28 protein-coding genes and 1 pseudogene (1 of these 29 only partly in view) are annotated in these 57671 nt (G+C 56.6%); 20 read left to right on the forward strand and 9 right to left on the reverse strand.

The window, feature by feature from the left end; all coding sequences use genetic code 11:
• Nucleotides 1-42: 42 nt before the first annotated feature.
• Nucleotides 43-291 (reverse strand): glutaredoxin family protein, encoded by a 249-nt coding sequence (locus tag ACFSOY_RS00670; protein WP_386043323.1) that lies wholly within the window; start codon nt 289-291, stop codon nt 43-45.
• 179 nt (nt 292-470) lie between these two features.
• On the opposite strand from ACFSOY_RS00670, the gene ACFSOY_RS00675 reads away from it, so the two are divergent.
• Nucleotides 471-1424, forward strand: coding sequence for a phosphatase PAP2 family protein (locus ACFSOY_RS00675; protein ID WP_386043325.1), 954 nt, complete (start codon nt 471-473; stop codon nt 1422-1424).
• A gap of 125 nt (nt 1425-1549) precedes the next feature.
• Nucleotides 1550-2245 (forward strand): pirin family protein, encoded by a 696-nt coding sequence (locus tag ACFSOY_RS00680; RefSeq protein ID WP_386043327.1) that lies wholly within the window; start codon nt 1550-1552, stop codon nt 2243-2245.
• A gap of 88 nt (nt 2246-2333) precedes the next feature.
• On the opposite strand, the gene ACFSOY_RS00685 is transcribed toward ACFSOY_RS00680, so the two are convergent.
• Together ACFSOY_RS00685 and ACFSOY_RS00690 are read right to left on the reverse strand one after the other, a co-directional pair.
• A complete protein-coding gene (locus ACFSOY_RS00685; RefSeq protein ID WP_386043329.1) occupies nt 2334-2900 on the reverse strand; it encodes a hypothetical protein in 567 nt (188 codons plus the stop codon).
• Between the two features lie 125 nt (nt 2901-3025).
• Complete coding sequence (locus tag ACFSOY_RS00690; RefSeq protein WP_386043331.1) at nt 3026-3550, reverse strand: type 1 glutamine amidotransferase domain-containing protein; 525 nt, start codon at nt 3548-3550, stop codon at nt 3026-3028.
• 242 nt (nt 3551-3792) lie between these two features.
• Between ACFSOY_RS00690 and ACFSOY_RS00695 the strand changes: the two genes are divergently transcribed.
• From ACFSOY_RS00695 to ACFSOY_RS00705, 3 genes are all read left to right on the forward strand, one after another.
• The gene (locus tag ACFSOY_RS00695; protein WP_386043333.1) at nt 3793-5178 is read left to right on the forward strand and encodes a S8 family serine peptidase; all 1386 of its coding nucleotides are present in this window, start codon (nt 3793-3795) and stop codon (nt 5176-5178) included.
• Between the two features lie 386 nt (nt 5179-5564).
• Entirely contained in the window at nt 5565-12509 is a 6945-nt protein-coding gene (locus ACFSOY_RS00700; protein WP_386043335.1) for an amino acid adenylation domain-containing protein, read from the forward strand.
• A gap of 20 nt (nt 12510-12529) precedes the next feature.
• On the forward strand, nt 12530-19702 hold the full coding sequence (locus tag ACFSOY_RS00705; RefSeq protein WP_386043337.1) for an amino acid adenylation domain-containing protein: 7173 nt from the start codon (nt 12530-12532) through the stop codon (nt 19700-19702).
• A 127-nt stretch (nt 19703-19829) separates the two neighbouring features.
• Here the strand turns inward: ACFSOY_RS00705 and ACFSOY_RS00710 are convergent, their stop codons facing one another.
• Nucleotides 19830-20354: a GNAT family N-acetyltransferase gene (locus ACFSOY_RS00710; RefSeq protein WP_386043339.1), complete on the reverse strand. Its 525-nt coding sequence runs from the start codon at nt 20352-20354 to the stop codon at nt 19830-19832.
• A 564-nt stretch (nt 20355-20918) separates the two neighbouring features.
• On the opposite strand from ACFSOY_RS00710, the gene ACFSOY_RS00715 reads away from it, so the two are divergent.
• From ACFSOY_RS00715 to ACFSOY_RS00780, 14 genes are all read left to right on the forward strand, one after another.
• Nucleotides 20919-25505, forward strand: a complete 4587-nt coding sequence (locus ACFSOY_RS00715; protein WP_386043341.1) for a type I polyketide synthase — start codon at nt 20919-20921, stop codon at nt 25503-25505.
• Nucleotides 25506-25519: 14 nt separating this feature from the next.
• On the forward strand, nt 25520-32056 hold the full coding sequence (locus ACFSOY_RS00720) for an amino acid adenylation domain-containing protein (RefSeq protein ID WP_386043343.1): 6537 nt from the start codon (nt 25520-25522) through the stop codon (nt 32054-32056).
• A 35-nt stretch (nt 32057-32091) separates the two neighbouring features.
• Nucleotides 32092-35334 (forward strand): non-ribosomal peptide synthetase, encoded by a 3243-nt coding sequence (locus ACFSOY_RS00725; protein WP_386043345.1) that lies wholly within the window; start codon nt 32092-32094, stop codon nt 35332-35334.
• Nucleotides 35335-35346: 12 nt separating this feature from the next.
• Entirely contained in the window at nt 35347-36708 is a 1362-nt protein-coding gene (locus ACFSOY_RS00730) for an NAD(P)-dependent oxidoreductase (protein WP_386043347.1), read from the forward strand.
• A gap of 11 nt (nt 36709-36719) precedes the next feature.
• A complete protein-coding gene (gene preA / locus ACFSOY_RS00735) occupies nt 36720-37970 on the forward strand; it encodes an NAD-dependent dihydropyrimidine dehydrogenase subunit PreA (protein ID WP_386043349.1) in 1251 nt (416 codons plus the stop codon).
• A gap of 25 nt (nt 37971-37995) precedes the next feature.
• Nucleotides 37996-39381: a dihydropyrimidinase gene (gene hydA / locus ACFSOY_RS00740; RefSeq protein WP_386043351.1), complete on the forward strand. Its 1386-nt coding sequence runs from the start codon at nt 37996-37998 to the stop codon at nt 39379-39381.
• A gap of 15 nt (nt 39382-39396) precedes the next feature.
• Entirely contained in the window at nt 39397-40281 is an 885-nt protein-coding gene (locus tag ACFSOY_RS00745) for a nitrilase-related carbon-nitrogen hydrolase (RefSeq protein WP_386043353.1), read from the forward strand.
• A 27-nt stretch (nt 40282-40308) separates the two neighbouring features.
• Nucleotides 40309-41823, forward strand: coding sequence for an NCS1 family nucleobase:cation symporter-1 (locus tag ACFSOY_RS00750; RefSeq protein WP_386043355.1), 1515 nt, complete (start codon nt 40309-40311; stop codon nt 41821-41823).
• A 268-nt stretch (nt 41824-42091) separates the two neighbouring features.
• On the forward strand, nt 42092-42553 hold the full coding sequence (locus tag ACFSOY_RS00755; protein WP_386043357.1) for a hypothetical protein: 462 nt from the start codon (nt 42092-42094) through the stop codon (nt 42551-42553).
• 274 nt (nt 42554-42827) lie between these two features.
• A complete protein-coding gene (hutH, locus tag ACFSOY_RS00760; RefSeq protein WP_386043359.1) occupies nt 42828-44363 on the forward strand; it encodes a histidine ammonia-lyase in 1536 nt (511 codons plus the stop codon).
• 27 nt (nt 44364-44390) lie between these two features.
• On the forward strand, nt 44391-46058 hold the full coding sequence (hutU, locus tag ACFSOY_RS00765) for a urocanate hydratase (RefSeq protein ID WP_386043361.1): 1668 nt from the start codon (nt 44391-44393) through the stop codon (nt 46056-46058).
• 26 nt (nt 46059-46084) lie between these two features.
• Nucleotides 46085-47377, forward strand: coding sequence for an imidazolonepropionase (hutI, locus tag ACFSOY_RS00770; protein ID WP_386043363.1), 1293 nt, complete (start codon nt 46085-46087; stop codon nt 47375-47377).
• Complete coding sequence (gene hutG, locus ACFSOY_RS00775) at nt 47378-48340, forward strand: formimidoylglutamase (RefSeq protein ID WP_386043365.1); 963 nt, start codon at nt 47378-47380, stop codon at nt 48338-48340.
• 77 nt (nt 48341-48417) lie between these two features.
• A complete protein-coding gene (locus ACFSOY_RS00780; RefSeq protein WP_386043367.1) occupies nt 48418-49662 on the forward strand; it encodes an MFS transporter in 1245 nt (414 codons plus the stop codon).
• A 392-nt stretch (nt 49663-50054) separates the two neighbouring features.
• Here the strand turns inward: ACFSOY_RS00780 and ACFSOY_RS00785 are convergent, their stop codons facing one another.
• The 5 genes from ACFSOY_RS00785 to ACFSOY_RS00805 all read right to left on the reverse strand — a co-directional run bounded on the left by ACFSOY_RS00785 (nt 50055) and on the right by ACFSOY_RS00805 (nt 56265).
• Entirely contained in the window at nt 50055-51020 is a 966-nt protein-coding gene (locus ACFSOY_RS00785; protein WP_386043369.1) for a sporulation protein, read from the reverse strand.
• Between the two features lie 83 nt (nt 51021-51103).
• Nucleotides 51104-52264: a Ger(x)C family spore germination protein gene (locus ACFSOY_RS00790; protein ID WP_386043371.1), complete on the reverse strand. Its 1161-nt coding sequence runs from the start codon at nt 52262-52264 to the stop codon at nt 51104-51106.
• Nucleotides 52261-53775 carry a spore germination protein gene (locus ACFSOY_RS00795; protein ID WP_386043373.1) on the reverse strand — a complete coding sequence of 505 codons (1515 nt, stop codon included), beginning with the start codon at nt 53773-53775 and terminating at the stop codon, nt 52261-52263. Before ACFSOY_RS00795 ends, ACFSOY_RS00790 begins: the two co-directional genes overlap by 4 nt.
• On the reverse strand, nt 53741-54865 hold the full coding sequence (locus tag ACFSOY_RS00800) for a GerAB/ArcD/ProY family transporter (protein WP_386043375.1): 1125 nt from the start codon (nt 54863-54865) through the stop codon (nt 53741-53743). Before ACFSOY_RS00800 ends, ACFSOY_RS00795 begins: the two co-directional genes overlap by 35 nt.
• A 176-nt stretch (nt 54866-55041) precedes the next feature.
• Complete coding sequence (locus ACFSOY_RS00805) at nt 55042-56265, reverse strand: MFS transporter (protein ID WP_386043377.1); 1224 nt, start codon at nt 56263-56265, stop codon at nt 55042-55044.
• A 782-nt stretch (nt 56266-57047) separates the two neighbouring features.
• On the opposite strand from ACFSOY_RS00805, the pseudogene ACFSOY_RS00810 reads away from it, so the two are divergent.
• Nucleotides 57048-57671 (forward strand): annotated as a pseudogene (locus ACFSOY_RS00810) (non-ribosomal peptide synthase/polyketide synthase); its annotated part runs 17025 nt beyond the window's last position; the annotation flags it as partial.

The following is a 57671-nucleotide window of genomic DNA, read 5'->3' on the forward strand; positions in this document are numbered from 1 at the left end:
AACATCCTACAGGTAGGACGTTTGGAGCGGTCATCCGATTCTCTATTTCGCCTGATGATCGTTCCATGCGCTTTTGATCTTATCCTGTGCGAAGCCCATGATCACCTCGTCACCGATCTGAAAAACAGGTGTGGCGCTTGCGCCGAGCCGAATCAGCTCTTGCAGGTATTTGTCATCTTTGCGAATGTCGCGATCTTCAAAAGGGATCTTTTGATTGGTCATCCATGTCTTCGCTTCGAAGCAAGGCGGACAGGTCGGTTGGGTGTAGATGATTACTTTCTTGTTGGCCATCTGGATCAGCTCCATCCTTTGTTTTCTTTATCATATGCAGGTTTGCTCCGTATTTCTGTAAGCGAGCAAACAGATTGGCGGGCGCAACTTGGGGAATCGGTAAAAAAGTCAAGGCACTGCACGTAAAAAAGTGCTATACTTTTAGGGCATTTGCTATCGTAACGAAAGGGGAATGCTGCTTGCTTTTGAAAAAGAGCTACATGCCGCTTTTGATTGTGGCGACAGCTGTTTTGTTTTTTGCGATCTTCCGCGTCCAAAATTGGGGTTGGCTCAGCCTTGTGGTGTTGCTCCTCGCTTTGATCGGAACAAGAAAAGATGCCGAAAAAATTTCGTGGCAAACGTTTATGCCCGCAGGCTTTATGACCCTGGTCGCCTTTTATTTGATCTACAACTACGGCGGTTCGATGTGGGAGAAGGTGATCACCTTCCAGACGGAAAACATCCGCCACTACTTCCAATGGAACGAATGGTTTAACTCGATTCCATTCAATGATGCAGCTTGGGCGCGCATCTGGCAACCTGAATGGTTGACCAAGTATTTTGCCTGGGTTTACATGAACGGCTTTACGCTGTCTTACTGGATCTGTGTGATTCGCGCCTTTTTCACTAAAGACGTCAAGCGACTCGCGCTCTATTCGCTGGCGGGCTATCTCTTGCAGGTGCCGCTGATCTTGCCTTTTTACAACACGATTCTGTTGCAAGAGGTGTGGTTTGTACAGGGCACGCCAGATCTGCTCGCACGTGATCTGACTCCTGAGCAGCAATACTCCACCGCTTGGAACTGTTTCCCGTCGATGCATACCTCGATCGCGTTTGCGGCCATTCTGCTGTCGTGGCGCGAGAAGAGCCGCTGGTACAAGTGGGTGATCGGGATCTATTGCTGGTCTATCATCTTCTCCACGCTGTATCTGAAGATTCACTGGGTGATCGACATGATCGCTGGGATGCTGTTCGCCTACGGCTGTGTAAAGCTGGCCGATCTGATCGTCAAATCGAAGTTCTTCGATAAGTTTGTCGAGCGCTTCCATTCGATCGGGGATTGGATGCAGTCTGGAAAGCTGCAGCTGCGAGCGACCAAGCTGGAGACAGCTTCCACAGATAATGAAAAAGAGAAACAGAAAGAAGAAAAGTGATCGAAAATCAAGTCGGGGAGCAACGATCCCCGACTTTTTGTTAGTTTCCTCACATTCGGGGAAAATATGTTGTGGTACTATAAGTTTCAAAAGTAAAGTTAGTGACGAATGGGAGGAAGTTGCGCATGGCGAGGCAAGTGATTCTAGCAGCAGATCGGTATCATTCTGAGATCGACTGGCTAAAAAGCTATTGGCATTTTTCATTTGACCATTATTATGACCCGAACAACCGGAATTTTGGTAACTTGCGCGTCTTCAATGAGGACTGGATCAAACCGAGCACCGGCTTTGGCATGCATCCTCATCGCGACATGGAGATCGTGACGTTTGTGGTGTCTGGCGAGTTGACACACGAAGATTCGATGGGCAACAAAGGTGTGATCAAAGCGGGTGAAGTACAGCGCATGACGGCGGGGACTGGCGTATTCCACTCCGAGTACAACCACTCCTCCGATACGACCGTCCATCTGTTGCAGATGTGGGTATTCCCCGATCAAGCGGGTCTGACTCCTTCATGGGAGCAGAAGCCTTTTACCCAAGAGCAGCGCAAAAACAACTGGTTGCCCGTCGTCTCCGGCTCGCAAAGAGGAGAGGCGCTGCACATTCACCAAGATGTGACGTTTTATGTGACCTCGTTGGATGCGGGGCAATCGCTGACACAGGAGTTGAACGGGCGAGCTGCTTATCTGTTTGTGATCGCAGGCTCTGTAAAATGCGGGGAGCAAACGCTCACAGCGGGTGATCAGGTGAAGATGGTCGATGAGGAGCGGCTGGTCGTAGCGGCAGATGCGGACAGCGAGATGATCTTGATCGAGGTATAAGCGAAGCAGTGCGAGTGGAGTCGTGAGCAAGCGAGTTTCACATGGAGAGATGAAAAAGGGAGCTCGCTCAGGTCGAGGCGATCTCCCTTTATTTTTCCACGGTGAATGCGGCTGACGTTTCCACTCGGGTCGGCGATTCGAAGTTGATCGACTGGTCCTCGTTGTGGGTGAGGAGGGTGGAGCGGACGATGATCTGGTAGGTGCCCGGTTGGACATTTTGCTTTTGTTGATGATCTTTTGCTTGAAAGGTCACTTGTTCGGTGATCGTTTCGTTCGGTTTCAACTCTTTCGCACCCATGATTTCTGCACACGCTTTCGGCTCCCCTTGCTCAACCTCAACAAAATGGCGACCGGAATCGATCGGAATTTCAATCTGAACGCCCGAGTCGCAACTGTTCACCGTCTGGTAGTACAGCGATTGGTCGGTGGTGTTGCGAATGACAGCCAGCGCGAGCACTTCGTCGCCAGGTTTATATTTGACTTGACTCGCTTTGAGCACGATCTCAAGGCCGTTCGATTGAACGCTGTGGAAGAGGCCGGGAATCTCTTCCGGTTCGAGGGCGGCCGGTTTCTCTTCTCTGCTGCTCCCATCTCCGCAACCGGTGAGGCTGAACAGCAAGGCGCAACAGATCAAGGCGGGGAACGTCTTTTTCACGAGGAACACCTCCGTCTGAACTGATTGGATCGATCGTTCTCATTCGCTTAGTATGACGCGATGCAAGGAAGTTTTGTTACATATTTTCTCGAACAGATAAGGAGGTCTCCGCGGAGACCTCCTTTTTATCTGTTGGCGAGACAATCGGCGAAAGCTTTGGCGTAAGGCGGCAAGTCAGGCGGACGGCGGGAGGAGATGATATGCCCGTCGATGACGACCGGCTCGTCGATCCAGATCGCCCCCGCGTTTTCCATATCATCGCGGATGCCCGGGGTGGATGTGACTTTGACACCTTGCAGAATCTTGGCGGAGATCAATACCCAGCCGGCGTGGCAGATTTGCCCGATCGGCTTTTTGGCTGCATCCATCTCTTTGACCAGCTGCAACACGTCAGGGTAGCGCCGCAGTTTGTCTGGTGACCATCCGCCAGGGACGAGGATCGCATCATAGTCGGATGCCTGTACATCGCCAAAAGCATGATCAGCAAGGGCGGGAACGCCATATTTTCCGAGATACGTTTCATTCGCCTTCGGGCCAACGAGGTGAACTTCTGCGCCTTCTTCACGCAGGCGAAGCACAGGGTACCACAGTTCGAGGTCTTCAAATTCATGTTCGACCAGTTGAATCACTTTTTTTCCTTGGAGTCGCATCAGATTCCCTCCTCAGTTTGTTCCAGTCTGACTGTATCACAGATCGTTTTTGAGTAAAAATGCTCGAATGTTCTGTACAATAGATATAGGCGTAATTTACATATCGTTTGGACAATACTTCACCGGCATGTAAATATATATAAGGATATTGAACTGAAATAAAAAATAGTCTTGTATATTCTGATGAAATATATTATTCTGAAAATGGCGTTTATTACAGTTGTGAGAAAGGGAGCGAAGAGATGAAGAAAAAGACGATCTTGCTGACAGCACTGGCGCTAGGATTGACCACTGTTGCGGGGCTGACTCCAAGCGCGGAACCAGTGAAAGCAGCAAGTGTGACAAAAAAGTATCTTGTAGTGTTCAAAAATGAATCGAACTTGCCGAGCAACGTGGACAGCCTGTTGAAAAACGCAGGGGGAACGGTCACCAAGAAGCTGGACAACCTCGGGGCGGTTCAGGTGGAGAGCAACAATCCGCAGTTCAACACTGTGCTGAAATCCTCTCCGTACGTAAGCACCGTCAGCGTAGAGGGCACGATCTTCCCCGATGTTTTGCAAGGGGTTCCAATGGAAACCCTCGACACGGAAGAAACGGCGACCGGCACGCACGATCTGTATGATAAATATGGATGGGATATTAAGCAGGTTACGAACAACGGCGAATCTTGGAATCTTAAAGGTGGTACTGGGAAATCGAGCGATGGCAAAGACATTGTCGTCGGTGTAATCGATACTGGGATTGATTATAACCACCCTGATCTGAAGGATAACTACGTCTACGGCAAGTCGTTTGTACCGGGGTACAGCGACCCGATCGATGACAAAGGCCATGGTACGCACGTGGCAGGTGCTATCGCTGCAAACGGGCGTGTCGTCGGTGTCGGCCCGCAGCTGAAGATCGCTTCGTACCGCGTGTTCGGCCCGACTGGCGGTGCGGCAACTTCTGATATCGCAGCCGCTTTGCAAGCTGCTGGCGATGACAATGTCGATGTGGTCAACATGTCTCTTGGCGGATACAACTGGTTGCATGACCCGGAGAGTACCCCAGGCGAAATCATCGCTGACCAACTGCTCTTTGAACGAGCGATTTCCTACGCAACGAAAAAAGGCGTGACGGTTGTCGGCTCTTCCGGAAACAACGGCGTCAACCTGTCCAACCCGATTCAGCTGACGAAAGATCTGTACGGCCCGGATGCGAAAGGACCTACCTTCCGCAGCCCGAGCAGTCCGCTGATGCTGCGCGTTGCTGCGAACGGCATCGGGTTGAACCGTGCGTACTACTCCAACTATGGAGCGGCGCACATCCATGTTTCGGCACCAGGCGGTGACTACGGTCCGCTGTGGCAACCGGGTGGAGATCCGTCGCTGATGGACGGAAACGCGCGCTGCCTGTCCACCTATCCGGGTGGCGGCTACGCATGGTCGATCGGCACTTCGATGGCATCGCCGAAAGCTGCTGCTCTGGCAGGCGTGATCATCGCAAAACATGGGAAGGACAAGCTGTCCCCCGCTCAAGTGAAGAATAAGATCATGGGCAACACGACAGACATTCTGAACAAAGGGTTTGACCAATACTCTGGTTTCGGGTTGATCAACGCGACGAAAGCGCTCAACAGCAAATTCTAAGCGTTGCTTCGGCAGCGAAATGGACATGAGGAACGGTGAAAGTCCCCTGTGCAACTTGCGCACGGGGGATTTTTGTCGTTTTGGTGCGGGGCACGATCGGTGGGGGATCGCTTTTCTGATGGCGAGAAGTGCGAAGTGCGTTTCGCAGCTCGCAGGACTTTGCAGCGAGAGAGAGACCGATCCACATTGTTTTTTATGAATCGAGAGCGTGATATGTAAGGGAAGTTGTATTAACAACAGTTTGTCTGTTAGATTCGGAAGGTATTTCATTAATGCCTGAAGAACTATCAGTGTAGTTACTAATAAGAATTAATATAGTTCTATACATAGACTTAGATCATGACTTGGAAAAAAATGATCGGATACTTCGTAAAGGAGGATGTCAGATGATCCATATGCCAGCCGTTCGCGAGCGAACGGAGCCTGCTTTGCACGCTGTCAAAACAGAAGTGATTTCTCTCCCCGTTCAGTTGCCAGAAGCTGTCGACCTGCAGGTCGGAGCGTCTGCGCTTGCTGCTCTCCTGTATCGTTATACAGGCGAGGAACTGATTTACATACAAATGGTGGACGCTTTGCTGATGTGGCAACCGGCAGCTGAGATGCCATTTGCGCAGTTTGTACAAACTGCAGAACAGGTTAAGCATGGCGATCAAGAGTCGCTCGACGTGTTGTACTCGTCGCTGGAAGCGGAAGCGGATTTTTCAGCACAGGCTCAGGCTGTCTTGGAGCGATCGTCTGCTGAGATTGCACTTTTTGTTTCTCACAGGGGAGAAGGGTTGTTCATTTGCCGAACGGATCGTCTGTCAAAAGCTCTGCTCTCCCAGCTCGGGGATCATTATGTCAGGTTGCTCGACGCTGTGATCGCCGATCCGGGCAAGCGGTTAAAAGATCTGCCGTTGCTCTCCGAAGCGGAACGCACTCGGCAGCTTGTGGAGTGGAATGATGCAAGTCTTGCTCTCCCGCCTCTGTGCAGTCTGCACGAGCTGTTCGCTCGACAGGCGGCAGAGACGCCCGATCGGGTGGCGGTGGTTTGTGGAGCAGACTTTTTGACGTTTGCCGATCTCAATCGAAGGGCAAACCGGCTGGCGCATCATCTACAGCGGCTGGGAATCGGGCCTGAGCGGACGGTCGGCCTTTGCCTGTCGGTCGGAATCGAGCTGATGATCGCGCTTCTCGCCGTCTGGAAGGCGGGGGGAGCTTATGTGCCGATCGACCCCGCCTATCCGAAAGAGCGCAAGCTGTATGTGATCGAGGATGCGGAGCTTTCCGTACTGCTCACTGAGAGCAGATTGGTCGGCGCATTGCCAGCGCATCAGGCGATCCAGTTGACGCTCGATCAGATCGAACCGGATCTCGCCAGTGAAGCGGATACCGATCCGAGCTGTGCGGGACACCCGCAGCAGCTCGCATACATCATCTATACGTCCGGTTCAACCGGCAAGCCGAAAGGAGTGCTGATCGAGCACGCCTCTTTGTTCAACCATCTGCATGCGCTGCGTCATGCGATCTACCAGCAACAGGAGCGACCGCTTCAGGTAGCGCTCAACTCCTCGCTGGCGTTCGACGCTTCGCTCGCCCAGATCGAACTGATGCTGCAGGGGCACACGCTCCACTTGCTCGTTGAGGAGGTGCGCCTCGACCCGCAAAAGCTGGTCGAGTATGTTCGCGAGCGGAAGATCGATGTTTTGGACGGAACGCCTTCACAAGTTCGTCTCCTGTTGCGTGCAGGTCTTTTGGCGCGCGGTCAACATCTGCCATCTGTGATGCTGATCGGTGGAGAAGCGATCGATCAGCAGCTGTGGCGCGAGTTGGCAGCCGCAAGCGAGACGGCCTGTTACAACGTCTACGGTCCGACGGAAAACACGATCGATGCGCTCTATTGTCAGATCAAAGCTGATCAGCAAGGGCCTGCGCTCGGTCGTCCGATCCCCAATGTGGAGGTCTACATCGTCGACGAGCATCTGCAGCCGGTGCCGGTCGGTGTCCCCGGTGAACTGCTGATCGGTGGTCGAGGCTTGGCGCGCGGTTACTTACATCGTCCTGCGCTGACCGCTGAAAAATTTATCCCGCATCCGTTTGCGACGGAGAACGGCACCCGTCTCTACCGGACGGGCGATCTGGCTTGTTACCGGGCGGACGGCACGGTCGAGTTTTTAGGTCGACTTGATGATCAGGTCAAACTGAACGGTTTTCGCATCGAGCTGTCGGAGATCGCGAAGGTGATCGCTGAGCACCCGTCTGTCGCAGATGCGGTGGTGCTTGTTCGCGAAGACGAGCCAGCTTTTTCGCGACTCGTCGCGTATGTGATCAGCAGCACCATCAGTCTCTCCAGCCGAGAACTGCAGGCGTTCGTCCGCCAGTATTTGCCCTCGTATATGGTTCCGGTCTCGTTCGTCTTTCTGGACAGCTTCCCGTTGACCGTCAATGGAAAACTGGATCAAAGAGCGCTGCCGACTCCAGACTTGATCGACTGTGAAGAAGCAGCGGAGTATGAAGCGCCTCGTGATCGGACAGAGCGGAAGGTAGCAGAGCTGTTCGCCAGGCTGCTCGGGCGGACGAGAGTGGGGGTGCGAGCCGACTTTTTTGACCTGGGTGGCAACTCGTTGCTCGCCGCTCAAGCGGTGTCCCGACTGCACGACACGTTCGGTGTCGAACTGTCGGTCCGCACCTTGTTCGAATCGCCGACTGTGGCAGAGCTCTCCGAACAGGTCGAATCGGCGATCGCTGCTGGAGCCTCGTTTCATCTCCCCCCGATCACCAACCGTTCTCGCGAGGCTCCCTTGCCGCTTTCGCATGCTCAACAGCGCATGTGGTTTCTCGACCAGTTTGAGCAAAACAGCGCCTTGTACAACATCCCAACGGGGATACGGCTGAGCGGATCGCTCAATCTGGAGGCGCTGAGCAAGAGCTTCTATGCGGTGGTCGAGCGCCACGAAGCGCTCCGCACCACGTTTTCCCTGCAGGGGGAGCAGCCCGTTCAGGTGATCGCCGCAGCTCCTGCGGACAACATGTTTACCGTGATCGATTTGAGCGATTATCCCGGCGATCCGGACGCAGAAGTTCACCAGCTGACAACAGAGGTGGCAGAGCGACCGTTTGATCTGCAAAAGGGTCCCTTGCTGCACGCCGCGCTGTTTCGCCTGTCTGCTGTGGAGCATGTGCTGATCATCAATCTCCACCACAGCGTGGCAGATGGTTGGTCGCTGGGCGTGTTTACAGAAGAGCTCGCCATGCTGTATCGCCACTATGCGGCGGGAGCGGCGGTTCAACTTCCGGAACTCCCCTTTCAATATGCAGACTATGCGGCCTGGCAGCAGGAGTGGTTGCAAGGCGAGGTGTTGCAGTCGCAGATCTCCTTCTGGCGCGAGCAGCTTGATGGGGCACCGCCGATCTTGCAGTTGCCGACCGATCGCCCCCGTCCGGCAACACGATCAGTCCGCGGTTCCACCGAGCTTTTTCTCGTGCCTCGTCAGGTGCTCGACAAGCTGAACGAGCTGTGCAGACGGGAAGGCGCATCGCTTTATATGTGCTTGCTCGCTGGCTTTAAGACGTTGCTCTACCGCTACTCTGGCCAAGCGGATCTCTCGGTTGGCTCGCCTGTGGCAGGTCGTCATCGCGGAGAGACGGAAAATCTGATCGGCTTTTTTGTCAACACGCTGGTGATGCGCACACAGCTGTCTGGCGAAATGTCATTTGTCGATCTGCTGCAACAGGTGCGCGACGTGTCGCTGCGCGCGTTTGCCAACCAAGATCTGCCGTTCGACCGTCTTGTCGAAGAGCTGGTACTGGAGCGCGACCTGAGCAGTTCACCGCTGTTTCAAGTGCTGTTCGTCCTCCAAAATGCTTTCTATGAGACGGTGCAGTTCCCCGACATCCAATCGGAAGAGTTTTTTGTCGACACCAGCACTGCCAAATTTGATCTGACTCTGCAGATGCACGAAGCGGAGCAGGGGCTGGTCGCATCGCTCGAATACAGCACCGATCTGTTTGATCGGGCGACCATTTTGCGGATGATCGTTCATCTGCAAAACTTGTTCCAATCGATCGTGGAACGGCCGGAGATGGAGATCGGCAAGCTGTCGATGCTGACTGAGGCGGAGACGAGGCAGCTGCTCTTCGACTGGAACGATACGCGTGCGGACTATCCAGAGGACAAGTGCATGCATCAGCTGTTCGAGTTCTTCGCTGCGCAAACGCCAGACGAGATTGCGCTGGTCTATCGCGATGAGCGGATGACCTATCGAGAATTGAACGAGCGAGCCAACCGATTGGCTCACTATCTGCAGAACGTCGGGGTTGGGCCTGAGGTGATCGTCGGCATCTGCCTAGAGCGATCGCTCGACATGGTGATTGGCTTGCTCGGGATTTTAAAGGCGGGCGGGGCGTTTGTCGCACTCGACCCAGCCTATCCGAAAGATCGGCTCGCCTTCGTGATGGAAGACACGTCGATCCCCTTTGTCCTCACTCAATCCTCTGTTCAGGATGTACTGCCAGCACATTCTGGCCGGCTGATCCTGCTCGATCGGGATCGGGAAGCGATCGACAGCCAGAGCCCCGAAGATCTGCAGAGCGGGGTCGGGCCGGACAACCTGATCTACTTGATCTACACGTCCGGTTCAACGGGGAGACCGAAGGCAATCGCGATGCGCCATCAGCCTTTGACCAACATGACGTGGTGGCAGGTGAACTCGTTTGCGCATCGCGGCAAAGCGCGCGTGCTCCAGTTTGCTTCGCTCAATTTTGATGTCTCCTATCAGGAGCTGTTCACCACTTTCTACCAGGGCGGCACGGTGATCATCCCCGATGAGGAGACACGCCGCGACTCGCACAAGCTGCTCGAACTGATCGTCGAGCAAAGAATTGAGCGAATCTTCCTTCCCTTTATCCTCTTGACCCAATTGGCTGAAGTCGGAGAGAGCGGAGGCCCGCTGCCACACGATCTGCGAGAGATCATCACCGCGGGCGAGCAGCTGCAGATGACTGCGAGCATCGTCTCTTGGTTGGAGAAGCTCGGCTGTCCCTTGCACAATCAGTACGGCCCTTCTGAAGCGCACGTGGTCACCTGCAACACGCTGACCGGCGCTCCTCGCGAGTGGCCCGTTTTGCCGGCGGTCGGCAAGCCGATCGCCAACGTGCAGATCTACGTGCTCGATCCGTACATGCACCCTGTGCCGATCGGGGTCAGTGGAGAGGTATACGTCGGCGGGGACTGTCTCGCCCGCGGCTACTTCAATCGTCCGGAGTTGACCGAACGCGTCTTTCTGGCCGATCCGTTCGCGAAGCGTCCAGGCGCCAAGCTGTATAAGACGGGAGACCTCGCGCGATGGCTGCCAGATGGCAGTCTGGAGTTTCTCGGACGAACTGATGATCAGGTGAAGATTCGCGGCTTTCGCGTCGAGCTAGGCGAGATCACCGCGGTGCTCAGCAAACATCCAGAGCTGAAAGAGGTCGCGGTCATCGCCCGCGAAGACCAGCCGGGCAACAAACGGCTCGTCGCCTATGTCGTCCCCCTGCTGCCAGACAGGGCACCGACGATCGCCAACCTGTCGGAGCACATCCTGAAGACGCTGCCCAAACATATGGTGCCTTCCGCTTTTGTCGTGATGGACAAGCTTCCCTTGACGCATAACGGAAAGCTTGAACGCAAAGCGCTTCCGATGCCAGAGCAGGCTCGCGCTAAGGTCGACTTGGTAAAAGCGCCGCGCACTCCGGTCGAAGCGATCATCGCAGGTGCGTGGGCAGAAGTGCTCGGCTGCGAACAGATCAGCATCGAGGACAACTTTTTTGAGCTGGGTGGACACTCGCTGTTGGCGACCCGAGTAGTTACGCGACTGAAGCAGGCTTGGCAGATCGATCTGCCAGTTCGTGCGCTCTTCCAATCGCCGACTGTCGCACAGTTGGCGCAGCAGATCGAATCGATCACTCGGGGGGAGGGGGAGCAACTTCCGCCGCTCACCAAGCTGGCTCGCCAGGGCGATATCCCGCTGTCGTTCGCCCAACAGCGACTTTGGTTTTTCGATCAGCTGTCAGAAGAAAGGGCGCTCTATAACGTCCCGACGCTCTGGAAGATCAACGGTTCCCTGCAGCTGGAAGCGCTGCGATGGAGTCTGAACCGCATCGTCGAGCGTCATGAAGCGCTGCGCACCTCGTTTCAAGAAAAAGCGGGTGAGCCGATCCAAGTGATCTCTCCACCCTTTGAGGTGCCGCTGCTTGAGACCGATCTGACCCATCTGGGTGCGGGTGCCACGGCGGAGGCGCGACTGCGGGCCAAGCATGCTGCCGCGATCCCGTTCGACCTGGCGACAGGGCGGCTGATCAGAGCGCACGTGTATCGAACAGCTGCTCAGGAAACGCTTCTGCTGCTCAATTTGCATCATATCGTGTCTGACGGCTGGTCGATCGGGGTGCTGTGGAAGGAGCTAGCCGCTCTGTACGAGTCGTTTCTCGACGCGGAGCCGATCGACCTGCCAAACTTGGAGATCCAGTACGCAGACTTTGCCCGGTGGAAGCGGGATTGGATGCGGGGTGACCTGCTCGCCAAACGGTTGGAATTTTGGCGCGACCAATTGAAAGGCCCGTTGCCGGTGCTGCACCTCCCGACCGATCATCCGCGGGGGGAGATGCAGACCTACCGCGGCTACACTCGCGGGAACCTGTTGTCCCAGAGCTTGCATCAACAGTTAAACGAGCTTGCAAAGCGTCAAGGTGTGACGCTGTACATGCTGTTGCTCGCGGCTTATATGACGCTGCTGTTCCGGCTGACCGGGCAAAGCGATCAGCTGGTCGGCTCGCCGATCGCCAATCGCAACCGAGCGGAGACGGAAGAGCTGATCGGATTTTTTGTCAACACGATCGTCTTGCGCGTCAATCTGGCAGACAATCCGCAGTTTTCCGAAGTTGTAAAAAAGGTGCGGGATACCGCTTTGGCAGCTTATGCACATCAGGATGTTCCGTTCGACAAACTGGTCGAACTGCATCCTGATCGCGATCCGCGCTTCTCCCCGCTGTTTCAGACGATGTTCGTCCTGCAAAACAATCGGACACCTGCTGGCAAGCTGGCCGATTTGACGGTCGAAGCGCAGACGTTGGACAACGATGTGGCCAAGTTTGAGCTAACTCTCTATATGGAAGAGAAAGCGGATGGACTGTTGGCCGAGTTTGAGTACAACAGCGACCTGTTTGCCGATCGCACGATCGCTCGCCTTCAACAGCACTGGCAAGCATTGCTTGCGGGGATCGCAGAAGCGCCAGATAGGCGCATCTCCGCTCTGCCGATCGTTTCTGCTGAAGATGGAGCGGTGGATGAAGCGGAGCTGGAGGAGCTGTTTTAAGAAAAAAGGGAGGGTTGTCTGTGAACTATCTGTCTAAAGAAAACGTGCAAGAAGTTCTTGAATTGTCTTTGCTACAGACACAGATTTACAACCAGGAGAGCTGGGAGAGCGCCTCGACGCAGATCGAACAGGTTCGCTTGCAGCTGGATGGTTCGCTCGATCCTGACGCGTTTGAAACGGCCGTTTTGCACATCATCGCACAGCATCCGCCCTTGCGAACCGTCTTCCGTCCCGTTCGCGGGAGGGTGGTGCAGGCTGTGCTGAAGACTCGCCCGATCCACGTGCAAGTTCTCGACCTGCGCGGGATGGAGGAGGACGAGCGCGCGTCTGCCCTCGATGCGGCCGCACTTGCGGATCGCCAACCGTTTCACCTCGGCGAAGGCCCGCTGGTGCGCGTGACAGCCGCCCAGACTGACGAGATCAGCGCAGCGGTGATCTGGACGCATCACAGCGCGATCTTCGATGAGCGGAGCAGGCGGCTGGTGCAGAGCGAGTTGCTCACCGCGTACCAGACGGCGGTGAGCGGTCAGTCGCTCGACGCGGTTGCCCGCCCGGCCTACAAAGACTACCTGAACTGGGTAAACGCACAGGATCGCTCTGCGGCGCGCTCCTTTTGGGCGGATCAGCTCGCTTCGTTTGAAACGGCGACGCCGCTTTTCAGCCTCGCTCCAAGCGCAGATCGTTCGGCGGGCAGTTGTGTTCGAACGCTTTCCACCACCCTGTCGGAGCGCTTGAAGCGGATGGCGCAGACGCAGGGGGTGACGGGCGCAACGCTGGTGCAGGCCGCGTGGGCGCTGCTGCTCAACCTGTATTCTCGTGAGGAGCGGGTGACGTTTGGCAATCGATATGATGGGCGTCCCGCATCGCTCGCAGGTGCAGAGCAGATGGTCGGGCGATTCGCCAACCTCTTGCCTCTGCACGTGCTGATCGACGGAGAAGAGCAGGTCGCCGCTTTTCTGAAGCGGCTGTGGGAGCAGACGGAGCAGATGAGCCGCTTTGCGATGATTCCTCTTGCCGAAGTGCGCGACTACGCAGGTCTGGCCAGCGATCAAGAACTGTTTACCCACTCGCTGCATCTCGATCTGCAGCTGCACGGCACGGCTGAGTCTGGTGTGAAAGTGGTCGACCGACAGCAGGGCGAGACGACCGACTTCGCCCTGCATGCTGAGCTTGGCGAAAGGTGGCAGTTCCTCGCCGCTTTTGCGGGGGAGCGCCTCGACGAGCAGACGGTAGCTGCGCAGCTCGCTCACCTCGAAGCTCTTTTGCACAGCATGGTCGATCAGCCGGATGCGCGCATTCGCGATCTGCAGTTCCTCCCGGAGGCTGATCGCACCCTGCTCGCCAGCATGCGCGGAGAGCGGCGAGATCTGGGTGAACAGCTTGCCCATCAGGTGATCGAAAGCTGTGCGCTCACTCGACCTGAGCAGATCGCGGCGATCTGCGAGGCGGAGCGGATCACCTATCGAACGCTCAATGAAAAGGCGAACCGCATGGCGCATTTCCTTCGCGAGCAGAACGTGGGGAGGGACGACCTCGTCGCGCTGTTCGCCGAGCGAGGGATCGACATGCTGATCGCGATTCTCGCCGTGCTGAAGGCGGGCGGCGCCTATGTGCCGCTCGATCCCGCTCATCCGGATGTGCGCCTGGCTGCGATGGTCGAATCGGCAGGTATCAAAGTGATCCTGACCGAGGCGCAATTGTTCGATCGCAGCTGTCAGCTGGCGGGGAGCGCGCCGGTCTGTCTGCTGGACGACTGGGAGGCACTCGCCGATCAACCTGTTACGAACCCTGACTGCATCAATCTTCCGGGCGATCTTGCCAACGTGTTTTTCACATCTGGATCGACGGGGCTGCCAAAAGGAGCGATGGTCGAGCACATCGGGATGCTCAACCACCTGTACGCCAAAATCGATCTGCTTGAACTGAACGAAACGTCTGTCGTCGCGCAAAACGCATCGCACTGTTTTGACATCTCAGTCTGGCAGTTCCTCGCTCCGCTGATGGTGGGGGGGACGGTGGCGATCTTCCAAAATGAGATTGCGATCGATCCGCAGGCGTTGCTCGCCTCCGTCCAGCGCACAGGTGTGACGATCCTTGAGATGGTGCCCGCTGTGATCGAAATGTTTTTGCAGGCGGCTGCCGATCAGCCAGACCTGTCCGCACTGCCAAAGCTGCGCTACATGATCTCGACCGGCGAGGGCCTGCGCAGCCGTCAGTGCTTGCGCTGGCTGGAGGCGTATCCGCATGTGCAGGTGGTCAACACGTACGGGGCGACCGAGTGTTCAGACGATACGTCGCACAAGGTGATCGGTGCGGATCAGATGGCAGGCTGCGATCTCGATCGCGACTTTGTTACGCTCGGCACTTCGATTCCAAACATCAACACATACGTCCTCGACAGATGGCAGCGGCCCGTGCCGGTCGGCTGTACGGGGGAGATCTGCATGACGGGCATCGGCGTTGGCCGCGGCTATTTGAACGATCCGGAGCGCACGGCGAAAGCGTTCGTCGCCAATCCGTTTGCTGACGGTCTGGGCGAGCGAATGTACAAGACGGGCGACTTAGGCAGGCTGTTGCCAGACGGTCGGCTCGAATTTGTCTCGCGCATCGATTACCAGGTCAAAGTTCGCGGCCATCGGATCGAGCTCGGAGAGGTGGAAGCGGCGATCCTCAGCCATGAAGCGGTGCAGCAGGCGGTCGCGATCGTGCGCCCCGATGCAGAAGGGCTCAACAGAATCCTCGCCTATGTGATCCTCTCCGCGCCAGTCGAGGAGGGGGAATGGTGGGAGTTTCTTCAAGATCGCTTGCCCGACTATATGATCCCTGCACACATTCTGTCGCTCGATGCTTTCCCGCTTAATCGGAACGGAAAGGTAGATCGCAAAGCGCTGCCAGAGCCGGAAGCAGCGAGCGGTGCTAACGGAGCGAAAAGCGAGCCGCAAACGGAGATGGAGCGCAGCTTGGCAGTCATTTGGGGCGAAATTTTGGAACGACAGAACTTCGGGATGGAGGACAGCTTCTTTCACGTCGGGGGGCACTCGCTGAAGATGATTCAGATCCGCTCGCGCATCAAAAAGGTGCTCGGCATCGACATTCCGCTGAAAACGCTTTTCGCCAACCTGACGATCCGCCAACTGGCGGAGCAGGTTAGCGCTTTGACCGAAGAAAGCGGCGTCTCCCAGACGATTCCGGTCATGCCCAAGGCGGATGTCTATCCGATGTCACACGCGCAGCGCCGCCTTTATTTTATTCAACAGCTGACCCCCGACAACACCGCTTACAATATGCCGGTCGCCTACACGTTGCAGGGGACGCTGAACACAGACGCATTTGTCAGAGCTTTTCAGACGATCATCGATCGACATGGCGTGCTGCGCACCACATTCACGATGCGCGACGGGGAGCCGGTCCAGCAGATTGCCGAAGGGTACCGCCTGGAAATTCCGCAGGAAGATCTTTCGGGACTTGCGGTGGCAGAGCGGGAAGCGGAAGTGCAACAGCAGATCGACCGCGAGCTGGAGACTCCATTTGATCTTGAGCGCGGCCCTGTGATCCGCATCCGCCTGTTGAAGTTGGAAGCGGAGCGCCACCTGATGTTGATCACCATGCATCATATCGTGTCAGACTTCTGGTCGTGGGGCGTGCTGTACGAGGAGTTTTACGCTTTGTATGAGGGGTATGCAAACGATCGGGACGTTCAATTGTCTCCGCTCTCGATTCAATATCGCGATTATGCGAGCTGGCAAAACAACCGCTTGCAGCAAGGTCTGCTCGCCGAGTCGGAAGCGTATTGGCGACAGCAGCTGTCTGGCGATCTGCCCACGCTCGACCTGCCGACCGATCATCCGCGGCCAGCCCTTCAAAAGTTTGAAGGGGACAGCGTCCGCCACATGCTCGATCGGGAATTGAACGACCGATTGGTCGCAGTCGGCAATCGGGAGGAAGCCACTCTGTTCATGGTGCTCTTCGGCGCGCTGGGGGCGTTCCTCGCGCGGATGAGCGGGCAGCAGGACATCGTGATCGGCACGCCGGAAGCGGGTCGGAATGTGATCGAGCTCGAACAGCTGATCGGATTTTTTATCAACACGATGCCGCTGCGGCTCGACCTCGGCGGTGACCCGACCGTCGGTGAGCTGTTGCAGCGGGCCAAGAAGACAGCTTTAGATGCGTATGCCCACCATGAGTACCCGTTCGATCTGATGGTCGATCTGGCCAAACAGGAGCGGGAGTTGAGCCGTTCCCCACTGTTTTCGGTGATGTTCCAAGTGGTGAGAAAGCCGGAGGGAGTCGATACGGGCGGGCTGAAAGTTGCGGCTGTGCCGATCGAAAAGTCTTCCACCGCGTTCGATCTCGCTGTGACCTTCGTCGAGCGGGAAGAAGGGCTTGAGCTCTCGTTCGATTACCGTACCGATCTGTTCGAGCGGGCGACGATCGAGCGCTGGATGGGTCATTTTGAGATCATGTTGCACGCGATCGTCTCCTCTTCAGCGATCACCCTCTCCGAGCTGCCATTGCTGGCAGAAGCGGATCTGCGAGCACTGCTCGGCACAGAGCGCGGGATCGTAGAAGCGCCGACTTCGAACCTGTTGGTTCATCAGCTGTTTGAAGCGCAGGTTGAGCGAACGCCAGACCGGATCGCCATCCAGTTTGAGGCGGACTCGCTGACCTATCGCGAGCTGAACGAGCGCGCCAACCGACTGGCACGCTATCTGCAAAGCGTCGGCGCTGGTCCGGAGACGATGGTCGGCATCTGTCTGCCGCGAAACTTGGAGCTGGTCATCTCCTTGCTCGCCGTTCTGAAAGCGGGCAGCGCCTTTGTGCCGCTCGACCCTGCCTATCCAGAGGAGCGCTTGGCCTTTATCTTGGCAGATGCCAAGTTGCCGCTGCTGATCACCAGCCAGTCCCTGCGCTCGATCTTGGCGTCGCACAGCGCAGAGACGTTGATGCTCGATGCGGACATTGAGCGATATCGCCATCTTGATGCTAGCAACCTGCAAACATCGACGCGTGACGAACATCTGGTCTACCTGATCTATACGTCCGGCTCCACCGGACGCCCGAAAGCGGTGATGGTCGAGCATCGCCACCTGCGGGCTACCCTGCTGGCGAGCCAACAGCACTTTGAGTTTGCAGAGGGCGATGTGTTCCCGTGGATCGCGTCCTTCGCCTTCGACATCGCCTATTTTGAACTGTTCAACCCATTGCTCGTCGGTGCCAAGTCGGTCGTGTTGGAAAAAGAGCACCTTCTCGACCTGCCCGCATTTGTCGATCAGTTGCCAAGCTACACGATGATTCACACCGTGCCGAGTCTGATGCGCCAAATCGTCGATCTGATCAGAAGTCGCGGCTGGGACGCGTCCCGCTTCGAACGCTTGCGAACGATCTTCATCGGCGGTGATGCGGTGCCGCCCGAACTGGTGCGGGAGATGCAGAGCACCTTCGCACAGGCTGATGTGCACATACTCTACGGGCCGACCGAAGCATCGATCATCTGCTCGCACTATCCTGTGCCTCGCAAGCGTTTGAGCAATCGATTTGTGATCGGCTCGGCGATGAGCCATGCGCGGATTCGCCTCTATGATCGTTCGCGGCAGCTCGTTCCGATCGGAGTGCCTGGTGAACTGTATATCGGCGGTGCGGGCGTCACGCGAGGATATTTGGGGCGTCCTGAGCTGACGGCAGAACAGTTTGTGGAGATCGACGGCGAACGCTGGTACAGGTCGGGCGATCTGGCTCGCTTCACGGCGGACGGGATGATCGACTTCCTCGGGCGCATCGACAATCAGGTGAAGATACGCGGCTTCCGCATCGAGCTGGGGGAGATCGAGTCTGTCCTCGGCAAACATCCGGCAGTCTCTGAGGTGATCGTCCTCGCCCGCGAGCTGGAACAAGGCACGCAGGGTGACAAGCAGCTTGTCGCATATGTCACGCTGAAAGAGCAAGTCGAGCTGTCGGCGAGCGATTTGCGAAGCGATCTGCAAGCGCAGCTACCCGAGCATATGATGCCGTCATTCTTCATCCTGCTCGAACAGATGCCGATGACCGCCACCGGCAAGATCGACCGCAAGCAGCTGCCTTTGCCGTCTGGATCAACAGACAAAAAAGGTCATGTTGCACCGCGAGACAGAGTGGAGCTTGAGATGACACAGCTGTGGGAAGACGTGTTGGCGGTGCGACCGATCGGCCTTTATGACAACTTCTTCGAACTGGGCGGCCACTCGCTCAAAGCGGTCGCATTGATGGAAGGAATCTGTCAGCGCTTTGAGGTCGAGATGCCCTTGTCCTCCTTGTTCAGAGCCCCGACCGTCGAAAAGCTCTGTCGCGAGCTGCGCGGAGAGGGGAGAGATGAGGAGCGCAGCCTGATGGTGTTGCTGAAAAAGGGAGATGGCACGCGTCCGCCGCTCTTTCTCCTGCCGCCGCAAGGAGGCGGTGTGATGGGATACTTGCCGCTCGTGCAAGAGCTTGAGGAGACGGAGACGATCTACGGGGTGCAATCGGTCGGCTATGAGACGGAGGAGGCACCGCTCGCTTCGATGGAGGAAATATCGACGCGCTTCCTCGAAGAGATCAAAGCGCTGCAGCCTGAAGGTCCGTATCGGCTTGCCGGATGGTCGTTCGGGGGTGTGGTCGCCTACGATCTCGCGCTGAGGTTGGAACGTCTGGGGGATGAGGTTGTGTTTCTCGGGCTGTTCGATGTGCTGCCGATCGATCCGGAAAGCGGTATGGAACATGCTGACCAGCAGTCGGAAGAGGTGGCGCTGCTGCATCAGGCAGCACAGTTGGAGCTCGATCTGGACAGCATTCGCGGGCTTTCGCTTGAGGAAGGGCTCGACCTTGTGCTGAGCCGTGCCCATGAGCTGGGTCGACTTCCAGAAGGGACGACACCAGCTGCGATCCGCAAAAAGATGCAGATCATGATGCGAAATGGCATCGCCGGCTTTTCGTATGTACCGACAGACAAGGTGCAGACAGACCTGACGCTGTTCCGCTGTTCGGAAGTTCCGTCGCAAGAAAACCTGTTCCATCCGCTGGTCGATCCTGAGCGCTGGCGTCCCTATACGCGAGGCAACGTCGAGGTGATCGAAGTGCCTGGAGATCATCACAACCTGTTCAAAGCGCCGAACGTTCAGACGCTTGCCGACTCGCTCAATCGCGTGCTGGGCTTGAGACATTCGATCCAGCTCAAGGTGTGAGCGGAGCGAGCTGTGTCGAGTTGAAAATGTGCAGGACGAACAAAGGAGCAACCTCACGGTTGCTCCTTTGTTCAAACTATCTGTATGCGATTGTTTGCTGAGTTGGAAAAGCGTGATGAAAATTTAACTAGAGCGCGATCCAATATCGCTTGACCACATTTCCGTCTTCCTCAATAAAGCTTGTATCTGGAACGCCGCCATTATTTATGATCGTTTTTTCGGACCCGATATTCCAGGCGTCACATGCGACCAGCACTTTTTCGATTCTGAGCGCTTTCGCTTTTTCTAATGAGAGCGCCAACAGTTTTGTCGCATAGCCTTTCTGTCTCTCGGAGGGACGAATGCCATAGCCGATATGACCTCCGCAGTTGAACAATCTTTCGTTTAAGCGGTGCCGAATGTTGACAGCTCCCACCACTCGCTTGTCGGCCGTCACCAGCCAGTAAGTAGAATCTGGCACCCAACCTTCTGGCAGGTTCTCTCCCTTTTCCTGAGCGAGCAGCGATTGAACCATCGCCTGGAAATCGGAAGGGTCTTTTTGGATGACCCACGGAACCATTGGCTCGTTGCTGTCTTTCCACTCTTGATAGAACAATAAATATTCATCCTCTAATTCGATAGTAGGCTCCCACAAAGATACATCAACGTCCATCATGCGCTTCCTCCGATGCTGTAAAGTCAAAGAATTTTCGTTTGCTCTATTGTACTGAAACTATACTTTTTCTCCTAGCAGAAAATCTGCCGAGCAGGTAGTTGGCAAGATCGAATGAGCATGGGAAGTCGGTTCTTCCCAAGCTTGACGATCATTTTTTGATTGATTATCGATACATGCGATTGTGCAGATGCGATGTAAGGCGTTGAATGATGAGGTAGTAATATTATTAACGAGGTCGAAACTTCCTGGTTTTGGCTGGTTTAACAGAGCATCACTGTGTGAGCCAACTTTCTTCTGATGCTTGAAGCAACTTGCGCGCGGGGTGATCGCTTCCGTTTTTTCCGCGAACGAATAATTCCTTAGGTTGACATATTAACAATGGATAAATGTTCTCCAGCTTACTCTACGACCTTTTTCGACAACTTAGAAATAAATTAACCGTTTTAGGGAGGTTTCTTATTTTACAACAAAGAATATGAAAGGGAGAAGAAATGATCCGCTTGAAAATTTGGCATCTGCCGTTTATGAGTCTGTGAACAACCGATTGGAGGAAGTGTAAGGATGAGCCAAGAGGATATGACATGGGAAGGCATTGCGGTTGTCGGTCTGTCCGGCCGCTTTCCAGGAGCGAATAATATTGAGGAATTTTGGCGAAATCTGCGCGGTGGCGTGGAATCGGTGCGGTTTTTCACCGATGAGGAGTTGCTGGCAGCTGGGGTGAGCCCGCAGAAGCTTACCGATCCCAACTTTGTAAAAGCTGGGGCTGTGTTGGACGGCATCGAGGAGTTTGATGCCAACTTTTTTGGATTTAATCCGCGAGAGGCGGAGATCATGGACCCGCAGCACCGCCTTTTTTTAGAGGCATCGTGGACGGCGCTCGAACATGCGGGATACGATCCAGAGTCTTATGATGGCACGATCTCCGTGTTTGCAGGAACTGGCATCTCTCGCTATCTCTTGTTCAATCTGCTACCGAACCGCGAGCTAGTCGAATCGGTCGGGCAGATTCAGTTGATGATCACGAACGACAAAGATTATCTGGCAACTCGCACCTCCTACAAGCTCAATCTGAAAGGCGCGAGCGTCTCGCTCTCCACCGCCTGCTCCACCTCGATGACGGCGGTGCACCTCGCCTGTCAGAGCCTGTTGATCGGCGAATCGGATATCGCGCTGGCGGGGGGCGTTTCGATCGCGCTTCCTCAGAAGGCGGGATATGACTATGTCAACGGCTCGATCCTGTCTCCGGACGGCCATTGCAGAGCGTTTGACGATGAGGCGAAGGGAACGGTGCCAGGCAGTGGGCTTGGCGTGGTCGTGCTCAAACGGCTCGAAGATGCGATGGAGGATGGCGACACGATCTATGCGGTGATCAAAGGTACGGCGATCGCAAACGATGGAGCGCAGAAGGTCGGCTTCACCGCTCCTGGGGTGGAAGGACAGTCGCAGGCGATCGCAGAGGCGCTGGCGATCTCCGATGTAGAGCCTGACAGCATCTCCTACATAGAAGCGCACGGTACGGGCACAGAGCTCGGCGACCCGATCGAGATCTCTGCGCTGTCGCAAGTGTTTGGACTGAGCACCGATCGAACCGGTTTTTGCAAGATCGGTTCTGCCAAGACGAACGTCGGCCACCTCGATGCGGCCGCAGGGGTGACAGGGCTGATCAAGACGGTGTTGAGCTTGAAGCACGGTGAGATTCCACCCAGCCTGAATTTTGAGAAGCCGAATGCGAAGATCGACTTTGAAAATTCCCCGTTTGTCGTCAACACGGAGCTGAGCAGATGGGAGTCGGATGGGCCGCGCCGCGCTGGCGTGTCCTCGTTTGGACTGGGCGGAACGAACGTGCATGCGGTGCTGGAAGAGGCGCCTTCACACGACAGCGATGAGGAGAGCAGACCGTGGCAGCTGTTGCTCATGTCTGCCAAGACGGAGGAGGCGCTGGAGGCGGTCACCGACAACTTGGCCGAACATCTGGAGTCGAACGGGGAGCAAAAGCTGGCCGATATCGCCTACACGCTGCAGGTTGGGCGGCATGCGTTCGAGTCGCGCCGCGCGCTCGTCTGCAAGAGCGCAGACGATGCGGCAGGGGCGCTGACCTGGCGCGATCCGAAGCGCCTGATGAGCCGCCGGGTGCCGATGCGTCAGCGACCGATCGCCTTGATGTTCACCGGCGTGGGCGATCAGTATGTGAACATGGGCTATGAGCTGTACCGGACAGAACCTCTGTTCCAAGAGGCGGTCGATCGGTGCTGCGAGATCTTAAAACTGTATCTTGGCACCGACCTGCGCGAGCTGATGTTCAATCAGGATGCGATCGCGAAGGAGACGGACGGACAGGAGCAATCGTTCGATCTGCGCAAGATGTTGCGCCGAGAAGAGGCGGTCGACCCACAGGCGCAAAAGTTGAACGAGACGAGATACGCCCAGCCTGCGCTGTTTGTGATCGAATATGCGCTCGGGCGCTTGCTGATCGAGTGGGGCGTGCGCCCGCAAGCGATGATCGGCCACTCGCTCGGCGAATATGTGGCAGCCTGCCATGCGGGGGTCTTTTCGCTCGAAGATGCGCTGATGATCGTCGCCAAGCGAGCGCAGTTGATCCAAGAGCTGCCAGGTGGGGAGATGCTCGCTGTGCCGCTCAGCGCACAAGAGGTGGAGGTGCTGCTCGGTGAGGGTCTGTATCTTGCGACTGTCAATGCGCCGAAGCACTGCGTCCTCTCGGGAACGGCCGAGCAGATCGCCGAGCTGGAAGCTGTGTTGCAAGCGAAAGGGATCGCCTGCTCGCGCGTGGCGTCCTCGCATCCGTTCCACTCGCCGCTGATGGAGCCGATCGCCGCCAAATTGACCGAGCTGGTGCGCCGCGTCCAGCCGCAGGAGCCGGAGATTCGGCTGATCTCCAATGTGACGGGAACGTGGTTGACTGCCGACGATGCGACCGATCCGTCCTATTGGGCGCGCCATCTCTGTCAGACGGTTCGCTTTGCAGAGGGTGTGCAGACGATCTGCGAAGATGCGGATCTGCTGTTGCTTGAGGTTGGGCCTGGGCAGACGCTGTCGAGCTTTGCCGTGCAAACTCGGGCGGAGCGCACCGTGCTGCCGACGATTCGCCCCTCTTTTGACCAGCGTTCCGATGTCGCTTTCCTGCTCGGCACGATCGGCCAGCTCTGGCTGGAAGGAGTGGAGGTCGATTGGCGAGCGTTCTCTTCTGCGGAGCGCCGACTGCGCGTGCCGCTGCCGACCTATCCGTTTGAGCGAACGCGCTTTTGGATCGATCCGGCGACGAGCGTAGCTGAGGATGCGCGCATGTCGCTGACCGAGACGGGCGACAAGGCGAACGTCGCCGACTGGTTCTCCAGGCAGACGTGGCAGCGCACGCCAGACCTGCCGACCGCAGCGGCGGTGGAGCCGTCCCGCTGGCTCGTCTTTGCCGACACGCTCGATCTGGGCGACATCCTCGCGCAGCGGCTGGTCGAATCGGGCCACGAGCTGATCCGCGTGTCAGCAGCAGACTCTTTCCGCAAAGTGAATGAGATGGCGTATACGATCAACCCGGCCGCTTCGTCCGATTATGAGCGGTTGATCGGTGACCTGATCGCAAACGAAAAGACTCCAGCCAACATTTTGCACCTGTTTTCGGTCACAGGCGACCGCGATCTGAGCGGCCGTTTTGACGAAGCGCAGCCGCTCGGTTTCTATTCCTTGCTCTCGCTTGCCCAAGCGCTGGGCAAACATCATCTCACCGACCTGATCGACCTCTGGGTGGTCGGCGATCGAATCGCCGAGATCGAGAGCACCGATGAGCCGCTGGCAGAAAAAGCGACGCTGCTTGCGCTGTGCAAAGTGATTCCGCAGGAATATCGAAACATCACCTGCCGCTACCTCGACATTCGACTGCCCAAGCTTGCTGGCCGCCAAGGCGAAAAGCTGCTCGGTCAGCTGATGAGCGAGTTTGCGAAGCGCAGTCCAGATCGGCTGATCGGCTATCGCGGGCAGCAGCGCTTCGTGCAGTCCTTCGAACCGCATCCGTTGCCGGCAGCACCGAAGCGCTCCGCGCTTCCGCAGCGGTTGCGGCAAAATGGCGTCTACCTGATCACGGGCGGCTTTGGCACGTTTGGCAGCCTGTATGCGGAGTACCTCGCCAAGACGGTGCAGGCCAAGCTGGTGTTGGTCTGTCGCACCCAGCTTCCGCATCGTGAAAACTGGGCGGACATCTTGGCGGCCGAACACGGTGGCGACAAGGTGAGCAACATGATCTACTCCGTGCGGCGCCTGAACTCTTTGGGAGCGGAAGTGCGCGTCGTCACCGCCGATGTTTCGGATGCAGAGCAGATGGAAGCGGTGTTCGAATGGACGGAAAACACGTTCGGCTCGCTCGATGGGATCATTCATGCGGCAGGAATCGTGGAGCGCGACTCGCTCACGACGATCGCCGAGACGGGGCCGGCCGAATGCGAGCAACATTTCAAGGCGCGGGTCGAGGGCGCCTATGTGCTGCAAAAGATCCTCGAAGATTATGAGCCTGACTTTTGTCTGCTGCACTCGTCGCTCTCCTCGGTGCTCGGTGGAATCGGTCTGGTCGCACCGACAGCCGGTCATCTGTTCCTCGACGCATTTGCGGCAGCACAGAGCAAAGAGAGCGACTTCCCCTGGCTGCACCTCAACTGGGAACCGGGGGAGCGGGAGCAGATGTTGGATGCGATCGGGCGGATCTTCGCTCAAGATCCGCTCACCTCTTTGGTGGTGTCGCCGAAAGATTTGCCGTCTGCGCTGAAAAAGTGGATTCAGTTCGAAGCGCAGGCGGGTGAAGGGGACAGCCTGCATGAAAAGCTTTCCGGACAAAAACATGCGCGTCCCAACCTGCACACCGCCTATGTAGCACCGCGCGATGAAGGGGAAGAGTCGATCGCAGAGATTTTCCAAGAGCTGCTCGGCATCGAACAGGTGGGCATCCACGATTCTTTCTTCCAGCTGGGGGGGAACTCGCTGCTCGGCACGCAGCTGATCACCCGTCTGCGCGGCGCCTTCCAAGTCGATCTGCCGCTGCGCATTCTGTTTGAAGCTGCTACGGTGGCAGAGCTCGCGGTGGTAATCGAAGACCTGATCATCGAAGAGATATCCAAGCTGAGCGACGATGAAGCGTTGAGCTATTAGTTGGAGGTGGAAGGATGGACAACAACAAAACGGACCTGATGCAGAAGCGTTCATCGCTCACCCCCGCACAACGGGAGCTGCTCAAACGCCGCATGGCGGGCACGACCAAAGCGCCAGTCACTGCGATCAGCACCATCCCGCAGCGACCTGATGGTGCGGTGCCGCTGAGCTTCGCACAGCAGCGCGTCTGGCTGCTCGATCAGCTGGAGCCGGGCACCGCGACCTACAACATTCCGTATGCTGTCGCGATGACTGGCGATCTGCGCCTCGACGTTTTAAAGCGATCTCTGCAGGAGATCATCGATCGACACGAAGCGCTGCGGACCGTCTTCACAGCGGTGGATGGGGAGGTTGAGCAGACGATTCTCCCCGAGCTTTCGATCGCTGTGCCCCTGCTCGACCTGCGCCACCTCTCAGCGGAGGAGCGGACAAAGGAGGTGGCGCGCCTGACGCTGGAAGAGGCGCAGCGCCCGTTCGATCTGACGCTCGGTCCGCTGTTGCGGGCGAAGGTGCACCAGATCGGAGATGATGCGTACACGCTGACGCTCGTCATCCATCACGCTGTTGGCGACGGTTGGTCGTTCGGCGTCTTGATCCGCGAGATCGCGGCGCTCTACGAATCGTTTTTGCACGAGCGACGTTCACCTCTGCCAGCGCTCTCCGTTCAGTATGCCGACTTCGCGCACTGGCAGCGCCAGTGGATGCAGGGGGACAATCTACAGCAGCAGCTGGATTACTGGAAAGGGCGGTTGGGGAGCGACCTGACCACTCTGCAGCTGCCGACAGATCGACCGCGGCCTGCGATGCAGACCTTTCGGGGCGCTTGGTACGAATTTTGGCTGCCAAAAGAGCTTGAGCAAATGTTGGAAGCTCTGAGCGCATCAGAAGGTGCGACGCTCTACATGACCTTGCTCGCTGCCTTTAACGTCCTGCTCTACCGCTACACGATGCAGGAGGACATCGCGGTCGGTTCGCCGATCGCGGGGCGCAACAAAGGGGAGATCGAAGGGTTGATCGGCTTCTTTGTAAACACGCTGGTCATGCGCACAAGCGTGGAAGGCACGATGTCCTTTCGAGAAGTGCTGTCGCGCGTCAAAGAGGTGGCGGTCGGCGCTTATGCACATCAGGATCTGCCATTTGAAAAGCTGGTCGAAGAAGTGCAGCCGGAGCGCAACATGAGCTATTCACCGCTGTTTCAAGTGATGTTTGTGTTGCAGAACGCGCCGGTGCCAGAGCTGCGCTTGCCTGGTCTCCTGCTGAAAGCGCAAGAGATCGACAGCGGCACGTCCAAGTTCGATCTGTCGCTCTACCTGACGCAAAAGGAGGCGGGCTTGCACGCGAAGTTCGAGTACAACACCGATCTGTTCGACCTAGCGACAGTCGAGCGCATGGGGCAGCACTTTCACCGCCTGCTCGACTCGATGCTTCAGGATGTGGATCGACCGATCGCCGCTCTGCCGATGCTTACGGAGCGAGAGCAAAGCCTGTTCGCCGGCGAATGGAACGGATCGAAAGTTGAACTCGCAGCTGATCAGACGGTGCACGAGCTGTTTTCGGCGCAGGCGGTGCGAACGCCAGATCGGATCGCAGTCTCCGATCGCACCAGCTCGCTGACCTACAGCGAGCTGGAGGAGCGCAGCAATCGGTTGGCGCGCTATCTGCAGGCGCAAGGGGTGCAGCCAGGTGAGCTGATCGGCATCTCGATGGAGCGTTCGCCGGAGATGATCGTCTCGTTGCTCGGCATCCTCAAGTCGGGCGCCGCCTACGTCCCGGTCGATCCGGGCTACCCGGAAGAGCGGAAAGCGTACATGCTGAACGACTCGGCTGTCAATCTGCTGCTGACGCAATCTCACGTTTTGGATCGGTTGCCCGCCCACACCGCACAGACGATCTGCCTGGACACAGCGTGGGAGCAGATCGAGGCGGCGAGCGGGGAGCACATGCAACCGATCAGAGATGAGCAAAGCTTGATGTACGTCTTGTACACATCGGGATCGACAGGCAATCCGAAGGGTGTCGAGGGCACGCACAACGCGACGCTCAACCGCTTCCACTGGATGTGGAGCACCTATCCGTTCGGGGAAGCAGAAGTCTGCTCGCAAAAGACGTCGCTCAACTTTGGCGACTCGATCTGGGAGATCTGGGGTCCGCTGTTGAAAGGCGTGCCGCTGGTGATCTTTGATGATCTGACGGTCAAAGATATTGAGCAATTCGTTTCGGCGCTTAGAGCGCACTGCGTGACGCGCATCGTGCTCGTTCCTTCTCTGCTGCGGGCGATGCTCGACACCTATGAGCATCTGCAGCGGGAGCTTCCAGATCTATCCTTTTGGGTGTGCAGTGGAGAAGCGCTGACTGTGGAGCTGACCGAGCGCTTTCACCGGGCGATGCCAGATGCACTCTTGCTCAATCTGTACGGCTCGACCGAAGTGGCAGCAGACGTGACCTACTATGAAACAAGTTCTTCGCTTTCCGGCTTGTCGAGCATTCCGATCGGGCGGCCGATTCACAACGCGAAGCTGTACGTCCTCGATCGCAACCTGCAGCAGGTGCCGATCGGCGTTTCCGGCGAGCTCTGCGCAGGTGGGGCGGTGCTCGCCAACGGGTATTATAATCGACCCGATCTGACCGAGGAGCGCTTTGTTCGCAACCCGTTTGACGGCGGACGAATGTTCAAGACGGGCGACATCGTGCGCTGGTTGCCGAGCGGAGACATCGAATATTTGGGCCGCGTGGACAATCAGGTCAAAATTCGCGGCTATCGCATCGAGCTGGGCGAGATCGAAGCGGCGCTGATCGCACATGTGCAGGTTCATTCCACCGTCGTGATGGTGCGCGAAGACATCCCGGGCGACAAGCGACTCGTCGCCTACGCGGTGTTGCAGGCGGAGTCGGAAGTGACCGCTTTCGATCTGCGCCACTACCTGCAAGCGAAGTTGCCCGAGTATATGGTGCCCGCTTCGTTTGTGATGTTGGATGCGCTGCCGCTGACGCCGAGCGGCAAAGTGAACCGCTTGGCGCTCCCAGCACCTGGCCAGGCGGATGAACTGGGCGAACAGCTCTACATCGCGCCGCGGACCGAGACGGAGGAGAAGCTGGCGGAGATCTGGCAGACGGTGCTGCATTTGGAGCGGGTGAGCGCACAGGCAAACTTTTTTGAGCTGGGCGGCCACTCGCTGCTGGCGACGCAAATTTTGTCGCGCGTGCGGCGTGAATTTGAAGTTCAGCTCTCTTTAAAGCAGTTTTTCGAAGCCCCGACGCTCGAAGGGGTGGCAGGCAAGATCGAGACGGCGCTCGCAGATGCGGATCGCCAGCAGGGGCAATCGGTGGTGCCGGTGCCGCGGGATGGGCAGATGCGGATGTCATCTTCTCAGGAGCGACTGTGGTTTTTTGAACAGTTTCAGCCGGGCACTCCGACCTACAACATCCCGGAAGTGGTGCGAATCGAAGGGGAGATCGATTTTCTCGCCTTGCAGTCCGCCTTGAACGAGCTGATCGCGCGCCATGAAAACTTGCGGACCTCGTTTCTGATGGTCGACGGTGAGCCGGTGCAAAAAATTGAACCGTACGCCCCGCGGGAACTTCCGGTGATCGATCTGCAAGACATCGCGGCGGATGCGAGGTTTGCCCGCGCCCGGGAACTGGCGACCGAACTGTACAAACGGCCGTTTTTCTTGGACGCAGGTGCGCCGCTCTCGCTGACGGTGCTCCGACTCGCACCGGATGATCACATCCTCGTCTTGATCATGCACCATATCATCACCGATGGCTGGTCGATGAGCCGCATCTATCAGGAGACGCTCGCGCTCTATGAAATGTTCTCGCAGGGGAAAGATTCAGACTTGCCTGAACTGCAGGTGCAATATGCGGATTATGCGCACTGGCAACGAGAGCGGCTGGAGAGCGCGGAGATGGAAGAGCAGCTCGCCTACTGGCGAGAGCAGCTGCGCGGTTCGCTGCCTGTGTTGCAACTGCCAACCGATCGCCCGCGCCCAGCAGAGCAGACGTTTCGCGGCGACGCACTGCCGTTCGTGGTTCCCAAAGGGCTTTCCGCGCAGCTGCAACAGCTGTGTCAGCAAGCAGGGGTCACCTCGTACATGCTGTTGCTGGCAGCGTTTAACACGCTCCTCTCCCGCTATTCGGGGCAAGAGGACATCCTGCTCGGCTCGCCGGTCGCCAACCGCACGCGCGAAGAGGTGGAGAGCTTGATCGGCTTCTTCGTCAACACGATCGTCATGCGGACCGACCTGTCTGGCGCGCCAACGTTTGCTGAACTGCTCGCTCGCGTCAAACGGATGACGCTCGATGCGTATGCGAATCAGGATGTGCCGTTCGAGCGGCTTGTCGAAGCGGTCAACCCGGAGCGAAGCAACTCGCACGCGACGCTCGTGCAAGGCATGTTCGCCTTGTTGAATACGCCAGGTTCCGCCCTGCAGGTGGCGGGGCTGCAAGTTCGATTGTCCAACATGATGCTCACGCGCCTCGGCGTCGACAAAGAATCGATCGACTACGATTTTGTCGTCAACATGGTGGAGAACGATAACGGCCTGCGCGGTGTATTCGAATACAATGTCGATCTGTTCGACAAAGCGACGATCGAGCGGATGATCGGCCATTTTCTCGCCCTGCTGCAAGCGGTGGTCGACAACCCGGAGCAGAAGATCTCCGACCTGCAATTTTTGACGGCAGCAGAACGCCAGCATGTGCTGACCCGCTTTCACGGGCCGGCGCTCTCGTTCCCACAGGACGTCTGCATCCATCAGCTGTTCGAAGCGCAGGTGTCCAAGACGCCAGATGCAATTGCAATGGTGGCAGGGACGAAGCGACTCACCTACCGCGAGCTGAACGAGCGAGCGAATGGTGTTGCCTGCCGCCTGCAACAGATAGGGGTGGGAGTGGAGTCCCTGGTCGGCATCTACATGGAGCGATCGGAAGAGCTGGTCATCGCGATGATCGGCGTGCTGAAAGCGGGAGGTGCGTACGTTCCGCTCGATCCGCTCTATCCGCAGGAGCGCGTGCTGTTCACGATGGAAGATGCCAATCTGACCGCGTTGCTCACCGAGGAACATCTGCGCTCCGAACTGCCCGAGCAAGAAGCGCGCATCCTCTGTCTGCCGCTCGCCGAGCAGCAGATCGACAATCTGCAAAGCGCCGTCGAGCCGGGTCATCTGGCCTATGTGATCTACACCTCAGGTTCGACAGGTCGGCCGAAAGGGGTGGCGATCGAGCATCGCAGTGCGACTTCGCTGATTCATTGGGCGCATCGGGAGTATGCGGCAGAGGAGCTGGCCGGCGTGCTGTTTGCAACCTCGATCTGTTTCGACCTTTCTGTCTTCGAGCTGTTCGCGACGCTCTCCGCGGGCGGAACGGTCATCCTGGCAGAAAATGCACTGCATCTCGTGCAGCTTCCCGCAAAAGACGAAGTGACGCTGATCAACACCGTCCCTTCGGCGATCGCCGAGCTGCTTCGCATCGGAGGCATTCCGCAATCGGTGCGAACGATCAATCTTGCTGGGGAAGCGCTGCCGCTTCACCTGGTTCAAGAGCTGTACGAGCTTCCGACGGTGCGAAAGGTGTACAACCTGTACGGTCCCTCGGAGGACACGACCTATTCGACCTATGCGCTGCTTGAGCGATCGGCGATCACCACCCCGTCGATCGGTCGTCCATTGCCGAATACGCAAGCTTATCTGCTCGATGCAAACATGCAACCTGTACCGATCGGAGTGCCTGGGCAGCTGTATCTCGCAGGGGATGGCTTGGCCCGTGGATATTTGAACCGAGATGAACTCACGCGGGAAAAATTTGTTCCCGATCCGTTCTCGACAGATGGGGCGCGCATGTACGCGACCGGCGACTTGGCGCGCTGGCTCCCAGACGGAAGCTTGAGCTACATGGGACGCCTCGATCAGCAGATCAAGCTGCGCGGCTTCCGGATCGAGACGGGGGAGATCGAGGAGAACATGCGCCGCCATCCGGCGATCGCCGAAGCGCTCGTCATGCTCCGCGAGGATGAGCTGGGTGACAAGCGACTTGTGGCGTATCTGGTCATATCGGAGGAAAGCGCTGCGGATGAAATCTCCGAAGAAAGCGTTCGCTCTTTGCTGAAAGAGCGGTTGCCCGACTACATGATGCCGAGCCAGTTCGTCGTGCTCGACGCGTTTCCGCTCTCGCCAAACGGCAAGGTGGATCGCAAAGCGTTGCCGACGCCAGAGCGAGTGGAAGCTGTGCGAGCCGAGTACACCCCGCCGCGCAATCGGACGGAGGAGCAGCTCGTCCTCATCTGGCAAGACCTGCTGAGCGCAAGCAAGATCGGCGTGTATGATAGTTTCTTTGCTCTCGGCGGCCATTCGCTGTTGGCGACGAGAATGCATCATGCGATACAGGAAGAGTTTCACGTCGATCTTCCACTCAAACAGCTGTTTGAAGCGGTGACGATCGCCGAGCTGTCCGCTTTGATTGAACAGATGTCGACTGAAACTGACGCAGCATCTGACAATGCGGGGATCACCGCGCTCGATCGAAAGTCTCGCAGCAGACGAATGAAGTTGTGACAGAACCTAACAGATATGAGAGAGGACGATGCTAAGTGACAACTCTGGATGCAAACGCGACTCATGAAGAAGAAGTGTATGTGCTCCGGGCATCTTTTGCCCAGCAACGGCTGTGGATTCTTGATCAGCTCTCGCCTGGCAATGCCAACTACAACATGCCGAACGCGGTGCGCTTGAGCGGTGCTCTCGATCACAACGTGTTGCTCGGTACGATCAACGAAGTGATCGACCGCCACGAGACGCTGCGCACCACCTTTGCCATGCAGGAAGACGGCTTAAAGCAGATGGTGCGCGCGCAGATGGCTGCAGACATCCCGCTGACCGACTTGCAGCACGTTCCAGAAGGGGAGCGCTTCGACGAAGCGATGAAGTTGGCAAGAGCGGAGTTTGCCAGCCCGTTCGATCTGAGCACAGGGCCGCTGATCCGCACTCGACTGCTGCGCTTGGCAGAAGATGATCACATGCTGCTGATCACGCTGCATCATATCATCTCCGACGGTTGGTCGATGGGCATCTTCTTCACCGAGCTGTCGGTGATCTACGAAGCGCTTTCCAAAGGCAATCCATCTCCGCTCCCCGAGCTTTCGATCCAGTATGCCGATTTTGCCGAATGGCAGCATGACTATCTGAGCGGCCCGGTGCTGGAGGAGCAGTTGAACTATTGGAAGAACGCGCTCAGCGGGTCGATCCCGATCTTGCAATTGCCGACCGACAAGCCGCGACCGACTGTGCAAAGCTACCGCGGCAAAGGGTACCACAGATTCCTCTCGTTGCCGCTGGTGCAAAAATTGCAGGCGTTCAATCAGCAGGAGCGCGCGACGATGTTTATGACGATGCTCGCCGCCTATCAGGTATTGCTCGCCCGCTGGAGCGGACAGGAAGACATCTGGGTCGGCACTCCGATCGCCGGACGAAATGTAAAAGGGATTGAGAAGCTGATCGGCTTTTTTGTCAACACGATGGTCATGCGCTCCGATCTCTCAGGCAATCCGACGTTCCGCGAGCTGTTGCGCACCGTGCAGAAAAACTCGCTCGACGCGTTTTCCCATCAGGACCTTCCGTTCGAAAAGTTGGTCGAAGAGCTGCAGCCGGAGCGCAACCGCAGCCATTCGCCCCTGTTCCAAGTGATGTTCGCCATGCAAAACACACCGCGTGAAGCGGTCCATCTGAAAGAGTTGACGTTGGCTGCGGTCAGCATTGAGAGCGGCAATTCCAAATTTGATATTTCGCTCAACTGCTCGGAAAAACCGCAAGGGCTGCTCTGCGCGTTCGAATATTGCATCGACCTGTTCGAAGAGAGCACGATCGCCCGCATGGCCGAACAGTTTGAAAATCTGGTCACCAACATCATGGACAATCCGGATCTCCCCATCTTTTCGTACCCGATGCTGACGAATGCCGAACAGAAGCTGTTCTCCGAATGGAATGGCGAACTGTCGCCGGCGCCGAGCGAGTGCATGCACCACCTCTTTGAAGAGCAGGTCGCGCGCACGCCCGATCTGCCAGCGATCGAGTATGGGGGCGAGACGCTCAGCTATCAGGAGCTGAACGCTCGTGCCAACCGTCTGGCGCGCCATCTGCAAACGCTCGGCGTAGGGCCTGAGACGCTCGTCACGCTGTGCGTCGAACGCTCGCTCGATCTGGTGGTCGCCCAGCTGGGAATTTTGAAAGCGGGCGGCGCGTATGTGCCGATCGACCCGACCAACCCGCCGGAGCGCACCTCGTTCATTCTTGCAGACACGAATGCGCAAGTGATGGTCACGCAGTCGCATCTGGCAAAAGATCTGCCCGCTCATCAGGCGGTCACCGTCTGCCTTGACCAAGCGGGAGAGGAACTGTCCGCCTATGCAACAGAGAATCTGGTCAGCGAAGTGTCGCCGGAGCATCTCGCCTACCTGATCTACACGTCCGGATCGACGGGGACACCGAAAGCGGTGGCGGTCGAGCATCGCAACGTCATCTCCACCTTGCAGGCGACGCAAGAAAAGTACAGCTTTGCCGAGACAGATGTGATGATGTGGGCTGCCTCTGTCGCGTTCGACATCTCGCTCTTCGAGCTGTTCAGCCTCTTGCTGCGCGGTGGACGGGTGATCGTGATGACAAAAGACCAGATCTTAGATCTGGAGAGCTTGATCGCCGAGCTGAGCCGCGTGACTGCCGTCCACTGCGTGCCAAGCTTGATGCGCCGCATCGCAGACGAGGCGCAGTCGGCCAAAGCGAACGGGGCGAGCTTCGACAACATCCGCCTGCTGTTCAGCGGTGGTGATGCGGTGCCGGGGCAGTTGCTGCAAGATCTGAACCGCACCTTCCCGAGCGCCGATGTGCACGTGCTGTACGGTCCGACCGAAGCGTCGATCGTCGCGACAACGCATTATGCGGTCCCTGGGGCGGAGGGCGATAAAAATTGGATCGGCAAGCGTTTCTCCAACGCTCAGCTCTACGTGTGCGACCGCTTCGGTCAGCAGGTTGCACTCGGGGTGCCAGGCGAACTGCACATTGGTGGACATGGGGTGGCGCGCGGCTATTTCGGGCGTGAGGAGCTGACAGCAGAAAAGTTTGTCACCGTGGGGAACCAACGGCGCTACAAGACTGGCGACCTGGTTCGCTTCCAGCCGGACGGTACGCTCGAATTTTTGGGGCGGATCGATGGGCAGGTGAAGATTCGCGGTTTCCGCATCGAGCTTGGCGAGATCGAAGCTTCGATGCTTCAGCAGGCGGGAGTGAAAGATGCGGTCGTCACCACCTTTGAACACCAAGGGGAGAAAAACCTCGCCGCCTATGTCGTCTGGGAGCCGGAAGTGGCAGCAGACTCGGCAGTCGCCGCTCTGCGCGATGCGCTGAAGCAAAAGTTGCCCGAATACATGATCCCAGCCGCCTTTATCACACTGCCGGCGCTGCCGCTCAATCAAAACGGCAAGGTGGATCGCAAAGCGCTGCAGGCGCCAGATATTCTCCTGGCGGCGGGCAAGCGAGCATATGTCGCACCGCGCACTCCGCTGGAGGAGCAGGTGGCCAACATTTTTGCTGAGCTGCTCGGAATCGAGAAGGTCGGCGCAGAGGACAACTTCTTTGAACTCGGCGGTCATTCCCTGTTGGCGACGATGGCAGTCTCGCGCATCAAAGAGAGCTTCCAAGTCGACTTCGGCCTAGCCGACCTGTTCGAAGCGGCGACCGTCGAAGGGATCGCAGCCAAGATCGAATCGAAGCAAGGCAGTTCGACGCAAGGGGAGATGGTGATCAAACGCGTCGACCGCAGGCAATTAAAGGGAGGCAAATAAGGGAGGGAAAGAATGAAACAGTCTGTGACGTCCGTTCATGTCAATTTTTATGAGGTCATGCCGCCGCTTCGTCCAAAAGAGGTGCAGGACGAAGCGAACCGTTGTTTATATTGTTATGACGCGCCTTGCATCAAGGCCTGTCCGACCGGAATCGATATCCCTTCTTTCATCAAAAAGATCACGACGGGCAACCTGCTCGGCTCGGCGCGGACGATCATGGAGGCGAACCCTGTTGGCGCCTCCTGCGCGCGAGTGTGTCCCACCTCTGAGCTTTGCGAGGGAGCTTGCGTGCTAAACAGCGAGTCTGATCGCGCGATTCAGATCGGGCTGTTGCAACGCCATGTCACAGATTGGGCGATCGAAGCGAAGCGCCCCCTGTTTCAGGCGGGGGAGAAGAACGGTCAGAAGGTCGCGATCGTGGGCGCAGGCCCCGCCGGCCTGTCTGCTGCGCGCGAGCTTGCTCGCTCCGGCTTTGAAGTGACTGTGCTCGAAGCGAAAGAGCGAGCGGGTGGGCTGAACACGTATGGAATCGTCTCTTTCCGTCTGCCGCAGGAGATTCCGCAGTGGGAGGTCGAGCAGGTGGAAGCGCTCGGCGTCCACTTCCGCTACGGTGTTCGAGTGGGCGTTGACATGCAGGCGGACGAGCTACTGGCAGTATACGATGCGGTCCTGCTCGCCCCGGGCATGGGGGAAGTGCCGAAGCTGAACATCGAAGGCGAAGAGCTGCCGGGCGTGCTCGATGCGATCGCCTTCGTCGAGGATACGAAGACCAAGCCGCTCACCGATGAGATGATCGGCAAAAAGGTGGTCGTCATCGGCGCTGGCAACACGGCGATCGATGCGGCGACCTGCTCGAAACGGCTTGGCGCAGAAGTTGTTCAGATCTACTACCGGCGAACGGAGCGCGAGATGACCGCCTACGAGTTTGAGTATGAGTTTGCCAAGCAGGACGGTGTCGAATTCCGTTGGCTGACCGCGCCGACTCGCATCCTCAGTGTCGACAACAGGGTGACCGGGGTGGAGATGATCGCGATGGAGCTGGGCGAGCCGGACGAAAAGGGAAGGCGTCGACCACTGCCGATCGCAGGCAGCGAAGTTGTCATCGAGGCAGATTATGTCATCAAGGCGATCGGTCAAACGCGATTGCTCCCCTTGATCGAATCGTTCGGGCTGGAGCACCAGAACGGAGTGCCGACGCTTGCTCCGGCGACGTTCGCCACCTCTCGTGAGCGCGTCTATGCGGCGGGGGACTTCATCTTTGGAGGAGAGGGCGGAACTGACGCGATGGTCGTCTCGGCCGCCCAGCAAGGCAAATTGGCAGCTCGTGCGATGTGCGAAGCGCTCGTACAAGCATCGCCGATGTCCGTAAAATAGGAGGCGCGAACATGGCAGATCTACGAATTGAACTGGCGGGAATCAAGTCGCCCAACCCGTTCTGGCTGGCCTCTGCGCCGCCGACCAACACCGGCTATCAAGTCCTGCGCGCGTTTGAGGCGGGCTGGGGCGGGGCGGTCTGGAAGACGCTCGGCGATCCGATCGTCAACGTCTCCTCCCGCTTCGGCGGCTATCGGGTTGGCAACCAGCGCCTGATGGGGCTGAACAACATCGAGCTGATCACCGACCGGTCGCTTGAGATCAACTTAAAAGAGATGGCCGAAGTGAAGAAAAAGTTTCCCGATCGCGCGCTGGTCGCCTCGCTGATGGTCGATCCTGTCCGCGAAGTGTGGCATGAGATCGTCAAGCAGGTGGAGGCGGTCGGCGTCGACGGTCTGGAGATCAACTTCGGCTGTCCGCACGGAATGGCGGAGCGCGGCATGGGGGCGGCTGTCGGTCAGCATCCTGAGCTGGTCAGACAGCAGACGGAGTGGATCAAAGAGGTTGCGACCACTCCGGTCATCGTCAAGCTGACGCCGAACATCACCGACATTCGCTACACGGCCCGGGCTGCTCGCGAGGGCGGTGCGGACGCGATCTCGATGATCAACACGATCAACTCGCTGATCGGCGTGGACATCGACACGTGGCTGCCGACGCCGCATGTCGATGGAAAGGCCGCGCATGGCGGTTACTGCGGTCCTGCGGTCAAGCCGATCGCCTTGCACATGGTCGCCGAATGTGCGCACGATCGGTCGATCGGCCTGCCGATCTCCGGGATCGGCGGCATCGCCACTTGGCAAGACGCGGTCGAATACATGCTGCTGGGGGCCACCGGCGTTCAAGTCTGTACGGCGGTCATGCACCACGGCTTCCGCATCGTCGAGGACATGATCGACGGATTGAACCTGTACTTGGATGAGCGGGGAATCCAGTCGGTCGGCGAGCTCGTCGGGCGCTCGGTGCACACCCTGAGCGACTGGGGTTCGCTCAACCTGAACTACAAAGTGGCAGCAAGGATCGACACGGAGACGTGCATCAACTGCAACAAATGCTACATCTCCTGCGAGGACGCCTCCCATCAGTGCATCGACCGCGTGGTGGATGCTTCCGGGAAGCAGATCTTGCAGGTGCGCGAAGACGATTGTGTCGGCTGCAATCTCTGCTCGCTCGTCTGCCCGGTCGATGGCGCGATCGAGATGATCGAAGTGAGCGCAGGCAAGCCGCACATGACGTGGGGCGACTTGCAGGCGCAGCGATAAACGAGAAGGAGAGGGGAAGCGAATCATGAAGAAGCTGATTCAAGGTGGCACTGTGGTCACCGCTGCTGACACGTATCAGGCGGATGTGCTGATCGACGGGGAGCGAGTGGTCGCCATCGGGAACGATCTGGACATCGCCGGAGCTGAAGTGATCGATGCGTCAGGCTGCTACCTGTTTCCAGGCGGCATCGACCCGCACACGCATCTGGACATGCCGTTTGGCGGCACGGTGACTGCTGACGATTTTGAGACGGGGACGCGAGCTGCCGCATTTGGCGGTACGACGACGGTCATCGACTTCTGTCTGACCGGAAAAGGGCAGAGCTTGCGCGAAGCGATTGAGCATTGGCACGGCAAAGCGGAGGGCAAGGCGGTGATCGACTACGGGTTTCACCTGATGATCGCCGAAGCGAACGACAGCGTGCTTCAGCAGTTGCAGCATGTTGTGGAAGAGGAAGGCATCACGTCCTTAAAGGTGTTCATGGCGTACAAGAATGTGTTCCAAGCGGATGATGAGACGCTGTTTAAAACCCTGATTCGCGCCAAAGAGCTGGGCGCACTCGTCCAAGTGCACGCCGAGAATGGCGATGTGATCGACTACCTGATCAAAGAGGCGCTGGAATTGGGGAATACAGACCCGATCTATCATGCGCACACCCGTCCGCCGGTCGCAGAGGGCGAGGCGACCGGAAGGGCGATCGCCTTGACCGCTTTGGCCGACTCGCAACTGTATGTCGTTCACGTCTCCTGCGAGGAGGCGGTCAAGCGCATCGCCGAAGCTCGCGAGCGCGGCCTGAACGTCTACGGGGAGACCTGCCCGCAATATTTGACGCTCGACATCTCCTACCTGGAAAAGCCTGATTTTGAAGGCGCTAAATACGTCTGGTCGCCACCGCTTCGTGAGAAGTGGAACCAAGAGGTGTTGTGGAGCGCGCTGAAGAACGGGATATTGCAGACGGTCGGCTCCGACCAATGCTCCTTTAACTTCGACGGGCAAAAAGATCTTGGCAAGGGAGATTTCACCAAGATTCCAAACGGAGGCCCGCTGATCGAAGATCGCTTTGGCATCCTGTATTCGGAAGGAGCGCACAAAGGGCGCATCTCGTTAAATCAATTTGTGGACATCACCTCGACCAAGTCGGCCAAGCTGTTTGGCATGTTCCCGAAAAAAGGAACGATCGCCGTCGGGTCGGACGCAGACATCGTCATCTTTGATCCGCAGGTGACCCGCACGATTTCCGCACAGACGCACCATATGAACGTCGATTACAACCCGTTTGAAGGCATGGAAGTGAACGGGGAGGTCGTCTCGGTGCTCTCGCGCGGCAACTTTGTCATCCGCGATCGGAACTATGTCGGTGCAGCGGGGAGCGGACGCTTTATCCGCCGCAGTAAATTTCAACGTCCTTAGGAGGTTTCAGGGAGCATGCAGAAAGTAAAAATCGGTCTCATTCAAGCCAAACATAACATTCACGGTGATGAACCGGTTGCGGTGCACAAAGAGGTAGCGATCGCCAAGCATCTCGACATGGTGCGGGATGCGGCCGCTCAAGGTGCGAAGATCATCTGTTTGCAAGAGATCTTTTATGGCCCCTACTTTTGTGCCGAGCAGACCCCAAAATGGTATGAGGCGGCCGAAGAGGTTCCAAACGGTCCGACCACGCAGCTGTTCATGCAACTCGCCAAAGAGCTGGAAGTGGTGATCATTCTGCCGATCTATGAGAAAGAGCCGGTCGGCACCCTCTACAACACCGCAGCTGTGATCGACGCAGATGGCAGCTACCTCGGCAAGTATCGCAAGCATCACATCCCCCATGTCGAAGCGGGGGAGAGACCGCACGGGTTTTGGGAGAAATTTTACTTCAAACCGGGCAATCTCGGCTATCCGGTGTTCGATACGAAATATGCAAAGGTGGGCGTCTATATCTGCTACGATCGTCACTTCCCAGAAGGAGCGCGCATTCTCGGCTTAAAGGGAGCGGAGATCGTCTTCAACCCGTCGGCGACGGTGGCGGGCACCTCCGAGTATCTCTGGAAGCTCGAACAGCCTGCACATGCGGTAGCGAACGGCTACTACATCGCTGCGATCAACCGCGTCGGGCTGGAAGCGCCGTGGAACATGGGGGAGTTTTACGGTCAGTCTTACTTGGCCGACCCGCGCGGTTCGATGGTCGCTGTCGCTTCGCGCGATCAGGATGAAGTGCTCGTGGCGGAGATGGACAAGCAATTGATCTACGAAGTTCGTCAAAAATGGCAATTCTATCGCGATCGTCGTCCAGAGACGTACGGAGAGATGACCGAACTGCTGTAAACACCATCAAGGGGGAGGCCTTTCAACATGGCCACGCAAAGAGAAGAAAGCGGCATTGTCACCTTAACCGAGCAGGGAGTCAAGCAGGTGCAAGATTCCCCGCTCTGGAATGATGATCTTCGACCGACCACGCGCGCAGAGCACAACTGGTCGGGATTGAGCTTCGCAACGCTCTGGGTCGGGATGTGCATCTGCATTCCGACCTATACGCTGGCAGCCGGACTGATCGGGCTCGGCATGAGCGTTTGGCAATCGATTTTTACAATTTTCCTCGGCAATTTGATCATCATGGTACCGATCTTATTAAATGCGCACGCAGGTACGAAATTTGGCATTCCCTATCCGGTTTTTGCCCGCCTCTGGTTCGGCTCAAAGGGAGCTCACTTCCCGGCGATGGCTCGCGCGTTTGTCGGAGCCGGCTGGTTTGGGATCAATGCGTGGATCGGCGGTGCGGCGCTCGATACGCTGCTCGTCACGTTCTACCCGGCTTGGGCGAATGTGTCGATGCACACCGGCATCATCTTCTTACTCTTCTGGTTGCTGACGATGATCATCGCCTACCGAGGGCCGCAAGCGGTGAAAAAGCTCGGAGCGTTTTCCGCACCGACCCTGGCGATCCTCGCGATCGGGCTGTTTATCTGGGCGGTCGTCAAAGCGGACGGCTTCGGCCCGATGCTCGCCACCCCTTCGAAGTTTGAAACGACCGGCGAGTTCTTGAACGTATTCTGGCCCGCACTGACAGGCGTGATCGCCTTCTGGGCGACATTGGCGCTCAACATTCCAGACTTCTGCCGCTATGCGGTCTCGCAAAAGTCACAAGCGACCGCCCAAGTGCTCACCATGCCGATCACGATGGCGATCTTTTCCTTCATCGGGGTTGCTGTCACATCTGCTACGGTGGTCATCTATGGAGAAGCGATCTGGGATCCGGTGCAGCTGCTGGCCAAATTCCCGCCCTATGTCATCCTGATCGGCGCGGTTGGCATCGTGCTCGCCTCGATCACCGTCAACGTCTCGGCCAACCTGGTCGCCCCGGCGCGGGCGATCGAAAATCTCTGGCCGCGGCGCATCACCTTTGGCATCGGCGCGGTCATCACCGGGCTGATCGGGATCGCGATGCAACCGTGGTTTATCTTGGAGAACTTCGGCAACTACATCTTCGGCTGGCTCGGCACGTACGGTGCGCTGCTCGGCCCGATCGACGGCATCGCTGTCGCCGACTATTGGATGGTTCGCAAGCGCCGCCTCGATCTGGTCGAGCTCTATCGATCGAACGGCAAATACTCCTATGCGAGCGGTTTTAACATGAAATCGATCTATGCGCTCGCGCTTGGCATCGCAGCATCGCTGCTCGGGCTCATCGTTCCGGGCCTGTCGATCCTCTGGGAAAACGCCTGGACGGTCGGTCTGTTCGTGTCGATGTTTGCCTACTGGTGGCTGATGCGCACAGATGCGAGCCTTCTCTCGCAGACAGAGTATGAGCAGATCACCGAGATCTCTCAGCTGGCGAAGCGGGAAAACGATTCGAACGTCGCTTTGTAAGCGATGATCTGATGAGCAGGATCGTGAAGTGTCAGACGTTTGGTCGTGCATTCGGTGATCATCTTGCTTGCAAGCGAGTGGTACGCGACAGAATGATGACCGAATAATTTCACGTCTGTTCGAAAAAAGGATTTAGGTCGACCAACTTCTGTTGGTCGACCTTTTTTGGTGGAAGAGGGAGTTGAACAAAGGTGTGGTTGTAACAAAACTGAAAATTGAGAAAGTAATAGAACTGAGGTAGGATATAGAAAAAGACGGGAGTGTTGCTATGAAAAAAAGAACGCTCGCTCAGCTCATACTCTTTGCACTGTTGCTGACAGGCTGTGAAGAAACGATCGAGCAGCGCCATGCGGCGGCAGTTAAAAAAGCGATCCAGTTCAACATGGCGATGCTCGATTATCAGCATCGAACGAGCAACGACGATGTAAGAGGGCTGGAAGATGCAACCGACCGTGCCAGAACCGCGCTCTTGCAAGAGCTCAAGACTCCTGAGGAAATCCTTCAGGCGGCAGGAGGGCAGGATCGAATGCCGGAGGTGAAGGATGTCAAGATCGCCAAGGCGATCCCGATCGGGAAAGATGGCGAAGAGGGCTACATCATCAACACCCGAATCCTTTATTACCCTGATGTCTATCGATACGTTCAAAAAGTGGGATTGAAGATCGTTCCTGTCGATGGGGAATGGAAAGTTGATCAGGTCGTGCTGGACGGTGAACTTGGTGCCAGTTGATGACGCTCCAATATTCCTAATTTTTTGCCTTGTCTTCAAAATAGGTGAGCCAAATCCCGTCTTTCGCTTGACAGCCAATGTCTACAATGTGACAATGGTACTAAGCAATCAAATTAGCAATCGCAAAGGCGCGTGATTGAGATGAGGAAACTACGTCCGTTTTTCCACAGACAATCGCATATCTGCCTCTTTTGTAAAAAAGGGACCGGGTGGAAGTGAATGACTTCCGTCTGGTCCCTTTCTTTTGCTAAAGCGTTGAAAGGAGAAATGAGACATGGAAGATGTGAAAGCTGTCTTGCTCGACGGTGAGCATGTGACCGTTGAGGATGTGGCGACTGTCGCGCATGAAAATGTGGCGGTAGCGATCTCCGATGCTGCTTGGCAGCGCGTGAAAGACTGCCGAAAGATGGTCGAGGAACTGGTGAGCACGGGGAAGGTGGTCTATGGGGTCACCACCGGATTTGGCAAGTTTAGCGATGTGCACATTTCGCCGGAGGATGCGGCGCAATTGCAAGTCAACCTGATCCGTTCGCACGCCTGTGCGGTCGGGCAACCGATGTCGATTCCGGCCGTTCGCGCGCTGATGATGCTTCGCGCAAACGCTCTGTCAAAAGGCTACTCGGGCATCCGCCCGGAAACACTGCAACTGTTGATCGACTGCCTCAATCATGGCGTGCATCCGGTCGTCCCGGAGCAAGGATCGCTCGGCGCATCGGGCGACCTCGCGCCGCTGTCTCATTTAGCTCTCGTTCTGATGGGCGAAGGGGAAGCATTTTATCAGGGGGAGCGCCTTCCAGGCGGTGAAGCGCTGAAAAAGGCCGGGCTTTCCCCGATTCAACTGCAAGCAAAAGAAGGTCTGGCGCTGATCAACGGCACTCAGATCATGACATCGATCGGCACGCTGACCTATGTGAAAGCGAAAGCGCTCGCCAAGGCGGCCGATATGATCGCCGCCCTCACCGTCGAATGTCTGCGCGGCATTCCGGAAGCGTTTGCCGAAGAGGTGCATCGCGTGCGCCCCTACCCGGAACAGCTCGGCGTGGCCAGCAACTTGCGCCGACTGCTGACCGGAAGCAAGCTGACGACCGAACAAGGCGAGATTCGCGTCCAAGATGCGTACTCGCTGCGCTGTCTGCCGCAAGTGCACGGGGCATCTCGCCAAGTGCTGACCTATGTTGAAGATAAGCTGTCGATCGAAGTCAATTCGGCGACAGACAACCCGCTCTTGTTCCTCGAAGAGGGCAAGGTGATCTCCGGCGGCAACTTCCACGGCCAGCCGATGGCGTTTGCGATGGACTTTTTGAAGATCGGCATGAGCGAGCTGGCCAACATCTCCGAGCGCCGCACGGAGCGCTTGGTCAACCCTGCGCTGTCTGAGCTTCCGGCCTTCCTCAGCCATCAGCCGGGCGTCGAGTCGGGCATGATGATCCTGCAATACGTGTCCGCATCTCTGGTGTCGGAAAACAAAGTGCTCGCCCATCCGGCCTCTGTCGATTCGATCCCATCTTCTGCTAATCAGGAGGATCATGTCTCGATGGGAACGACTGCTGCCCGCCATGCGGCACAGGTGATCGACAACGTCTCGAAAGTGTTGGCGATCGAGCTGATCTGCGCGGCAGAAGCGGCAGAGTTTGTCGGGGCAGAAGGCCTCGCGCCCGCGACGCGCAAGCTGTACGATCTGTTGCGCGGCGTCGTGCCGCCTGTGCTCACCGACCGCTCGACATCGGCGGACATCGAAAAGGTGGCGGCCGCGCTGTTGCAAGGCAAGTGGGTTCAAGAGGTTGAAAAAATTTCTGGCGAGCTGATGTAAGCCACCAATTAAGGGAGGATACTACGAATGACCACACAACCTAAACGTGAGATCCGCGCTCCGCGCGGCACCGAACTGAATGCAAAAGGCTGGGTGCAAGAGGCTGCACTGCGCATGCTGATGAACAACCTCGATCCGGAAGTTGCCGAGCGTCCAGAAGATCTGGTCGTCTATGGCGGCATCGGTAAAGCGGCGCGCAACTGGCCCGCTTTTGATGCGATCGTCCGCGAATTGAAGCGCCTGGAAAGCGATGAGACGCTGCTGGTGCAATCGGGGAAGCCGGTCGGCGTGTTCAAAACGCATGAGCGCGCTCCGCGCGTCCTGCTCTCCAACTCCGTTCTCGTTCCCGCTTGGGCGAACTGGGAGCACTTCCGCGAGCTGGAACAAAAAGGTCTGATGATGTACGGTCAGATGACAGCCGGCTCCTGGATCTACATCGGCACTCAAGGGATCTTGCAAGGGACGTATGAGACGTTTGCGGAAGCGGGTCGCCAACTGACGGGCGGCACGCTGAAAGGGACGCTGACGCTGACCGCCGGTCTCGGCGGGATGGGCGGTGCGCAACCGCTGGCCGTCACGATGAACGAAGGGGTTGTCATCGCGGTCGAAGTGGACAAAACGCGCATCGAGCGCCGCATCCAAACTCGCTACTGCGATGTGTTGGCCGAAACGCTCGACGAGGCGCTGGAGCTGGCGAACCAAGCGAAAGCGGAAGGCAGAGCGCTTGCGATCGGGCTGCTCGGCAACGCGGCTGAGATCTATCCGGAATTTGTGCGCCGCGGCATCAAGCCAGACTTTGTCACCGATCAGACGTCCGCGCACGATCCGCTGAACGGATATGTTCCGATCGGCTACTCGCTGGAAGAGGCGGCTGCGCTGCGCAGCAGCGATCCGGATACGTACATTTCGCTTGCGAAAAAGAGCATGGCGGTGCACGTCCAAGCGATGCTCGACCTGCAGAAGTTGGGTTCGACCGTGTTCGACTACGGCAACAACATCCGCCAGGTCGCGCTGGATGAAGGCGTTAAAGATGCGTTCAACTTCCCAGGCTTCGTACCTGCCTATATCCGTCCGCTATTCTGCGAAGGCAAAGGTCCTTTCCGCTGGGCTGCTCTGTCTGGCGATCCGGAAGATATCAAAAAGACGGACGAACTGATTTTGAAACTGTTCCCGGAAAACGAACATCTGCGCCGCTGGATCACGATGGCTGGCGAAAAGGTCGCTTTCCAAGGCCTGCCGTCTCGCATCTGCTGGCTCGGCTACGGCGAGCGTGCCAAAGTGGGTCTGGCGATCAACGAGATGGTTAAAAACGGCGAGTTGAAAGCTCCGATCGTCATCGGGCGCGACCACCTCGACTGCGGCTCGGTCGCATCGCCGAACCGAGAGACGGAAGCGATGAAAGACGGCTCCGATGCGGTTGGCGACTGGGCGATCTTGAACGCCTTGATCAACACGTCGGCAGGCGCTTCTTGGGTTTCTGTCCACCACGGCGGTGGCGTTGGCATGGGATACTCGCTGCATGCGGGCATGGTGGTCGTCGCAGACGGCACAGATGAAGCGGCAGAGCGCCTGCAAGCGGTGCTCACCTCCGATCCGGGCATGGGCGTGATCCGTCATGTCGATGCGGGCTACGAGGAAGCGATCGAAACGGCGGAGGAGCATGGCATCCGCATCCCGATGCGCGAACAGGAGTAGTCATAACAACAGCGAGGAGGATGAGAATGGAACGCATAGATTTGCTTGTCAAAGGCATCGGGCGGCTGGTGACGCCGCCCGGCGATGCCCCTCGATTCGGCAGTGAGATGAACGAAGTGATCGAGATCGAAAACGCGGCTGTGGCGATTCATGAAGACCGCTTTGTCCTCGTCGGCCCAGAGGAAGAGGTGTTGGCGGCGCTTGCTGGCGTCGAGATCGCCGAGACGATCGACGCAGCAGGTCGACTTGTCACACCGGGGCTGGTCGATCCGCACACGCACCTCGTGCATGGCGGTTCGCGGGAGCATGAGCTGGCGATGAAGCGCTCCGGCGTGCCGTATCTGGAGATCCTCGCACAAGGCGGCGGCATTCTCTCGACCGTCAAAGCGACCCGTGCGGCAACAGAAGAAGAGCTCTACCAAAAAGCGCGCAAAAGCCTCGATGAGATGCTCCTGAACGGGGTGACCACCGTCGAAGCGAAAAGCGGCTACGGCCTGACCCTTGAAGATGAGCTGAAGCAGTTGCGCGTGGCGAAGCGGTTGCAGGACACCCATCCGGTCGACATCGTCTCCACCTTCATGGGTGCGCACGCCGTTCCGCCCGAATACAAAGGGCGCACCGACGAGTATGTCGATCTGATCGTAAACGAGATGCTGCCACAGGTCGCCGAGGAGTTTCTCGCCGAGTTTTGCGATGTGTTCTGCGAGCATGGCGTCTTCACCGTCGAGCAGTCGCGCCGCATCTTGATGGAAGGCAAGCGCAACGGGATGATGCCGAAGATTCACGCAGACGAGATCGAATCGCTCGGCGGCGCGCAGTTGGCCGGAGAGATCGGCGCGATCTCAGCGGAGCATCTGCTGGCTGCGACAGACGAAGGATTGCAAGAGCTCGCTGACAACGGTGTAACGCCTGTACTTTTGCCAGGTACGTCGTTTAACCTCGGCTTGCAAAACCATGCTCGCGCTCGCGACATGATCGACAGGTACAACCTGCCGGTGGCGCTCTCCACCGACTACAATCCTGGCTCGTGCCCGACCGAATCGATCCAACTGATCATCGCGCTCGCCTCGCTCAATCTGAAGATGACGCCGGAGGAGATTTTAACCGCCTGCACGATCAACGCGGCGAACGCGCTCGGCCGCACGACAGACATCGGATCGGTGAAAAAGGGCAAGCGCGCCGACTTGACGATCTTCGATGCGCCCAACATCCAATACCTGCCGTACCATTTTGGCATCAACCACACGTTCGGTGTGATCAAGAACGGCCGCGTGGTGGTCTGGGAGCGCCAGATCGTCCAAGCAGGGGAGGGCGCCTAGATGAGCGAGCAGATCCCGCATTTGAAATCGCCCGAGCAGGCGGCATTCCGCGATCATCTGGAAACGAAGGTCGCGCGTTGGATCACCGCATGGGATGGGGAGGAGCAGCTGACGGCCGGCGTGATCGGCATTCCGCTCTCCAAGCCGTCGATCTCCGTCTCTGGCGCATCGACCACGCCTGCTGCGATCCGCACCGCCTTCAAATCGTTCACCACCTATTCGCTCGAATACGGAGTTGATCTGCAGGAGATGCTGGTGCGCGATCTTGGCGATATCGAGATGCATGTCACCGACAACGCCGAGTCGCACCGCCGCATCGAGGCGAGCTTGCGGTCGCTGTACCAAAAGCAGCCCGATCTGATCCCGATCATCTTTGGCGGCGATCATTCGATCACCTGCCCGTCGATGAAAGCGTTTGTCGATCGCCATCCGGGCAAGAAGGTCGGCATCATCCATTTTGATGCGCATCACGATGTTCGCAACTTTGAGGATGGCGGCGTTTCAAACGGCACTCCGTTTCGCGGGATTCTCGAATCGGGCATTGTGGACGGCAAGAACATCGTCCAGATCGGCATCCGTGGCTTTATGAACTCCAAACCGTATCACGACTACGTGACCGGACACGGGGTGACCGTCTTCACAGCTCGCGACGTACATCGCCAAGGCATCGAGCAGATCTTGTCACAGGCGCTGACGATCGCAGGCGACGGCACCGACGTGCTCTACGTGAGCTTCGATGTGGACGTGATCGACCAAGCGTTCGCTCCAGGTTGTCCGGCGATCGGCACCGGCGGGATGAATCCGTGGGACGCTCTCGATGCTCTTTATCATCTGGGGACGCTGCCACAGGTGCAAGGGCTTGACTTCGTCTGCATCGACCCGACTGTCGATGTGCGAAACGTCACCTCTCGACTGGCGGTGCAGTTCATGCTGGCATTCCTCGCTGGCGTTTCAAAACGTTAATTGAACTGGACAGATTGTTCAACAACGATTATGCTAAGAAATGGAATCGAAGTTGAAGTGAAGGGAGTTGGAAGAACGTGTCCGAAACGGCTAGTTTCTTCCGCAACCGATTCGTACAGGTAATCGTGTTGTCTGGGCTGTTTTTGCAAGTCGGCATCTGGGTGCGAAACTTTTCCGTGCTTCTGTATGTGATGGAGCAGACGAATGAAGACCCGTTTGCTGTCTCGATGATCTCGGTCGCCGAATTTGCACCGATTTTCCTGTTCTCGTTTATCGGTGGCGCTTTTGCCGACCGCTGGCGTCCGAAGCGGACGATGATCTGGTCAGACTTTCTCAGCGCTCTGTCCGTCTTTGCTGTGCTCGGCACGCTGATGACCGGGCATTGGCAAGCGATCTTTTTTGCTACGCTGGTGTCGGCAATCCTGTCGCAGTTCTCACAGCCGTCGATGTTGAAGCTGTTTAAACAGCATGTGCCAGAACATCAGATGCAGATGGGGATGGCGATGTTCCAAACGATGATGTCGATCTTCATGATCATCGGTCCATTCCTTGGAACGGTCGTGTTTCAAAACTTTGGGATCAACGTGTCGATCGCCATCATGGGGATCGCCTTCCTGATCTCGGCAGCAGTGCTAACACTGATCCCTGCCGATAAGAAGGAAAAGGTGGAGAAAAGCGAGACGACCATCTTCACCGAGATGAAAGAGGGCTTCCGCTATGTGCTCGCCAAGCCAGTTCTGAAAATCCTCGGCGGCAACTTCGCTGCGGCAGGGCTCGCGCTTGGGATCATCCAGCCGCTGACCATCTTCCTCGTCACCGAGAATCTCGGGCTGCCGAAGGAGAATGTGCAATGGCTGATGATGACGTACGGCGCTGCCATGTTGCTCGGCGGCGGTTTGGTGATGGGCCTCTCCAAAAAGGTACCTCCCAACGCGCTGCTCGTCATCGGGATGGCTGCGGTGACGATCTCGACAGCGGTGATCGGTTGGTCGACCGATTTCACCTTGACGCTCGTCGCCGAGTTTTTTGCAGGTCTGTTCCTGCCTTGTATTCAGATCGGGATCAACACGATCATGCTCAAGACGACAGACGAAGCGTTTCTCGGTCGTGCCAACGGCATCCTAAACCCGCTGTTCATGGGAATGATGGTCGTCACGATGAGCCTTGCGGGCTGGTTGAAAGCTTCGTTTTCGCTCACGACCGCCTATGAAATCGCCGCTGCGCTGTTCTTCCTCGGCATGTTGCTTGCGCTTCCGCTGTTTAAGCTCGATCTCAAGTTGAGTGATGGCCAGCAGGAAACGCCTGTTCCAGCTGAGAAATAGCATCGGGATTGAGCTGCTGTTCGAATCGGTTTGGAGCAGAACGTCTTAGATTCAAGAGGAAGAGGGCTGTGCGAACTGCACAGCCCTCTTTGTTTTTTGTTGTGATCTAGCAGACGCCGTGAAAGGATCGAACGATCAGCGCCATTTCTTTTTTGAAACGATTGCGCATACCCTCTACTAATCGAAACAGTAGAGGAGGGAAGGGGATGAGCCTCAATGATCCGGTCATCTGGACGGTCGTGGTGGGACTGGAGTTTGCCTTTGCGATCTTTCTTGTCGTGGCAACGTTCGAAGTTGTGCTTGCCTCCAAGCGGCGATAAACCGCTCTGCAAAGCGGACAGTTGGCAAGATAGGAAAAGACCGCTCGCAGGAGCGGTCTTTTCCTATCTTGATCAATCATCCTCGCCAAAAAAGTCGCCAAGATCATCGATGATTCCGCCATCTGCCGTCTGCTCAGAATCGTCGTCGCCAAACAGCGCTTCACCGATTGCGTACCCGGCGATTCCTCCCGCAATGCCGCCGAGGAGCCCGCTGCCAGCACCGCCGCCGCGATGCTTGTGCTGTCCATGCGGATGAGCTTTGGGCAGCGTGGGATATCGGCTCGGATTCGGATTGTTCAGCTCAGCTTCTAACGAGCGCCTGATCGTCTGCAAGGTGGCATCTGAGTCTTGCAAGCTTTGGTAGGAGAGAAAGAGCGTAAAGTGCGATTCATCCAGATCGAGCTTGTCGGCCAAGGCGCCGAACAACCCTTTTGTTGTCTTGTCGAGCTCGATATGTAAGCGCACACCGTCTTCTTCGGCGAGATAGACGACCGTCAGTTCGTCGATGCGCCCGGCAAACGGACCTGATTCTGAACCGGATAGCGGCGCGTACTCAAACTCCTGATAGCGGCCGTTGAAAACGCCCGAGTCGTGTTTGTCATAAAAGCCGAGCGCGTGAAAAGCGCCGATCGCAGTGGCGACCGGAAGGCTCGGTTGTACGTAAAACTGGTCAAAGTCGTGCTTGTCGATCGCCTCTGGGATATCGAGGCGTGTGTGATATGTATAACGCACATATTGGCTTGAGATCGGCAGCTCTGGGAGCTGGTGAGCGAAAGGATATTCAACCTGTTTTCCGCTCGGGACGTGCAGATCGCGAGCAACGGCGATCGTCTCGATCGTCGTGCGGGCCGTCTTATCCCCAAGACGAGCTTCTAAAATAAAATCGACATCGATCGCATCAATCTTTTGATCGACCGCACCGCCTTCGACCAAAATACGCCCCACGACCTTTTCTCCGATCCGACCGCTCGCATCCTCCAGGATCAGGTTGACGCTTGCCGAACCGATTCCGATCTTCGATAGAAACTTCTTGAACAATCAAATTCCCCCTCCCAAGTTTGCTTTCAGTATAGCTGATCGATGGGGGAAGCGACTACAGAGACATCAACAACTTGACGAACTTATTGCTTAGCATCCATATGGACTTTTTTCCCGTAATGAATAAACTTGATTTCCACTTTGATTTCTGCAAGCGAATTTTCATCAAGGGGCAACTTTCCATTTTTTGATAACCTCTTCCAGTCCTTCGAATGTTTTCGATAGACCGTATCGGATAGATTGAGCACATCCGCATCGATTTTCAGACCAGCGCGATAAGTTCTGAGCACCTGAGCTTGAATCGTCTCTCTCACTTTTTTTCGAATCTCATCCTCTTCTGAGATCCCTTTCAATTGGGTGAAATGACCGTTGAGCTTGAGATGAAGCGAAAATCGAACCTGATCCTGCTCAAAGATCGGGATAATTTTAATGGTCGGTTTTTTCACGACGACGCTGCTCACGCTGTTTTCGCTCAGCCGAATGGAGAGGGGGCTCCGCACCAGATTGCGATTGAGCCACAACAAGCCTCTCGCCTCCTCGCTTGACAGCATCCCCATCCACTTCCCGCGGTGCATGACCGAATAACCGTCAAACACGATCTCTTCGAAATATTTTTTCTGATCGAACCAACTTTTCTTGTCTACCTTAAGACTCGGAATGACCAGCGTATGCGACTCTTCCCGAAACAGGGCGACAAACTCATGCATGCGCTTGGGAAGGGCGGGAAAGGAACTCTGCTTGTTCATATCGATCGGATCGCCAAGCTTGGAGTAGACAGGGGAGGGGTCGACCGCAGCTGCCGCCGTGAAAAGTTTTTCTAGGCGAATGTTCGTCGTAAACACCCAAAACGTCGGTCGAAACTCCCCAAACCGCTGAAAGAGATCCCTGATTTCCTCAATCCCTTTCTTCGCGGCCGACTCGGTGAACACCAGCGTGCTCAAATGGCTCCAGTACAACCGACGCTGAAGGGTATCATACAAGTTAAAGATGGCAACATTAAACGATTTGCCGCTCGCTTTGCCGACCCAGACCGGAACGTTCTCATTCTGTTGGCCGCCGACGTCAGTTTTGGCGATGTTGGTAAAATTGGCGATCTGCGCATAGATCGTGTATTGCCCGTCTCGGTAGTCCACTCCGAGCGCATGAATGTACGCCATATGCTCCAGCGTCTTAAAACTCCAACAGCCAGAAAGGGGCAGCGCAGCCAACAACAGCGCGAGGATCAGAAGATAGGAACGTCTCATTCCTGTTCCCCCTGACTGGAGTTATCTTTTAAGTTCAAAAAGCGAGGTCTCCGCTTCCTTTTCGACGCTGGTAAAAGAATGACCGACTGTAAGATGCTCTTCAAGTCGGGCGGAGAGATCGGGCTTAAATAGGGGATGCCGAAAGAGCGCATGTTCGCCAAGTAGATCAACAGGGTAACCATGGCGACAAAAAAGCCGAACAGCCCAAAAAAAGCGGCGACCATCATGATCAGCATGCGCATGATGCTGACAGCTCCAGCGAGCGATTGATTGATCAGCGTAAAGGTGGTCACTGCGGTGATACCGGCAACGACGAGCAGGGAAGGGCTGGCGATTCCAGCGCGGATCGCCGCATCGCCGATGATCAGACCGCCGACGACCGCCAAAGTCTGTCCAACTTTGCTCGGCAAGCGAGCGCCTGCCTCTTGAAACAGTTCGAACAGCAACAGCATGATAAATGCTTCCAGCGGAATTGGCAGTGGAATTCCTTTGCGCGCGATCAAGAGCGTCGCAAGCAAGCTGAGCGGTATCTGATCCTGATGATAGCTTGTGATCGCCACGTAAAACCCGGGCAACAAGACGGCGACGACCAACCCGATCACCCGCAGAATGCGCTCAAATGTGGCGAACACGTAACTGTTGTGTAAGTCCTCGGAAGCTTTTAACATCAGAAAAATATTGCAGGGTGCGATCAAAGCGATTGGGCTGGTGTCCACCATGATCGCGAATCTGCCTTTTAGCAGCGCATCGACCACATAGTCGGGACGGCCCGAATAGTCCATCTGAGGAAACATCGACAGCTTGGAGTTGACGATCTGCTCCTCGACCTGCGTGGAGCTGTAGACGGCGTCCACATCGATCTGATCGATTTTCGTTCGCACATCCTCGATGGTCTTCTCGTTGGCAATATCCTCGATGTAGAGGAGGGCAACTCTCGTGTGGGATCGCTTGCCGAGAAAAAAGAACTCGGTCTGCAAAGAGTTTGTTTTCAAGCGCTTGCGAATCAGGGCGAGATTGTCGGTCAGCTCTTCGGTGAAGCCATCTCGCGGTCCTTTGATCGAGATTTCGGTCCGTGGCTCAGAAGGGTCTCGCTTCGGCGGTTTTGCGATGTCGAGCAGGTAGACCGCTTGGACACCCTCGATCAGCACGACGAGCTTCCCCTCGAAGATCGGAGAGATGGTCGTCTCCATCCGATCCGTCTTGATCACCGAAAAATATTGCCACGCTTTCACGAGCAAATCAGGATCTACCGACTCGACGCTCAACGTCTGAAACAACTGCTTAATGCTCGGGATCACCTGTTGGTTGAGGCGCTCTTCATCGGCAAGCCCCTCGCAGTAGGCGAACAATAGGGAGCGTGGGGAAGTGCGACTCGGCAACTTGAGATGCTGCACAAACACCTCTTGGCAGTTGTGAAACGTTTGCCGAATCCACCGCTCATTTGCCTGAAAACTGTCCGATACTGGGGTGGAATGATCACCCGATTCGAGCTTCGGGTTGGACTGGTTCACGCGATTCACCGCCCTTTTTCTTTTTGACAAAACTGATCGCGAACAAGATCATCAGGACCGCGAAAGCTGCCCAAAAAGTGTAAGGCAGGAAGTAGTCAGATACGTAGGAAAGGAACTTTTCATCCTCGACCGGAATCAACAGGAGCAACAAAAGCAAGCTCATCACCAGATAGAGGGTGAGATTGCGCTTCTTTTTTGTTTTGATCTGCAGAATTTCCGGAATGAGATAGATCGTGATCGAAGCCCGAATGAAACTTCCGACCATCCATTGATAGATCGACAGAAAGTCAACATGCTCAAAATTATGCGAAAAAGAGACGATTCTCCATTCCTCAGAAGCGGTGTAGCGCAGTTCGCCCCCTTCATAGGGACCAAACTCTGCGATCGCGCCTGTCAGCGGGCCGAGCATCAGCATGACGGTAAACAGGGTGAGAAAAAAGAGCCAACCTTTTTTCACCTGACGCTTCAATCGCTGTTGAAAGAGCAGGAGCAAGATGATGTCGAACATGCCCGCACCGGCAGGGACGAAGCCGTGGAGGACCGGGTTGATTCCATTTTCTAAGATCGGCAGAAGCAAGGCGTAGTTTTTGTTCGGGATGTTCGCGCTCATCACAAAGAAGCCGAACACGATGACGAAAGGCAACAAAAGACCGTTGACGATCGCGATCGAACGGATGCCCGAACGCACCTGATAAAGGCAGATCAGACAGAAGATGATGGTCAAGATCGTTTTCGGAGTCAGATAGAGATACATCATGTACAGCCAAGTGGTCGAGTCCTGTATCGTAACATAGGCGGTGACAAACATCTGGCAGATGAACACTAGCGCCAAAAGACCGGCGAGAAAAGGCCCTGCCGTTTGTCGCACCCAGGCGAGAATGTGTACTTGACCACTTCTGCGCATGATCGTGTGTAGAACGGGAACACAGATCACGATCAGAATTCCAGCGAGCAATACGGAGATCCAAGCATCGCGGCCAGCGGTGCGCAACAGGACGGGAATCACGGTGACATGATCGTTGATTCCGACATACGAAATCAGGATCATGATCGCTTGGATGGTAGAAATTCGATCTTGTGCCTGTGTCATAGTTCTTTCACCCACTGTTGTTTTTTCTAGGGTGTGCAGAAATTGCCAAACTCATGTCTGACGCGACGAGAAAAAACGACTCTGGAAAAACAAAAAAAAACTGACGCCGGCGTACTGCCGGCGTCAGTTTTTTAATTTTGCTTGTCGAAAGCGGGGCAGCGATCGCTTTGATCCGCTCAGGAAGAGGTGGATTGACCGTTCGCGTCTGCAGCGGTCGTTTTGTCAACCGGCAAGAACAGACGAACTAAAATACCTGTCCCGATGATCAGCACCCCACCACATGCGATGATCGTTCCCACTCCGTACGCTTCGGCGAGTGGACCGACGATCAGCGCGGCGATCGGCAAGCAAGAGGTAGCAAGCGCTGTCCCCGCTGCATAGATCGCTGGCTGCTCGTTTGGCGGAACGGTAGTTTGGATCAGGACCATCTCCGGCACGTTGACCGCCGTTTCCACCATCCCGATGATTGCACAGCACAGGACGATCACCCAGATCAAGGAGGAAAACTCAAACACGGTCAAGGCGAGGCCCTGACAGAGCCCGGCAAAGATGAACAGTGCAAAGTAGCGCTTGATCTTCAGCTTGCTGAGCACGATTCCCATCAGCAGGGCGCCGACCATCAGGCTACCGCGCAAAAGCGACAGCGTGCCTGCATCGCCTTGCAGCTCTTCTGTCACATAGACGGCGAGCAAGGCGAGGAACGGTGCCATGCCAAAATTGAGAAAGGTCGCATACACGTTGATCGCAAAGATCGTCTTGTGTTTGCGCAAGATCGTAAACCCAGAGAGCACTTCTTTCCAATAGCTCTTGATCTTCTCTGAGAAGGTGAGCTTCTCCTCTTCTTCCTGCTCGATCTGCTCGACCGATTCAGTAGGAGTAGGCGCTTCCACTTTGTTCGGGCGGAGGAACAGCAGCAAAAGCCCGGAGATGAGGAATACGCCACTGGTCACGACCATCGTCGTGACGCTGGACAGCCAGTTGACCAATACCCCGGCACCGGCGAGCCCGACGAGGAATACCACTTGGTTGGCGCTCGCCATAAATGCGTTCGCCTTCTGTACATGCGACCGCTCGACCAAGCGGGGCAGCAGCGCAACAGAGGCTGGATTGTAAACAGAACCACAAGCAGATTGAATGAATCCGGCGACGAAAAACAGCCAGATCGGCAGAAAATCATAATAGTAACAGAGGGGAATCACCAACATGATCAGAGCCCGGACTGCATCGGAGCCAAACATCCAAACGTTCAGGCGCCCTCGTGCGAGCAGTGGGCTGACAAATAGGCCCAACAGCATCTCCGGAATCAGCGTGACGAAAAAAAGGATCGACGTAGCGACCGCGCCACCACCAGATTCGAGCAACAACCAGACAAAAGAGATCGATGCAAAATTGTCGGCCAACACCTTAAACACTCGAGAAGTAAGAAATAAATTAAACTTCGGCTGCCATATTCCTGCTCGCGGAGCAAGAGCTTCTTGGTTCATGTGTGGTCACCTTTCTCACTGTCAGTATGTTCCAAATGTTCAACTTCCTGATACGCCATTTACTATAATAGACTGTTACGTAATAATAGTCAAACTTCAGTAAATCCGACTGCAATATTAGATTTTATGTTTTTTGTGAACTCAATTAAAAATATAGATATGAAGAAAGGAGTGTACTATAATAGGGTTATGAGCTAATCTCAAGAATGACTTATAGTCTATTGGATACTCTTTCAATAAGCTCGTTTTATTTATCTGAAATTAACGGAATTGGCAGTTTGTTATTCAGTCTAGGAGGGAATTACGTGAGTGCTAACAATGTCCAGCAGATGACACGTTTGAATGAGGCGACAGGCTTGTTACAACTTCCAACAAACGGTCGACGCTCTGCCCGACAAGTCTATGAACGCGGTCGTTTTTTGTTTGCGTTTACAGAGTCTCGGTTGTCAGAACTGTGGGGAACACACGATGAGACACATTCTCGCTCGTTTGTCTGCCTGCTCAGCGTTTTCAACTTGTTGTTGCAGCGCTACTCAGGACAAAATGAGCTGATTATTAATCTGCTTACAATGAAATCAGGTACAGCACATCCATTTATATCTACATTTTCGTTGAATGATCAAATGAGCTATCTCAATCTGACCTCTACCGTCCACGATATGGTCGAAGCGTCCTCGGCAGCAACGATTGAAACGGCGATGCGTTCGCAAACGATGTTCGCTTTTGCCGAAGAAGAGATGCTGATTGCGCTCGCCGAACAGAATTCCCAAAACGAACTTGCGCTGTTGATCACTCCGCAAGCTGACCATTTTCAGGGTACTTTTTTGTATGATGCCAGCCTCTTCGATGAAGCGACGATCGCCCAGATGGCGCGACATTTTGTCCAACTGCTCGAAGGTGTGATGAGCGAACCGGATCGGCCGATCCGCGCGATTCAGATCCTCACTGCCGATGAGCAACAGCAACTGCAGGAGAGCTGGAGCGGCAAAGCGCTCGACTATCCGCGCGGCGTCTGCCTGCATGAACTGCTCGCCGCACAAGCTGCCCGTACACCGACGCACACAGCGGTCGTCTGCGGCGATGAATCGCTGACCTATCAAGAGCTGGATCGGCGCGCCAATCAGCTGGCACACCGCCTGATCAAGATGGGCGTGATGCCAGAAACGTTGGTCGGCATCCTCGCCGAGCGATCGATCGAGATGGCTGTCAGCATGATCGGCGTCATGAAGGCGGGCGGTGCCTATGTGCCGCTCGACCCAGCGTACCCGAAAGAGCGCCTCGCCTACATGTTGCAGGACACAAATGTGCCGATCCTGCTCACG

This window comes from Tumebacillus lipolyticus (assembly GCF_042682745.1).
Taxonomy (GTDB): domain Bacteria; phylum Bacillota; class Bacilli; order Tumebacillales; family Tumebacillaceae; genus Tumebacillus_A; species Tumebacillus_A lipolyticus.

Coding starts and splice junctions, on each gene's coding strand:
- ACFSOY_RS00800 (WP_386043375.1), bottom strand. CDS start 54,865: ATGACACAGGCACAAGATCGAATTTCTACCATCCAAGCGATCATGATC.
- ACFSOY_RS00745 (WP_386043353.1), top strand. CDS start 39,397: ATGCAGAAAGTAAAAATCGGTCTCATTCAAGCCAAACATAACATTCAC.
- ACFSOY_RS00670 (WP_386043323.1), bottom strand. CDS start 291: ATGGCCAACAAGAAAGTAATCATCTACACCCAACCGACCTGTCCGCCT.
- ACFSOY_RS00720 (WP_386043343.1), top strand. CDS start 25,520: ATGGACAACAACAAAACGGACCTGATGCAGAAGCGTTCATCGCTCACC.
- hutG (WP_386043365.1), top strand. CDS start 47,378: ATGAGCGAGCAGATCCCGCATTTGAAATCGCCCGAGCAGGCGGCATTC.
- hutI (WP_386043363.1), top strand. CDS start 46,085: ATGGAACGCATAGATTTGCTTGTCAAAGGCATCGGGCGGCTGGTGACG.
- hutH (WP_386043359.1), top strand. CDS start 42,828: ATGGAAGATGTGAAAGCTGTCTTGCTCGACGGTGAGCATGTGACCGTT.
- ACFSOY_RS00710 (WP_386043339.1), bottom strand. CDS start 20,354: ATGGACGTTGATGTATCTTTGTGGGAGCCTACTATCGAATTAGAGGAT.
- ACFSOY_RS00750 (WP_386043355.1), top strand. CDS start 40,309: ATGGCCACGCAAAGAGAAGAAAGCGGCATTGTCACCTTAACCGAGCAG.
- ACFSOY_RS00700 (WP_386043335.1), top strand. CDS start 5,565: ATGATCCATATGCCAGCCGTTCGCGAGCGAACGGAGCCTGCTTTGCAC.
- ACFSOY_RS00730 (WP_386043347.1), top strand. CDS start 35,347: ATGAAACAGTCTGTGACGTCCGTTCATGTCAATTTTTATGAGGTCATG.
- hutU (WP_386043361.1), top strand. CDS start 44,391: ATGACCACACAACCTAAACGTGAGATCCGCGCTCCGCGCGGCACCGAA.
- ACFSOY_RS00790 (WP_386043371.1), bottom strand. CDS start 52,264: ATGAGACGTTCCTATCTTCTGATCCTCGCGCTGTTGTTGGCTGCGCTG.
- hydA (WP_386043351.1), top strand. CDS start 37,996: ATGAAGAAGCTGATTCAAGGTGGCACTGTGGTCACCGCTGCTGACACG.
- ACFSOY_RS00755 (WP_386043357.1), top strand. CDS start 42,092: ATGAAAAAAAGAACGCTCGCTCAGCTCATACTCTTTGCACTGTTGCTG.
- ACFSOY_RS00715 (WP_386043341.1), top strand. CDS start 20,919: ATGAGCCAAGAGGATATGACATGGGAAGGCATTGCGGTTGTCGGTCTG.
- ACFSOY_RS00695 (WP_386043333.1), top strand. CDS start 3,793: ATGAAGAAAAAGACGATCTTGCTGACAGCACTGGCGCTAGGATTGACC.
- ACFSOY_RS00690 (WP_386043331.1), bottom strand. CDS start 3,550: ATGCGACTCCAAGGAAAAAAAGTGATTCAACTGGTCGAACATGAATTT.
- ACFSOY_RS00680 (WP_386043327.1), top strand. CDS start 1,550: ATGGCGAGGCAAGTGATTCTAGCAGCAGATCGGTATCATTCTGAGATC.
- preA (WP_386043349.1), top strand. CDS start 36,720: ATGGCAGATCTACGAATTGAACTGGCGGGAATCAAGTCGCCCAACCCG.